We start from the raw sequence: 57070 nt of genomic DNA, 5'->3' as shown, positions 1-57070 counted from the left end.
AGCTAAGTGGTTTGTAATCATTGATAATTTTTGGACGAAGTTGGGACTGTGTAAGTATTCGTGTAAGTCACACGTCCGCCCTCTCTCTGCGGAGCCGAGTTCGGATTTCATGGGGGTTGCGCGATTCAAGCTCAATTATCTTAACTGAGTCTTACGAGGCTGAACCTTGTCCGAGCTGGGTAAGACCTGATGCTGTTGCAAAACCGTCCAAAGGCCAGCAAACCTACTTGTTGTCGCTCAATTCTCCCTTGATGGCCTTGGTGAGCAAAGAACCCAGGACCGGTATGGGACAGGCATAGACCACGCGCGTCCGTGGATTCCATGAGCTTTGTAACGCGACCAGCCAAAACCGGGTTCCTTCCTCTCCGATGTTGAAGCCGAGGATGGGACCGCCGCTCATCCCGACAACGCTCTCGATCGGATTGCTGTCGTCGATCTGCCCGACGAACCGGGGGTACCGGGTCGACTTGGCACCCTCCGGCGGATTATCGAGCCGGACTACCCTGAACATAGTGGGGGAGACCATGGCGTTGCCGTAGCCGTCAATCTCCTTGGACGCAAATTCTTCGGGAAAGCCGAGCATTGCGTAGAGGTGGAATTCGACGTTGGCTTGGTGAATCCAGTTGTTTTCCTCGATCGCCACGCAACCATTCTTCGCCAGAAGATTCACGTAGTAGGGGCTTAGCGGGATGACGCCAAAGTCCAAGCCCTCGTCTTCATCATCAAAATGGATGAGGCGAGCGCCCTTCAGATCAAACGGTATCGGCACGGTGCTTACAGCGTCTTTCCCGAAGGTGTCGGCCAGGACGGCATTCGTAATCGTAATTTCCGTACTGTCCCGCACATCCGCGAGGTTGCTCAGGACGTGGCCCGCCGTAAGGAAACAGACCATCCCTTCAACACTAATGAGCGTTCCAGAGTAAATGGCGAATTCGTTCCTTTCGCTGTCAGCGCGCCGGTAGGTAACGCAGAGCCCTACAAGGTGCCTGCAGAAGTAGGACAGGCCTTCGGAATCTGTCCATTGGCGCTTGTCGGAATTGAGCTGGTTGGTCACGGGTATGGCCCACCGCGAGAATCATTTGGGACTATTGACGTATACAACTGCGCGGCGCATATGCTGTCTATCGCTTTCGGAATTGGTTTTTCGGCGAAGACAGGGGCCGCTCCAACGGCCCCTGTTGCTTTATCGACTGATGCTGATCGAGAGGAAGACTCTCAACCGGCCCAGCAATAAGGCGAGTGTGCCACGAAGGTTCATGGTTCTCGCTTTCTTCTTTGGTTTTTCTGACGTTGCGACCATAAGCCTTGCGGCATCGTACTTTTAGCACGGTTAGCCCAAAGCAATTCCGGCGCCTTCGGTGGCGATGGCTTCAACGCAGATCCTTGGTTGGTCTGGCGCAACAGCTTGTCCGACATCGGGCAGCGAAGTGGCGATTACGCTTACTCTCATCTATTCGTCAGATTGGTAAGTTTGGCCGGATCAAACTCCCAATAGCTGGTCTCATCGCTTCGCGCGATGTCGTAATAAGACCGGTCTCCAATCAGGATTGGCCACATCCACCACGCAGGCGGGCCCATGCATGACGCGACTAGATAGGTTTCATCGGGACGATCATCTCGTGCTTGTGCCAATGGTAGATAGGTGTCGGTGACGTTAGTGACGTTCGTAAGTTGGATGTCGTTCTGCTCCAGCACCAAGATCGTTTTCGCGCCGTCATTAGCCTTCCAGGCTGCGAGCTTTGGAAACTTCTTGTCGATGGCGGCCTTCATACGGTCCGAGCGCCGCTTCTCGATGTCGTCAACCGTGTGCCTGATCTCAAAGTGCTTGCCCGGAATTATCGGCGGCTCGTGCCGCATGAGCACCAAGTCGAACGGCACACCTGCTGGCTTCACGGGACCGACACCATTTCCCTTGTAATCTGGGAAAGGTCGTTTCGGGATGGTTGGCGCGGTCTCTTTCACCCACCCGATGATGGCCTGTTGGATGGTCTGAAGCTCAGAAGGCTTCCGCCCATTCAGTACGTTGATCGGCAGTTGAAGCTGGAAGAGGGCGTCGGTCCCCAGCGATTCAGTAAGCGCGCTTGTGATCGGCGCAAACAGCCTTTCAGTCTGTGCCTCCATGCGTATATGTCCCTCGAACGGCTCGATGAGCGTGTGTTCGAGGGCGAATAACTGGTTGCCGAGCTTGAACGTGAGTTCGACGGGATGCCGGTGATTCTCCTTTTCGGGCCAGCGCAAACTGTCCCGCGTTTGTCCAACACGCTGTTCGAGGCGCCGGACCATCGCGTCGCACACTTCCCCTTCATACCGGCTGAGGAGGGGATTTGGCTTGCGCGGCTTCTCCCACTGCGCGCGAAGCAATTCTGCGAGCTTGTTCGACTCGCTGACGGTCAGGGTGCCCAATTGATCCACGATTTTCGATAGATCACGCATCGGTTCATGATCCTCCCTTTGCAAACTATAGGGACCATCCGACGGTAACGCACGCCTAAATAGTGAGGGACGGGTGCAAGCCGACACGTCGGCTTAAGTGATGCCAAGCCCCTTGCCGGTTCACGACGTGGCGCTCAAGCCCCTAGCCCGCAGGGTGCCAAAGGCAGGGCTTGAACGACAGGGCGTGAACTGGCCATCTTGCGTGAGGGATTACAGCCCATAGGGCGGAGACAGCTCTAAGTTCAATTGCGGAGATCTGCTCGGCTCCGGGCGAAGCCCTGAAGCCCGGCCGTCAGGCACGCACAACCGGCTTTACCGAGCATGCTCGGAGTGGTGTCGCGTCGGTGGTCGCAGTTCGGATCCGACGACGGGTGACGGGCACTGGACACGAAATTGTTGGAGGCTAAAACCTGTCACCGAGATAGAGGGGGGCCGAGTGCGAGAAGGCGATTTCAAGGAAACGACTAAGAAGCTGCTGGCTGATAGAGCTGGTCACGAGTGCAGTCTCCCACACTGCCGGGTTCGTACGGTCGGGCCTGGCGCCGCTCCTCACGAGGCGGCCAGAGTAGGGCAGGCATCGCACATCTACAGTGCAGCTTCCGGGGGGCCACGTGGTCGCGGAGGGTTGACTCCGGACCAACTCGCCGACGTCGATAACGGCATCTGGACGTGCGAGCTTCATGGAAAGGACATTGACAACAACAAGGGAAATGCATTTCCGGCGGGGCTTTTACGGACTTGGAAAAGGCTACACGAGGCTCGCATTCGACGTGCCAGCACCGGTGCACCGCTCGATCGATGGATTGAACAGGTGAAGTTAAAGAGGAGCCCGCTCTTTCTTCCAGATAGTGTGATGCATTTCGGGCGGGTCACGGTGGTGAGCGGAACGAATGGGGCTGGCAAAACCGCGATCTGTGAGTGGCTGGCCGGTCTCCGCAATACTCGCCTCCTAAATCGCTGGGACGGTACCAACGCTCGTCGGGCTCTGAATCTGGACCTCAGTTTCATGGCGAGCAAAGACCATACGCTTTCGATGGACATTCCAGTGGACGGAATGCCTCAGTTTGAGCTGGACGGCGCTGCTCAGCCGGAGTCGCCTTCGGTCATAGACTTCGTCTACTTGCCGCATCGGTATCTCGACCCGAGGATGGGGGATGATCTGCGCGGCTTGGCGGAGTTGCTGCAAGTGAATGTCGCGACAGTCGTGGCACTTGCCGCGAACGTGGGTGCTAACGGCAACAAGCGCTTCCGGCACATGGGATTCGAGCCCAAACCTCTTGAGCCTGAAGATCCACCGGAGAGCGTTCAGCATGAGGATGGCAGTCCTCATATGGAGTTGATCGCGGAGACGTATTCGCCGGCCGAGCGGTTTCCATTGAAGAACTTTGGCGGCGGAGTGCACACGGAAGTATTGCTTGCACTCGCTGCGGAGCTTGCGCGGTTCAAGAGTCAGCATCTTCCAACCATGCTGGTCCTGGAAGGAGCAGGATGGGGATTTGCAAAGGACCTCTTCGATCAAGTTGCCGATGCGATTGATCAATGCGCAAAGCACTGCCAGGTTCTCTTTATCGAGCCACACAACCGGCTTGATGAAGACCGCATGCGAGCTAGGGAATGGGTGCACTACGAGATCGAGGTGCCGCACGCCGGCCGAGGTTCGCCTAGGTTGCCGGCAACACTTCGGATGTGCTGAACGGCGTGGTATACGCAATGCACGGTCGGCAACAGCCGCTAGTGGTGGAGGGTCTGGGAAAGCCGAGGGGCAAAGCTACGCCGCAATTATCACGCCTTCAACCGAGAGATCGTGGAGCAGCTCACGTCGTAGTCGCTCGCGATTCGTTTCTGCGGTTCACCGGCAAGCCGTCGTGCAAGCGCACGCTCTCTCTGCTCTGGCGTTAGCTTCGGCTTGCGGCCGAATTGTACGCCATTGAGCCGGGCGCGCTCACGTCCGGCAGTGGTCCTCCGAATGATGTCTTCGCGCGTTTTTCGAGCGATATAGCCGACAAGCGCAGCAAGCACTTCGCCGAGTTCATGGGTGGTATCGGCCCAGGGTTCGGCGAGCGACCTATAGCTGGCACCTCGCGACGTAATTTCCGAGAGAACGCTCAGCATCCGGAAAGGTCCACCACGCGTTAGCCGGTCCAGTGCGGGAATAATGACCACGTCTCCTTTGCGAAGGCGGCGGAGCAATCGCGACAGCTCACGCCGGTTCACCTTCGTGCCGCTCTCCTTCTCGCAGAGAATGGTCTCGCATCCGGCTGCCTTGAGCTGGACGATCTGGATGTCCAACTCTTGTCCGGAAGTGCTCACCCTTGCATAGCCAAGGACTGTCATGCGGACGGTCCCGCAATTGCAAATGTTCTGATTTTTGCAAGGGGCTTCGCAACCGCTACGCTTCTAGTCAGCGCACTACACTTTTCTTGAGTCTGCTCAGTAGCTTCTGCAATTGACTCAAGGTCGGCGCTTATTTCCATTCGATCATTATTTTGCGCTTAGACCTTCCATGCGTAAATCAGGATTTTCGCTACCGTCGGACGCCGCTGATGATCGATTAGGCATCACTCTCATCAGCGCTCCACGGGGTCTTTCATGCGCTTCTTGTTCAACTTGGCATCCAGTCAAGCACTGGCGCGGTCAACGGTAGTGTCCCTCTTGTTCTGGTTTCCCGGCCTGGCACTTGCGCAGGCGCCGACAACAAGCCTGGAGCGCGAGCAACTCCTGGCGGCAATTTTCACCAATATGGAAAACCTTGCGGTCGCGCCGGGTCTTGTCACTTCGTCCTATAAGAACCTCCGCAACGAAACGGTGAAGGTCGAAGTTCGGGCAAAAGACAACTGCAACATCGAATATCGCAGAGTGGAAGCGGTTAGCAAAAACGGAAAGGTCGACGGTTACCTGCTGAAGCGACGGACGATGAACCTCGCAAGGGTTGGCGCGATTGAGCCTCGACGCAGTGAGGGGGGAGGGTTCGTGATGTCGTCAGTCTCTCCTGGCTTCGGCGGCCGCAAGATGATCTGCGGTTCTTACGACACTAAGCCGAAGCCCGAATTCGTGCTGCCCTTGGAATGCCAGATGGATTGGACGGGCGAGTCGGACTGGTACACGCTCGACGTATCCATCGAGGCGCCGAAGGACCAGATTTCAGCGATGATGAGTCGGGTCATCGATGCCGAGAAAGCCTACCTCACGAAATACTGCCCCTCCCGGCTCGCGTCGCTCATCAAGGAAGTTAGTGAGCCGTTGGGCGAGAAATCACCTATGGCCGGCAACTCTGCTTCAACCGCTGCGTCACAAGCAACCGCAGCTCTTGTCAATCAGGCGTCGCGCACGGCGCCTCCGGCAAGCATCATCGATGCGCTGGTGGTGGGGGACGATGCAGCGCTACGCAAGGCCATGCGCGCCAATCTTCCTTCCTACACCTGCAACGCAGAGGATGACCTGCTGAGGTGCACGGATGGTCAGTACGAGGTGAAGGCAACGGTCGCAAAGAAGGCGTTCTTTTTTCAGCTTGAGATTTCCAAGGACCCCGACAGGTTTCCGCAGTCGCGACCGGTGTTCCAGCTGATCGACCGGCTGGGCTCGGCGATCGGTCTTCTTCCCGAAGACATCAATGGCTGCTGGCGGGCTTCCGACAGCAGGACTTTCGCTCAGAAGCGGGGCGGGTTGAAAATCGCCTGCCAGACGCGATCGCAATTCACCAAGCAGATGGTCCTGGCCGTGGAGCCGGATACTTCTTTCTAGCCGGCTCCGGCTGGAGGCATGCCTCGGTGGTCCGGGGGCGAAACGCTGAATTGACCGACAAAGCTCTTCGAGGCGGAGGCGTTGCGCTTCCTAGTATCACTAGGCGCAGCGGGCATTCCGACTGTAGGCAGACTGGTTGGCGCCTTCAGCAAAGGCAGCATGTTTGACCCGCGGCACTTTTATCCTGGATCGTTAGTGCGTGATCTTGAGGTTTGCCGTCCGGCTCTGCCTAAGGTTGGCGTGGCTCGCGTTAATCCTGGCCAGAACCATCCTCGCCGCCTGTGTGCGGCTGCTTGAACTCACCTTGGCGACCGTCCTTGGCGACCGCTCTGTCACCTACGGCTCGTCCCGGTGGTCAAGCTACTGGGAGATCCTTCGTAGCGGTGCCCTCGGCCGTTGCGGGCTCATCATCGGCAAGATCGGCGGACGGTTCATCCGCTACAAGGCCGAAGGCTTCGTGCTGCTGTTCGCTCCGACACGTACGGGCAAAGGTTACTCGGTGGTGATCCCGAACCTGCTTGAGTATCCGGGTTCTATCATCGTCATCGATATCAAAGGCGAGAACCACGCGATCACCTCGCGGGCGCGGGCCCTTCGGGGCCCGGTCTGGACCCTCAATGTCATGGATCCGGCGAAGTCGCACGGGTTCAACCCGCTAGACATGATTCAGGTCGGTACCTGGCACGAGGCCGACGATGCCAAGCAGCTGGCCGATCTGCTGATCATCCCTACTTCCGATGGCGAGCACTGGGACGAAAAGGCCCGCGCACTGCTCGGCACCATCCTGCTGTATGTCTGCCACAAGTACGCCGACCAGCCGGAGCTGCGAACGCTGGCCCATGTCCGCGCTCTCGCTGCACAGGACTGGCCCGGTCTCGAGGCGCTGCTGCTCGACGCCGTGACGCTGCCTTCCATCAGCCTCCGCGAGGAGGCGACGAGCCTTCTCGCCATGGAGAAGAGCGACGAGCTCAAATCCATCAAGTCCACGGTCGACAAGGCGACCGGCATCTGGTCGATCGACAAGCCGGCCGGCATCGTGTCGTCCACCTCTGATTTCCGGTTTGAAGACCTCAACAGGGGCGTGGCGACGGTCTACGTCATGGTACCTGAGGAGAAGCTCACGATCTACCGCGGCTTCCTGCGCGCCATCATCGGCTGCGCACTGACTGCCATGACCAGGCAAAAGCAACAGGTCCCCAAGAAGAAGACGTTGCTGCTGCTCGATGAGGCCGCCGCCCTCGGCCGGCTGCAACCAATTGAGGATGGGGTAGGGTTCCTGGCGACCTACATGCGGATGATCATGGTGTGGCAGGACCTGGACCAGCTGCAGCGGACCTACAGCCGGGCGCGATCCATCATCGCGAACGCGGGATGCAAGGTCGCGTTCAACGTCAGCGACATCGAGACTGCGCGGATGCTGGCGGACAGCATTGGCTACACGACCACGCTCAGCCGCTCTGCCGGCAGGTCACACTCAGACGCGGACTCGCGCCGGGGCAACACGAGTGAGGGCGTGAGCGAAGCGGCGCGCTATCTCGTCGACCCCGCCGAGATCATGAGGCTTGCGGACCGCCACGCCATTATCCTTATGCCACGCCTGCTGCCTTACCCGATCCTGGCCCGCAAGGTACGGTACTGGCTTGAGAGCCGATGGCGCGACCTTTGGGACAGTTGGCGCGTCGAGGTGCCTTATGCGGACCCGCTGCCTGCCGAGGTCACGGACTAGCTCCCGCGCAAGCGCATCCGCGACATACCGCGACCGAAAATCCGAGTAACGCGAGACCCGTATCCCTAGGATGGATTGCCAGATGGCGATGCCGGCACCGATCCGGCGCAACTGGTCCGGAAGCGAGCGCGACGGAGAGCGCAGCATCTGGTCCAGCAGTCCGGCAACGGAGGTATCCTGCGGTCGGGGACGCTGCGCCGCTGAACCTTTCGGCTTTGGCTTGCCGTGGAGCAGCCGGACATAGGCCTTCTGCCAGGCTTCAAGGCGAAGCCGCGCTCTCGTCGAGTTCTTCAAGAGGACATCGAGGTTGATGCCCGAACGGACGAAATGGACCTTTGTTGCCGGCCGGATCAGTTCGATCCGCCTGCGCTGGACTTTTCCGAGATGAACTTCGGGTTCGCGATCAAGCCACGCCGCTCTCACGAAGTCTCGGGCGGAAACCGCCTCGGCCCGCTGTGCGTCGAGCGCCCGGTGGTCGACGCGTTCCGCAATACCGACCCGCTCCAGCGCATCGTTCTGTCGATCCGCCCACAGGGCCCGCCATTCCCGCAGAAGTCCGTCGCTATTCCATTCGCGAGTCTTGACAGGACGAAGTCCTGAGGCCGTTGCCTGGCGCAGAGTGAGCAGGATGTGCGCATGATGGTTGTGGGGATGATCGCCCTTTTCCAGGACTGGGGCATGAATGGCGACATCAGCCACCATGCCACGACTGACGAAGGCCTCCTGGACGAAGTTTAAAACCAGTTCTCGTCTCGCCCCGGCGTCCAGCTCATGCGGAAGGGCCAGATTGATTTCACGGGCGAGCTGGGCGTCCCTGCGACCTTCCATTCGCTCGACCTCGTTCCACAGTTTCTCGCGGTCCTTTAGGAGAGGCGTCGCATGGGCAGGAAGGAGGATTTCCGAATAGACCACGCCGCGTCGCCGGCTGTAATCGTGAACCATCTCGGTCTGCTCTTCCCGCAGCCGTTCTCCGGCGCGGTATGCGGCTGCAGCGATAGCCGACTGTCCTCTAGACCGGCTGATGATCTGAACAGAGAAGTGATAGCTCGCCACGGCGGCGCGATGCGCCGCTTCGAAGCTGATGTCAATTTTTTCAGTAGTCTGTCGGACAATGTTGCAGCGCTGTAGGATCACCTATGTTGGCGAAGCCAATGTATAAGTGCGCTGTTTCGCTGGATGAAATGAAAGCAGGTCATTCGGCCCGAGGCAGCGCGCCTGAGGTTGCCGGATCGATGACCGAGTTGTTGCGAAGGAATCTTTGAGCGGCCCTTCTTCCTTTGAGGACGAGGAAGTTCTTCTGCCGATCGCTCAACGAAAAATCCAAGGTGCCAATTGGTTGGGGATCAATCACGATGATATTTTTCTGATACTTTCTCAGGAGTTCGACGTCACCTGCGTCGATCACAATCGAAAGGATATCGCTAATCAAGCTGTGGCGTTTGGCTGAGTTGTCATGACGCTCTGACCCGAGATATAGTCCAATAAAGTTTCCCATCGGGAATTCCGACAAAAAATGCCGCAACGGGAAATTGTTCCGCAGTCCTCCATCGAGCACGCGCTGGCCATAATTCTCGCCGGGCGTAAACAGAATTGGGATCGTCATGCTGAGACGGACGGCATAGGAAGCCGGCATGTCATCATACTTCGGATTAGCCGAGTCGAGTATCAGTGCATCTTTACCCCTTTGACTCGCGAGGATCGTGACGCGCTTGGGCAAGTCGGCCAGTTTAGCCGCGTCGGTAAGGTTAAGCTTCTTGGCAAGAAGACTATCGAGCCATTTGATCAGAGCGTCGGCGCGATGCAGTCCACCATGGAATAAGACGTTTGTCGGCCATTTGTACCAAGGCGCATCCAGGAATTCGCCGAACTCAGTTTTGAATAAAATGTCCTTCAGCTCCTCGGCCGTATAGCCCGCGCTCAACAGGACTGCGAGGATCGCTCCCGCCGATGTTCCTAGATACCAATCGAAACTGTACCGATTTTCTATTTCTAAGAGCGCTCCTATGTAGGCAATGCCTTTCGCTCCTCCGCCTCTAATTATCAGGGCTCTTCCATTGAATGCAGGAGCCCTGTGCTGATCAGCAGTCGTTGTCTGAGCGGGAGGATTGTTTGATGCGCCCAGACGATAAAGAGCTGCGGACTGAGCTTTCGTTAGGCCCGTTACACTGTGGATGTTCATGTTCTCATAGGGACGCTTGGGCTGGAGGACGGCTGAGGGAGCGTTTCTTGACCAAACCCGAATGGTTCCGTCCTCGCTGCCTGTCGCGATGCGGGCGTCGGCGCCTATTGCAACGGACCACACGGCATCGGAATGACCGCGGTACGTTGTTTTGACCGTTCCAGATTCCAATTCCCAGCCGTAAACAAAGCCATCGTCCCCCGAACTAACCAAAGCTACGTCGGTCGGCGAGAATGCAACGGAACGGACCCGACCAGCGTGGCCCTTTAGGGTTTTGACTTGCTTAGTCTTTAGGTCCCATACCCTGACGGTTTCGTCGTCGCTCGCTGACGCTAACAATGCCCCTCCGGGAGAAAGCGCGATACTGCGTACGCAATTCGTGTGTCCTGCCAATTCATCCACTAGCTCTCCGGTACGCAAGCTCCAAACCTTGATGGTGTGATCGTCGCTGCCTGAAAAGAGCTGTGCGCCGTCTGGCGAGAAGACTACAGTATGGACCTCGTCGACATGGTGTGTCAGTCGATGCAGTTGGCGTCCATTTGAAGTATTCCAGACGCTGACTGAATTATCCTTACCCGCACCAGCTAATAGCATTCCGTCAGGACTAAATCGGACATTCCAGATCCAGTCGTCATGATCGCGGAGTACCAAATTACATTTCTCTGTCCGCCTGTCCCAGATTCGGACCGTGCCATCATTCCCACCGCTCGCTATCAATCGGCCGTCTGGACTGCAGGAGACGCTCTGAATTGTGCCCGCGTGACCGGATAAGATGGAAGGATCGGTTCGCCGGCCAGAAGACCAGATTCGGACTAGTCCATCTTCGCCGCCACTAATCAAGTCGCCACTTGTTCCAGCAAAGGCGACCGATCGAACGGCTCGTCCGTATCCCCTTATTGTCGCCAGACATCTCCGACGATCGACGTCCCATACTTTTACCGCCTGATCGTCGCCCCCACTTGCAACGATGTTCCTGATTGGTCGAGCGGCAATTGCTTTAGCTGACGCGGTGTGGCCAGATAGATAGCCTGTGTTTTCTCCGTTTCGGGACTGCCACAATCCTATTCTTCCATCCTCGGCGGTGGTTACGATCATTCGATCGTCGTGGCTGAAGTCAATTGCAAGCATTCGAGTGTTGGTGTCCCGAATGTGTGTGATCGGTCGTCCATTGCTCGCTTGCTGAATAGCTATGGACCCATCGTCGTCCCGTAGGCACGCTAAGACGTTTCCTTGATTGCTGTAAGCAAGGTCGCGAATTGGCTTACCAAGTTCAAACTGAACTACGAGCTTATGTTCTCGGTAGTTCCAAATTGTTATTGCGTTGTCAGCTATTGCCAAGTGATCATCTGTTGGGCTGAATTTAACCGCTCGCACCCGTCCGCCAGTACCAGCGATGCGCTCGATGATATCGCCAGTTGCAGGATTCCAGATTATTGTTTGCTTATCCTCCCCGCCGCTTGCAAGCAGTCGTCCGTCGCGGCTGAACGATATGGAATAGATTTGATCGACGTGTTCTTTTAGTATTCTAGTGCAGTGGCCGTTGGCTACATCCCACAAGCGGATGGTGTAGTCGCTTCCCGCAGTCGCCAGCGTCTTCGCGTTTGGCGAGAATGCGATCGACCGCACCCAACTGGTATGCCCCTCAAATGCGCGAAGCTGCGTTCCGTCGCCTATCCTCCAGAGGTAAACGCCACCGCTCATGTCTCCTGTGGCGACTGCATCGCGCGCAGGGCTCAACGCCAAACAAAGGACCGCTCCTAGATTTGTAGTGAAAACCGAATCGACAAACTGACTGCCGGACATATCGACGCCGTGCATCGTTGCGCCTTGGAGATATGCCTGGCGAATGATGCAGTTCGAAAAGTCGCGGCCGCTGTAGGGAAGCTCGGCGGCACCTATCAGATTAATTACATTGCCGGCTGTGTAGCCGGTCAGACCTAATTGCCTCTTCCTTGTTAGGAGGCGAGCGAGCTTTCTATCGAAATCGGCGATGTTCAAGCTGGTTTCGCGGGCGCGCCTAATCGCTTCGTCCAGGATTAGCCGCTTTTGGATATCGCGAACGTAGTCTTTTGCAGTGGCTCTAAGTAAAATGTGCTTGTCGAGTAGTTCCGGCTCGCCAAGTTCGATCTCACGTACTACAGCGGAGAGCACCTTTTGAGTTACGAATTCCATTATCACAGGCTGCAAAGTTAGGCTTTGCTTGGATCGCACCAGGGGTAGTCTTGTCTGGAATGATTGGATCGCGCTTTCGATTTGTTGCCTGACGTCGATGTCGAGAACGGTCTGCCTGATCTCTTCTAATGCAATCGGCTCCCTGTTGAGTGCCAGGCATACGATCAGAAAGAGTTCAGCGGGCGCTAGACGATCGAAATGCCAATCAATTATTTCCTCAATGTCGCGGAATATTTTGCTGCCCGAGGTCAAAAACTGACCAGCGTCTCCATTGTAAACGGTCTCTACAAATCGGGCCGTCAATTCAAGTGAAAGCGGATGCCCCTGATAAAAGCGAATTATTCGATTGATTGCACGCGCTCCGGTCACCTTTCCATGAGCGGCAATAATTTGTCGGCTCGCACGATCATCGAGCCCCTCAAGCCGGAGGATCCTGCCGGGCTTTTGCTCGCCACAGAGGGTCTCAAGCAGGTACGGAATTTCGCGGCCATTTACGAGGACGCAGCTATTGTGCGGGGTATTCGCAATCCGTTGAAAGAAGTCTTCATACTCTCGAAATTTTGCGTCAAACGCGACTGTGCTTTTTGATTCGCCGAGTATGGATTCAAGATTATCCAGGATAACGAGGCATCGTTTCTCGCGAAATCCAGCGAGAACAGCATCGAGATCTGGTTTCGGGAAATTTGGCGAAGACGGGCCTCGGTCGCTGAATAAGAAATGAGAGATGTCGTCCACAAGGCTTTGAAGGCTAGGTGCATTCAGCAGCGAACGCCAAATAACATAGTCAAAGTGTCCTTCCGTCTCGGGAGCGGGGCGGTCATCATCGGGGTGGCTAATCTCGTTGGCAAACATGGCCGAGAGGCGCGTCTTGCCGCACCCTCGAATTCCGCCCAGAACGATGAGTTGACATCGATCTATTAGCGCCCACTTCTTGAGAAGTGCGCTTTCGTTCGCTCTGCCAAAAGAATTTGAGACGCTGGGAGCGTCGCCCCAATCTGCTGTCAGCATGCAGCCATCCGGTGTGAGGCCGATCGGTAATGCGAGTTTGCGTCGGAAAGCCTAGCTCTCCGAGATGGGCGGTCTATATCCTCGTCCCTTGGGCGCTTCGTGCTGGTTGACCAATTGCACGTATTCAGCCGGATATAGGGACACCACTTCAAAGCGACCGCTGGTTTTGTCGGTCATAGCATCGATCGTTTGAACCAGAATTCTAACGTGTCCTACGTAATTCCACTGTCCGTCGATTTCCTCGACAAGAAATACGCGCGAGGGTGCCAGATTGAACACACGGCGCCCGTCTAGTGAAAATTCGTAAACCGAGCCGACCGCGAGCTGCGATGGGAAGTTGCTGCCGCGCTTCAGCTTTAGAGTGTCGTTCAATTCTATGGTAGATCCCATCGGTGTCTTCCAAATTGATAATACTAGAATAAGTTGTAGCCGGTAGCTCACTCGCTTGAAAGTGCGGTGTCAAGCCGTTACTGGTTTGTGCGGCCAATCAGGCTCGTCGGGAGTCTGAAAAATGCCCCATATCGTTTCCGATATGGGGCATCCCGCTCTGCACCTTGCGGGTCATCAGCTCTCAACGGGCTTCAACCACCAGATTGATGGTGGCTTCCCTTGCCGCGCCAGCGTGCCTCGCCGCTGCTCCGGGAAGGAATCGCACAGAGCTGGTCACTCCGGACCGGTCAACTGGTCGTCTCCTTACGTTCGCGGATGGTGAGGCGCCCCCCCAATGGGAGAGCAACGAGTTCGACATTGAACCCCTTGCCGTCCTCATGCGGCCAGACGCCGCCGATCTTGGTCCAGAATGCGTTATCGCTTTCGCCCGTCACGACGAAAGCTTCATGAGTGGGCTTCTTCGTCTTCGCTTTGTTTGACATGGAATGCTCCCATTGACGATGCCGCGACGGCATTTGCCGGGAGATAAAAACGGTATCTGCCGGATGTGCCGGCAAGCGGTGCGCAATAAAATACCGGCTTGCGCATCAATGTCAGAATGTGCGTGAAATTGATTTGTCAGGCTGCTTCGGCGCAGCAACACTTTGTCGGACAGCAAATGGAATCATACTTCGATTTCGACAGGCGTCTCGATGCCGACTTGGACGGCGACCGGCGTATAGATATCGACGTTCTCGTTGGGCGTCGAGATCGTCACGATAAGGCTGTAGTGCGCCGTCTTGTTAACTCGACGCTCTACGGGACGCGTGCGCCACCAGCCCATTGTCGGAAGAATAGCGATATGGTTGCGCTCGGCGAGCTCTGCGGCGGACCCATGCCAAGTGTTCGAATGGATCGAACCATTGGTCGGGCCGCGAACGCCGAGCTCCCACTGGCCGGTCTCGCCTACGTGATCCTCGTCGTAATCGTCCTCGCGTCCATGCGCGTTGACGCGTAGCTTGAATTCAACGACGTTTTCGGTAGCGCGCTTTACTCTGAAGCGCAGCCCATGGGATGGGTAGCCGTACTTGCGATCCCAGCCCCGTTCGCCCGGACTTGGCTCTACGAAGTAGGAGAGCGTGACGCGCATCTCTACCGGCGTATCCAGCGGCAGCGCGAGCAGGGCCTCGCGAGGCCAGGGCAACTCGTGGAATTTTATATCCTTGGTTTTGATCGCGCCGCCCGCGTCTTTGAAGAAAGGTTGAAGGCTATCCTCGGCCACGAGCGTAAGAGCGTTGCCAGCGCTGTAGAACAGCCGCGCGGGATCTGGGACGCCATACCCGAAAGTGCGTAGCATCCGCTCCATATCGGGCCGCCCCTGATCGTCGATGGCCCGCAGGCGCATTGCGTCCGTCCAACGAGAGCTATGGACCAGAAATCCGCGTACGGTTTCGGCTGAATAATTTGGGTAACGCGCGACGAGCTGCGTGGCGAGATTGGCGGCGAGCGCTGATGCCGCGCTGGTGTCGTGAAACTCGACAAACGGCGCCTCGCCACCGGTGAACTCGTTGCTGGTAGTGAGCAGTTGGAGTTCCGACAGGAACAGCGGATCGCCCGCGCCTGGTGGTCTCCCCATGTTGCCGGCTTCCATGACGATGTCTGGCTTGTAGGGCGACTTCAGGGAGCGTGGCCAAGTCAGGGACGTCTTGCTCGAAGGCGCAAGGTCGCCCCGTGCCGCAAGAGGGTTCCAGCCGAAGTTGACCTCGTCGTTGATGAAAACCCGATCCGTGTAGCCGCCGACTGTCACAGCGTTCCAGGATTGGCCGGGGTCTTCAATAGAGGCGGTCTCGTTGTAAGCTGGGTAATCCCTGCGCGCCTCGGGCGGCGTATTCCCGGCGGACAGAATGATCACGCGGCGGGTATCGTTGATGGCGCCGCAGGCAAGATTGTCGACCGCCGCCGACCATGATGTTGGACGCCCCCGTTCGCGGGACTCGGCCGAGATCGCCATGCAGAATATCTTACGCCGGGCAGCGTCTATTTCGAGCCGGGACATGGCTTCGATGGTGACGGTGCCATAAAGCTCCGGGCGGTGTGGATCAGGCGCGTGATAGAGCTTCAAAGACTGCACGCCATGCGTCAGCTGGACGGGGCCGGCGCCACTCAGAACGGTGGTGAGATCGCCAAAAATGGCCAACCCTGCCATTTGGGTGCCGTGTCCGTGCCTGTGGCTATCGTGACCGCCCCAGTCGGGTTTGAAGCCGTCAACATCCGTTTCAGCGATGATGGAGGCCAGCAGCGGATGCGCCCGATTTACACCGGTATCTAAAAGACCGACGACTGGTGAGCCTGGCGGCAACACGCCGATTCGCCTGAGAAGCTCATCCGACAGTGCATGTTGATCAGCGGCAGACTGCGTAGAGAAAAAGTCGGCTGTTACTTTGGCCTTGCGCACCTCGGCTATAATGCCGAGGACGTCGGAGGAGAGTGCGAGCTGCTCGCGCGTGCCTCGAACGAGCACGACCGTACGATCTACGAATGGCAACTCATTGGAGACGACCTCGTAACCAAAATTTGAAGCCTCGCGTCTCAACGTAACAGCGGGCGAATGTTCGCCTTTTGCGGCGCCGCGCAGCCAAACCTCCCAGATGATGGCCGTGTTGGCCGCCGGGTAGAGCTCGGACAGGTCTGTCCACAATTCGGACAACGTCGCGAGTTTGAGATTCGCGATACTTTCGACTAACTGCCGATTATAGCGCTTCGCGCCTTCGGGTGCGTCACGGTACTTCTCGAATTTGCGGAGAAGGTACGGAATCTTGTCGTCAGGAACGTGGATCGTCGCCAGGGTCCGACCGGTGTCGGCATCATGCTTGACCGCAAGCAGTTGAATTTTACTGGCGCGCAGGTCGAGGCTTTCGAAAGCGAGCGGAAAGTCCGGCTCACTCTCGAAAGTTAGCGTCAGCCCTGGGGATGCATAGAACCCGTTCCCAACCTGGCGCGGGAAAGGGCCGCGCGCCTGCTGAGCTGCGTGAAACGCATTGATGACGGTCGCTGCATGCTGTGGCCGGTCTCGGTCTGGCAGCTTGAACTCTCGCGACCGTCCCCGTTCGGCGGTATACCGCTCGGTCGCTGCCGCATCCACAAAGAGAAAATGGGGATAGCGTGCCAAGCGTTTCGCTCTTACTTGCGGTTGACGTTCCCGTGCTGCAGTGCCGCCTTGCGCTCATCGATCGCTGACAAAAGGTCTTTTTGCGTCAATGGATGGCCCTCGATCAGCGCGTGCTTCAGCGCGTCCTGTGTGGCGCGCGTGACATCAGCGTAACTCAAGCCTTTAGCGGAGGATGCGAGCTTAACCCAGTCAATCTTACCGCTTGTCTTCGCGCCCGCAATCTTGGCTTCAAATGCAGTACGGATTTCCTTGGTAGTAGGCAGAGAGTATTGGATGATGTCGTCGAAGCGACGGAAAAGAGCCCTGTCGAGAATAGAAGGATGATTGGTTGCGGCGATGATGACACTGTCAGAAGTGTCTTGTTCGACCATTTGGAGGAAGCTGTTCACGACGCGTCGTATCTCGCCGACATCGTTACCTAGGCCGCGTTCCGAACCGATGCTGTCAAACTCATCGAAAAGATAAACCGCGCGGGTTTGCGCGATCGCATCAAAGATTAATCGTAGCTTGGCGGCGGTTTCGCCCATGTATCGCGTGATGAGGCGATCAAGGCGCACCACGAAAAGCGGAAGGGAAAGTTCACCGGCGATGGCCGAGGCCGTCATGGTCTTGCCAGTACCCGGAGGTCCAACCAAGAGCAGCTTCTTCCGGGGAGGCAGGCCGTGGGCGCGGATGTCGCGGATGTTCTTGTGCTCGCGTACCACGCGTTCCAGGACGGCTTTGGTCTTAACCGTTAGCACGAGATCCCCGAGATGGACTTTCGGGTAGGTGACCGTCAGCAAATCCGCGATCTCGCCCCGCGGTTTGGCAAGCGGTATCGGCGAGGGGCCGGGGCTCGGCACGCGGGCGCGTGATCGGTCGATAAGTTCGCGGAGCTCCTCAGCCAGCTTGCCATGTCCGACGCGCGCTTCGCCGGCAGCGATCTGCATCGCCACAGATTGAAACTGAGCGTCGTCGCCCGAGGCGTAGGCTTTAAGGAGAGCCTTGAGTTGGTCTGCGCTGGGCATGGGGCGTGCTTTGTTGGTCACTGACGAGTCTAACCGCGTCTTTTAGATTCTGGCAACCAAAAGTGGCAGGAAAGGTTTATTGGCGGTTGATGGCTGGTGCGGGCGACCGGACTCGAACCGGTATGGGGAATCCCCAACGGATTTTCTTACCAGCTACGACTTTCGTCGCTCGCCCGGAGGCGTTTGTGGTCTGGACTATCCCTTCACCGTGGCGTCGCCGCTTTAGGTGCTGCCCGTCTAGTCTCTACACCTTCCCAATATGGGGGCTTGGCTCGGGATTACCAGCGAAGGCTTCCCCGAATTTGAGCAGTTCTGCATCTCAGGTTTCCCCAAGAGCACTCATTCCTTGGCCTAAGTCCGTTGCGTCTACCAGTTTCGCCACGCCCGCATGCCGGGTCCTTCATAACTCGTGCTGCGCCTGACGCCAAGATGTCAGGTAACATTAGGGCTTCGATGCGACTTGCGCCGAGGGTAGCGGCCTGGTTGGGGATGCTCTCCGTCGGCACGTGCCGGAAGAGAACGCGGTGCGGGCGGCGCCGAGACCAAATCCTGCGGCTCGAATGATCTTGGGGCGCGCTTGACATTGATGGCCGCGGCGTCCAGCTGGTTCTTGATGTGAGATGCGTAGTATCTCTCGATCATTTCAACACTCGTACGGCAGTTCTTGGCGATCTGGTAGATGTCTGCGCCTTCCATCAGTCGAAGGCAAATGTAGGTATGACGGAGGCTGTATGCTGTTCGCCGCTGGCCTTCGCGGTCGATCTTCAGGTCCTCCTCTTCGAGGATGGCGTTCAAAAGCACGTGGCGGTCGTTCGGGAAGATGCGGTCGTTCGGCTTGCCGCTATTGCGCCTGCGGAGTCTCATGAAGGGCGCCACGGCGCTCGGCATGCTCTTGCAATAGCCCACGCCACGCTTTCCGCGCACCTCGATCTCAAGAATGCGTTCGCGGGTCGCATGATCGGTGACGACGGTAACATCACGATATTCAAGCCTGTTGGCTTCGTCGGGGCGCAGCCCGGTATTGGCCATGAAGATGATGAAGTCGTAGAGTTCCTCGCCGTGATAACGGTAACGCTCCTTTTTGGGGTGTTGTGCACGGCGAGCAGCGGCAAGGTAGAGCTGTCGGTACTCAGCGGGTGAGAACCAGGCCCTGTGAGAAATTTTGGCGTTTTGCCGGTAGGGCTGGGACATGTCCGGAAGGCTGACCAGCCAACCATGGCGCAAAGCAGTCTTCAGCGTCTGACGGAGCGCGACCATCTCCTGATGCATCGTTTGGCGGGCAGGAGGCTTGCCTTCCTTGCTTGTCGCCTTCGCCTTTGCGATGCGGTCGAGCCGATATTCCTGGATTGCTCCCGCCGTTACCTGCGAAACAGGCTTATCCCCCAGGAAAGGAATGAGGTACTTACGCAGACGGCGCTCGTGGCACTTGACGTAGATCGGGCTCCGCTGGCCCTCCGTGAGGACTGCAAATTCATGGAGGAATTGTTCTGCAGCGTCTCTGAAGGTTTTCTCTGCGTTGACCGGGACAAGCTTATCTAGTTCTCCACGAACATGCTTGCCGCGAAGCTCAAGATACCATTCCTCGGCGAAATGCTTCGCTGCCGAGAACCCTTCGCACTTCGTCGTTGACCGAAAGTTCTTGCCAGAGACGTAGGCTGCAACCTGCCAGTACTTGCTATCTGTCTCGCGCTTGTAGATGTAGCATTTGCCGCCCATCAGCTCGTGGCGCTCGATGGTTCCGTCCCTCGGCGCATGGAGAGATGAAGCGCTCATTGCTAGGGGCACTTCGTCTTTGCATAGAGCGCGCCAACTGATCTAGCCGATGAGATCAAGTGCAGGAACGTCCAGCGCGGCGTCATCGCGCAGAATAATCCGGAAAGCACTAACTTGTCGTGAGGTCTGCCTAACCTTGTGGCACCGAATAGCGATGAAAATCATAGCCGAACATGCCAGAACAGCCGCAGCATGGGTCATGGGCATATCGATAACAGAAACGGCTGTCAGTAGGCGTTATATGAAGAGTTTGCAGGGATTGATTTTGCGGTGACACGCTGACGAAGGACTTGCAGAATGTCGGGACGTCCAGGAATCCTTTGAGGACTGATTCGACACGGGAGGGATGCATGGTGGACGTCATTTGGATGCCGGCAACGGAGCCGAGCGAACGCCACATCGTTGTTCGTGTTCACCGAATGGGTCAACCGCCGATGGACAAGGGATATTTCTTCGTAAGCGACGAAACCGATTGGAAGGGTAGTGGTCCTTTCGACCTGCGCTTGGACGAAGTGATCGAGCGTGCCAAGAGTGCCGCACGGGAGAAGGGGCTGTCGTGCGTGGTTGTGACCCGAGCAACGTAAGCCTTGCTCATGGCGGCCGAGTGAACCGTTGGCGATCATCAAGCAAGAGATATTCTCCAAGACGTTCACGACGGCCCCCAAGGTCGTATCTCCTGCCATTACTGCGCTCTGCCGCGAAGTCAGCCCCCAGCATCAACCCCTCCTGGTACCGGTGCGCCCTGAGCCCAGTGCGACTATTGGCGAGTGCTTTAACAATGTGAATCAAAAGATCGGCCGCGACGGCGGCACGATCGCCTATGGTTGGCTGATCTGGGAATGGCCGCGGGTTATCGTTGAGGCCGAGCATCACGCAGTTTGGGATACAGGTGGTGCACTCATCGACATTACACCGCACGTCCACAATGAGTCAGATGTTCTTTTCCTTCCCGATCCTCGACGGGCCTATGATTACAAGAGCCAGAAGCGCCTCCTCAACGTGAAGCGAAGCTTAGGAGAGTTCAAGAGCGTCGATGCCTGGATTGCCGCAAACGACACATTGCAGCAGATGATGGAACAATGTTCTGTCGGCAACGAAATTCGCATGAACCGTGATCTGTTCAAGCGTCTGTCGAACGACAAACTAATGGCTGGGGCGGCGGTGCTGGTCGACCTCGCTGCCAACACGAAGGTCAACGCCCCCTGCTTTTGTTCTAGCGGCAAGAAGTTCAAGAAATGCTGCGCACGCCTGATAGATTTAACGGCGAGGTAAGGCCTTCAGACCAGCGCTTATGGTTGATCAGGTATCCCCATGCGCCTTTTTTGTTATTTGCCAGCCTGCCAAACTTGGCGGGGCCTTGGCGAGCAGATCTCCAATTTCGACTGCTTCATAGTCGCGAATCTCGAAGGTTTGAAAATGACCTCTGGGCCACTTGGGCCTTACCTGTTCAGTCCGTGCCCGCCTTCTCCGGCTCGCCCATGGTGCCTTCGGCCTCTTAGCTTTGCTCGCCTGCTATGTCGCTTTTGCCGGATAACATGCTTGTACTGTCGCGCGGTAGGTTCTGTGTTACGCTGTTGCCGATGCGACTATCTTGCATTCTCCACGTCGAAGCCGGCCCATGGGTTTTGACGAGGTGTTTCTTAGGTATCTAGGAAAAGGGAGCGTCCCGCTGCGCGCGGCGCGCTGACGCGCGCCGTGCTCGCGTGTCGCCCCTGTTTCGATACCGTTCATTTCCTCTCCAAAACGACATCGGGCGCGATTTGAGCCTGGAAGTGCAAGTAACGGCCGTGTCCAGCATCCAACAGGAACCTGCCTGTCCTCAGTTTGAGCGGGTTGACCGGCAACTCCTCATCCTCGTCGAGTACGGCATCGAGCGCGGCCTCAACCGCGAACCTGGTCTTGACCCGGAAGCAGACGCGCATGTCCATGTTGTTCCGCAAAGTCGGATCAATCGCGTCTGCGGTTGGCTTTTGAAGCGCGCAGATCAATACGATGCCTGCCGAACGTGACCGCCGTACCAGGCTCCTGATGTTGCTGGCCATCCGCTGAGCAGCCTCCTTGGCCTCGCCGCGCTTTGCGTCGTGGATCAGCTCCTGGATCTCTGCATATTCGTCGATGATTATGAATGTGCGGGGGCCATCCCAGTCCCGTAGGCCCTTTAAACGCATCTCTGCGAGACGGACATCCAAGTACGCCATCAGCTCGTCAAACATCTTTATTGCGTCGCTCAGCTCCCACGCCACGCGCGCCTTGGGTTCATCAACGTACTGGTAGAATTCGGTGCCACCCTTCAGGTCGATTAGCACTACACGGTCGACATCAGGCGACCGCAGTAGCTGGTAAGCCAGTTGTTGGAGGAAAACCGACTTCCCCGAACCGGTCATGCCGGCGACAAGCATGTGCCGGAGTTCACTTGGCCGCCATATCCCGTCGCGGCCGTCGTCAACGCAGGTCCCGAGGATAATTCGGCCGTCATCGCGCATGACGAGGTTGATTTGCCCCTTGAGCCGAGCCATTCGAGCATCGCTCTCTTCACGTTCGGCCTTCCACTTAGCTTCCTGGGCCGCGCGTTCCGCGATCTGCTGTCGATACGTGTCGATCTTCGCCAGTTCTCCGGCGATTTGGACTTTGATGTCATTGAGCACCTTCTGGCGCTCTTCCAGGCCCGTGCGCTGCTCCGTGAAGCCGGGCTTGAGGCACCAGAACTTCAACTGCGCTTCGCGACCCTGTTTGATCTCGACCACCACGCGGTCGCGATCATCGCGCAGCTCCCTCAACCAGACTTCATGCTGGCGCTTTTCTGTGGCAAGCCGTTCTCTTTCGACTTGTTCCTCTTCCTTTTGCTTCTTCTCTGCGGCTTCTCGCACTTCAATTGCAGCCCGCTTGTCCGCGCGCTGCTTCGCCTCCAGCTCGCGGTAATACCGCGCCATACCGCCGCCCCGGTTGAATGCCTCGGTGGCGTCTAGCTGAAACTTCCGCGCCGCGATCATCTGCACTGCGTCGCAGACCCGCTGTGCTGTCGTCCGATTGAACGATTCTCCGCCGCTTAGGCGCACCAAGCTAGTCGTGGCATGCCCGATCGCTTGGAAGAATGACCAGGTGATCTGTTCACCGCCGGTGGGATGAACCCAGGTGATCGGACCGTAATAGTTTCCGAACTCCGTCTTAGGAAAGTCTGCTGCACTCCAGAAAACCTGCGGTGCGCCGTGCTGCTGGCGAAATTCTGCATCGGTCAGTGCTGGTGGCGCAGATCGCGGCGGCACTGCCGCGGCGAGCAGCGAATAGGTCTGTGGGGAAGGCAGAAGTTTCTGCGGTGGGCGTGTCCGTGGCTCTAAGTATGTGTACGTGCCGGCCCAGGTCGCCACGGCCGCTGCAACCGCACCGATCGGGCCAGCAACTGCCAACCCGCCGATCGCGGCGACCAAGGCAGGAGCTACAGCAACAAAACCAATAATCTCTTTACCGTCGCGCTCTTTCATGGCGTTGGCCCGCTGCTTTGCACGAAGGAGTGCCGGGGCCACCTTGTTGCGGCCCCGGCGCATAGATTGCGAGCGACTAGCTCGCAGTCGCTGGCCTAGGCGGCGTCCGGCCCTCGGCCGGCTTTGCCAGTAGGGACTCTCCAGTGGCGCGGTAGTACATCGTGCCTTCGAAGTTCGAGATATCGACTGGAATCTCGATCCGCTTGCCGTCGGCGTAGTTGGTCGGATCAGCCCCATCCGGCAAGCGCACCAGCATCACTTCGATGCCGTTTTTTGCGTTGCGCTTCACGAGTTGCACCGCGTGGCCTACAATGCGGCCACGTTCGTCTCGGCTTTCCTTCACGCCGCGACTGGTGCCGCGAAGAATAATTTCAGCGTCTGTAAATTCACTCATCGCTTTCTCCGTTCTGGATTTGAAGTTGATGTTTGATTGCTCGGCGTGTTGTTGTTCACGGCCCCATAGCGAACCCTCCCTGCTTTCCGGGTTGGTCCGGGTCGTTGAAGGTCCGACCGACCAGGAAGAAATCCGCGTCTCGCCCGCGCGTGTGCCACTGGTAGATTTCGGTGCAGATGAACTCGCCGAGGTCGATGGCCTTCACTTCGCCCTTGGGATCGTCTGTGAAATCGAGGGTTTCATCGCCCTGCAGATTGCGGGACGTGGCGACGAGTCGGCGGCCCTTCACGGCATCGCAGAAGGCAATCACCGGGACGTTGAGCATCGGCTCAAGCTTGTCACTGCCCGGCTTGCGGTAGAGTTCCGGGACCTGGCGGCCGACCGCGTAGGCTCTTCCGCTCTCCCAATAGACAAGGCTGCCCGGTTTGACCTGGTACTTGATCACCTCGCAAAGCGCGTCGCGGCCGCGCTCATCGAGTGGCGAAACCAAGCCATTCAAAGCGCGGATGTCGACGACGGGGTCATAAGTCGCGCGTAGGGCTTTGCGCCACAGCGCTGCCCATTGCTCCTGGGAGATGTAGATTTTGCTGCTGCGCCGGAAGTACTCGGCTTTCGATACGAAGAGGCAGGCATGAATGTGCACGTGCCATAGACTCGTGATGGCGTTGCGCGTGAACTCGACTGAGCGAACATAGGCCTTCACCGCTTGCTTCACCTTGGTGAAGCTCATAAGCCGTCCGAATGCGCGGATGATCTCGCCGAGGCGATAATTCAGCTCGTGCGCCGGACAGCTCTGCACTGTCAACGTGAGCAAGAGCCCCTGCATGTCAGCCGTTGTGCTGAGTAATTTTTCGACGGCTACGACGGTGGCGCCGTATTGACGACGGGCCCGCGCCAGCTGTGCGGTTGGGCACAGTGGATGCTTGCACTCGTTTAATCCCCGGACGCGCACGCCCTTGGTGTAGCGATCGACAAATAACTGGCTGCAGCAGTTGCGGAGGAGGTTGGCGACATCGTCGCGACCGGCGGCCTCTAGGCTGTCGGCCAAGGCAAGTTTTTCGCAATGCATGCGCTTGTAGTTGCGCTGACCGACTTTTTTCAGTCTCTTCCCACGATCGGGGAGGGTGGTCTCTTCGCAGAAATAGGGGCAGTCATCGCCCGACAGCCGCTGGTGAAGCGGTGTGGTAGGCGTCCAGTCGGTGGTTTCAGCCTGCCCGACATCAAAATGTGAGATGTCGAACATGACCGCTACTCAGCGACCCAGGCGATTCCCATCAATCGTGCTGATTTAGTGAGCGGGGTTTCCTCGCAACGGACGTCTTCTGTTCGGCTGGACGCTTCCACTGTGCCGGCTTCTGGCTTGGGAATACTTGGTGGGACGTTTGAAATCGGTTCTCGAGTTCTACTGTTAGTGCACATGGCTCTCCCGCCTTCCGGCAATGCCCTTTCGGCAGCCAGGTTTGAGTGACGATGACTGGGAGGCAGCCTTCAAAAATCGAGACAACGCTGCTTACGCGGGCACTAGGGTGCCTACGTCAGGAATGGTCTAAGCACTACGCAACATCCTGAGGCTCACCAGGAACGCGCAAGCGTCAGGTGGCAGCGTCGTCTCGCATAGTTGAAGGGAGGCGTGCTCCCTTGGTGCTTCGGACTGAGTGAGACATGTTGGACCACTCTCACATCGATGCCTCCGAAACAGCATCGACAATCACACGCTAGAGTATGCAAACGCATCGTCAACAAGAAGATGCGGAGCACATCATAGTGGTTGTGGAAAAACTAGAAATGAGAAACGCCCGCTGAAGCTACGCTTACAGCGGGCGCTGTCTCTATCGAGGGTTGTGCACGCATGACAAAGATCGGGTCGCAACAACATCTCGACTTCGGTCGGATGCATTGCTGCGACCCGACCACGGTGCACGTTCGGGGGTCCAATCCCTCCCGTACAATCTTGCCTTCTGTCAGTCCGGGCGCCACCAAAGGAAGGCCCAATTTCACAAGGCAAGATACTCAGTTCAAGAAAGTCAACGAGCTAGGCCGAAAGCCTTACCGCGTTTCTCTTTCTTCATCTTCGGTTTTCGAGATAACCTTTCGGCGGAAAAACTTTCCAACCAAAAGCTCAGATCTCGCGAAAAGGCCTCTACGATCAGGGTAAACCTGATACGGCTATTCATAGATGGCAAGCAGATTCTCAACTTGACCACAGTCCGCCGAGATCTTGGCGGCTCTAATCCGTCGAAGGATGCCGCCGGCACAAACCTATCTTAATCCGTGTCGACGTGGGTGCAGTTTTGGATCGGCTGGTCCACTATCGAACTTAGATTCCGGCCCGTACTAGGATTATTTTCACGAGCGAATGTCGGCCATGGGGGGAGGCTGCGCCTCGGTGTTTTTGATCCCGCGAAACACACCCGAGGAGGGAAGTCAGAGCATGAACGCCGCAACGATATCGCAATGAAATGGCCGAAACGGCGTGAACAAAACGGGACAGAACCCGCGTCGCTTATTGAAATGTCAATGGGTTAGGGTTTGCTCACTGCGTTCGGGACGCAGGGGTCGCAGGTTCGAATCCTGCCACTCCGACCATTCTTCCAAAAGTTGACGTTTTCCAGAGGCTTGGCGGACCGGCCGCCAGCGCCTCGGGGTTCCTTTTTGCAACGATTTTGAGGGCGGGTCCACGGCCGATTTGGCCCTCGCAGGGCGGCTTGAGCGCGTGGCATGGCTTGTCGCTCGCCGGTATTGACGGTCCGGCCTCGCGAGCTAGGTCAGAGGCCTAGCGGCTTCGCTCGACTGTCTCGCGGACATGGGCTGATCGGAAATGCGCCGGAGTACACGGTGATGCAGCCAGCGATTCAGCGCCTTGTTCAGCTCGGTCCATTCCCGAGTTCAAGTTTGGCCAAGGCGCCAGTGCTGCGGGAGCTGGAAGCTTTGCTTGCCGGTGTGCAAACGCCCGTTACCAAGGATGAGGCAAGGGCTTTGGTCCGGCTCTTTGGCCCTGATGACTGCTTTGGGCTCGCTTGGTCACTGCTTTATCTGGTCGAGACGTCACCCGACTGGCCGATCGACGATGCACTCGATGGTCTCAGCGGTGAATGGATCGAGAGACTGAGAGAGCGCGGTAGCTGTCGTCGCGCGTAGGATCTCCAACGCAAACGGCGCGGTCGAGATCGACCGCGCCATTGTGGTTTTCGGTGGTGGCCTCAGTACTCGTGGGGCGCGTAAGCCGGAGCGCGCCAGCCGGGCTGGTCGTATCCGTAACCGGGCCCCCAATAGCCGTAGGTGTTGGCTTGATGCCAACTACCGATGGGTCGGCATTGACCGACGCCGGCCATCAACTGACCGCCGCTCATCGCCGGACCGGCGGCGCCGACAGCGTCGCCGCTCGCCGGGGTGCAGCCGCCGGGACCGCGTCCGGCCGCGAGGCTGGGGCTTGCAGTTGCGAGCGGCAAAATCAGCAGTGCGGCCGCGCTCACTAGTTTCATGCGTGTCATGGTTGTCTCCATGTCGGGTTTCGACAGCGAGCCAATCCCTGCTGCGTTCGCGCGTTCCCCGCAGGAAGATCGCGATTTCGCGAGCAACAACGGCCGCGTCTGGTTTTCGCGGCAAACATGCGCTGCAGTCACGCGAGTGTGTCGCAGCGAGCGCGCGCGATCACCTGCGCGTCACCAGCACGCCCAGCAAAAACGCCACCATCAGCGACGGCAGCGGGGCCTCTCGCACCATGCCGCGCACGATGTCTGACCAGCGCGGGTCGGGGACGAGCCTTGGCGATCTGATCTCGACCGCGGGCGCGATGCCCCATTCCGACGCCAGCTCGGCGATCTCGCTCGCGGCCAGACGCACGCCGTCACGCACGCGGAAGATCGCGGCCTCGGCGCGTTCGCGCGGTGCAAGCAGCATCACCGTCGCGATCGCCGTGCGCAACGTCATCTCGCCAAAACCTTGCAGTCTCACCGACTCCTCGGGGGCGGACATCATGCGAATTTCCTCACAGCGCCAAATTCTTCACAACGCCAAATTCTTACAACGCGAAGTGGTGCGCGATGGTGAAGGCCATCGTCGCGCACAGGACCAGCGTGGAAACCGCGCCGGCCACACCGCGCGCGAGATCGGCTCGCGTCAGGTGCCTGGTCATGATTGTGCTCCATGCTCTCTCCATGGAAATGGCGGGGCTGCGCGTTGGTTCCTTGGATGCCGGCCGAATCCTCCGCGGCGATCGGATCGATGCGGCCTCTCAAGCCCCGCTCTCGTCCCCGCGCACCGACCGCAGCGCCGAGAGCAGGCCCACCAGCTCCGCCTGGCCGCGGACGCCGGTCTTGGCGAACACCCGCCTCAGATGGGTCTTGACCGTATTCGGCGAGATCTCGAGCCGGATGCCGATGGTCGACACGGAGTGGCCGAGCGAGGCCTGCAGCGCGACCTGCGCCTCCGCCTTGGTCAGCTTGTAGGCGTCCATGATCCATTGCGGCGGCAGCGCCGGTGGCCGGGCGGGATCGAGCATGAAGATGATCGCCGCGCTGTCGTGGTCGCCGAGGCCCGCAAGGCCATCGCGCGCGCGGCCCTGCGCCGGCGCCACGAGGATGGTGATGAGCCGCCCGTCGCCTGGATGGGGAATGGCCATCGTGCCGCCGGGCGCGCCCGATAGCGCCGAGCGGGTCATGCGATCGAACTGCCGTGCCGAGGCCGGCCATGCGCTCGACAGCGTCCGACCGCGCAACGCCAGCGCGCCGTCATTGGTCATGGCACGGAAGGCCTTGTTGGCGAACTGAACGTGGAGCCTGCGATCGAGCAGGGCCACGCCCGCCGCAAGATGGTCCAGAACTGCCGGTACGGCGTGAAAATCGGTATCCGGAAAAAGATCTACAATTTCACTGGTGCGCATCTCGCATGCGCTCCTTTCGACGCCGCGACGTGCGGCGGGGCAATGTCGCGATTAAACAACGAAACGCCGGCGCCGGCCATCGCACCGCGTGTGCAGTCCTGGCCAAAGATGGAGTAAATCCGGCCAAAAAGTGCAACCTGAAGTTCAGGTGCCGTCGCGCGCCGCTTCGTTCTTCTGAAATTGTGCGCGATACCATTGCGGGGTCACGCCGAGCTGACGGACGAAGGCGCGCCGCAGGCTGTGCACGGTGCCGAATCCGCACCGTTTTGCGACAGTCTGGGCGGGAAGATCAGTGTCCTCGATCTGACGCCGCGCTTCGTCGAGCCGAATCCGCTCGACATATTCGCGCGGCGTCTCGTGAAGCTCGTCGACGAACAACCGGCGAAAATTCCGCTCGCTCATCCCGACATGGGCTGCGAGCGCTTCTGCGCTGAGGTCCTCGGCCAGGTGCGCGAGTGCCCATTCCTGCGCCTTTCGGAGGGCGGGAACCGCGCTGAATTGCGCCTGGAGATGTGTCGAGAACTGCGATTGTCCCCCCGGGCGCTTCAGGAACACCACAAGGCTGCGGGCCACGCGCAGGGCAAAGGTGCGCCCGTGATCTTCCTCGATCAGGGCAAGCGCGAGATCGATCCCGGCCGTGATGCCGGCCGACGTGTAGGTCTGGCCATCGCGCACGAAGATGCGGTCGATCTCGAGTGTCGTCGCCGGAAAATTCTGCGCGAAAGACGGTGCAAGGGCCCAGTGCGTGGTCGCGCGCTTGCCGTCGAGAAGGCCGGATGCCGCGAGCGGAAACGCACCGGTGCAGATCGAGCCGTGTCGTCGCGCTTTGGGGGCTGCTTCGCGCAGCCAGCCGACCAGGGCGGGGTCGCTTAGCGCCGCGACGTGGCCATATCCGCCTGCGACCAGAAGCGTGTCGATCGTGCCGTCGAGATCGGCGAGCGCGGAGTTGGGGACGATGGAGAACCCCAATGACGTCGAGATCGGATCGGTGGTCACGGCGGTGACCGACAGACGGTACAGGCCGCGCCCGGCCAGCGCATTCGCCATGCCGAAGGCTTCCATCGGGCCGCAGACGTCCATGGCCATGATGTTCGGATAGACGAGAACGACGATGTGGCGTTCCGGGCTGGCCGAAGCGGGCGTGCTCATGGGGTGGTCAATTTCTGCGATGTGCGGTCACGATCTTGAGGCCGGTGTCCCGCTATCGCGAGGACAAGCGCGCGCTCGCTCCCGAGACGTGCAGGCCCGTAATGAACGTCCAAGATGTGGCTGGATTGTGCACAAAGCCGGGCGGGCGGCGGATCACGAATCCGTTGCGCCGCCTGCTATCTTATTTTCGCAGCAGTTCCCGCAGGGCCGCCGTTGCCTCGGCGCAGCGGATGTCGTCGATCTCCCGCGACAGGCTGAGCGCGCTCGATTTCAGCTCTTCGACCCTCCAGCTCTCGGGATGCTGGTTTTCGAGCTGGTTCAGCCGCTTGTTCAAATCGTCCAATCTGGACTGAAGCTGCCCGATGCTGGCGGCTCCATTCACGTTCCAAACGCGTTGTGCACGCATCGTCGTTCCCCTGAATTGTCTCACGGCGTTGTGAGCAGGGTTCGTGGCCGCATTGGGCGTTTCTTTTGTCCGGTGTTAGATCGTGGGGAACCGTTGCAGATTGGCAACGAAAGTTCCTGGAATACCTGAGCGCGCTGGCTCATCCTCAGGCAACGGCTCCAACAGGCGTGGAATCTGCATGGGCGCGACCGTCGTTTGTGCGGGCACGATAATGGACCCGATTAATCCAGCAAACGAACGAGGGACGATTCGTGGCGAGATGTGTGACTGTGGCGGCCGGCCAATTGGGCCCGATCGCGAGGAGCGACACGAGGCGTGAGGTGGTGGCGCGCCTGATGGCGTTGATGCGCCAGGCCAAGGCCAATGGCTGCGATCTGATCGTCTATCCTGAGCTCGCGCTCACCACCTTCTTTCCGCGCTGGTACTTCGAGGACCAGGCCGCGATCGACAATTTTTTCGAGCGCGAGATGCCGGGAGCGGAGACGCAAGCCCTGTTCGATCTCGCGCGCGCGAGCGGCATCGGATTTTGCCTCGGCTATGCCGAGTTGACGGTCGAGGCTGGACTCGTTCACCGCTACAACACGTCGATCCTCGTCGACAAAAACGGCGCGATCGTCGCGAAATACCGCAAGGTCCATCTGCCCGGCCACGCCGAGCACGAGCCCTGGCGCAAGTTTCAGCATCTGGAGAAGCGCTATTTCGAGCCGGGAAGCGGCTTTGGCGTGGTCGACGCGTTCGGCGGCGTGATGGGGATGGCGATCTGCAACGACCGCCGCTGGAGCGAGACCTATCGGGTCATGGGCCTGCAGGGCGTCGAGATGGTGATGATCGGCTACAACACGCCGGTGCACAATCCGCCCGCGCCCGAGCATGACGATCTCTCGCTGTTCCACAATCATCTGGTGATGCAGTCGGGCGCCTACCAGAACGGCACCTTCGTGGTCGGCGTCGCCAAGGCCGGCGTGGAAGAGGGCGTCGACCATATCGGCGGCAGCTGCATCATCGCGCCGTCGGGCGAGATCGTCGCGCGATGCACGACCAAGGGCGACGAGCTCGCGATCGCCCGCTGCGATCTCGATCTCTGCAATTCCTACAAGCGCACGATCTTCAATTTCGATGTTCATCGCCAGCCGCAGGCATATGGGATGATCGTCGAGCGGAAGGGCGTGGCGACCATGGCGGATGGGACGGCTGTACACACCCTCAGTCGTCGTCCCGGCGAAGGCCGAGACCCATAACCCCAGGGAGGGGTTTGGCGAAGAGTGGTTGGGCGAGACCGATATCTCCTCAAATCGATAGACCTCGCGGTATAGGTCCTGGCTTTCGCCAGGACGACACCGGGGTTGTGGCCGCTGGTCTCGGCCTCCAATCACAACCCTGTGTCTTTATTCGGGAACAATCATTCCCTAATATGATGCGATGCAAAAGATCGCCCGCAAAGCCGAGCCTGCCCCCAATCCACCCGGCCGTCCCCGCGAGTTCGACATGGACACCGCGCTGGACGGCGCGATCCGGGTGTTTTGCGAGCGTGGTTATCATGCCACCTCGATCGGAGAGCTGACCGCGGCGATGCGGCTTGCCACTGGCAGCGTCTACAAGGCGTTTCGCGACAAGCATGCCGTGTTCGTCGCTGCCTTCGAGCGCTATGTGTCGGTGCGCCGGGAGCAGACCCGGGCCGCCGCGGCGCGGGGTGCGAACGGCCGCGAGCGGGTGCGCAACGTGCTGTCGTCCTATGTCGAGCACTCCCAGGGTAGCGAGGGCCGCCGCGGCTGCATCGTGGTCGGCAGTGCGGTCGAGCTGTCGGCGGTCGATCCGGCGATGCGCGCGCGCGTCTCGGCGCAACTCAAGACCAACGAGAATTTCATCGCGGGCCTCATTCGCGAAGGGCAGGCCGACGGCTCCATCCCGGACCATGTCGAGGCCGACGACACCGCGCGGCTGATGATCTGCATGACGCAGGGCCTGCGCGTCGTCGGCAAGGTGCGTCTGCCGCTCGACGACGAGCGTCTGCTCGGCGTCGCGATGAAGCTGCTTGCCTGAAGTTTTGTCAAATTAGGAAATGATCGTTTCCTATATCTGGAGACGACGACGTGTCGGAGAGTTTGGAATGACGATGAATGCCACGATCGACGCCGCACCCGAACCGGATGCGGTGTCGCAGCGACTGACCTTCGTGCTTGCCGCGGCCTGTGGCATGGTCGCCGCCAACATCTATTATGCCCAGCCGCTGATCGCCCCCATCAGCGCCGCGCTCGGCCTGTCGCACGCGGCCGCCGGCCTGATCGTCACCATGACGCAGATCGGCTACGGCACGGGCCTGCTGTTCATCGTGCCGCTCGGCGATCTCGTCGAGAACCGCACGCTGATCTGCACCGTCATCACGCTCGGCGCGGCGGCGCTGCTCGCGGCCGCGTTTGCGACCCATGCGCTGCCGTTCCTGATCGCCGCGCTGTTCATCGGGCTCGGCTCGGTCGCGGTGCAGATCATCATTCCCTATGCCGCGCACCTTGCGCCGGAGGCCATTCGCGGCCGCGTCGTCGGCAACGTCTCGACCGGCTTGATGTTCGGCATCATGCTGGCGCGGCCGGTGTCGAGCTTCATCGCAGCGGCGCTGTCGTGGCATGCGGTGTTCTTCTGCTCGGCGGCGTTGATGATCGTGCTCGCGATCGTGCTGCGTCTCACGCTGCCGAAACGCAAGCCCGTGGTGCGCATGCATTACGGCGAGCTGCTGCTGTCGATGCCGCATCTGGTGCGCGCCACGCCGCTGTTGCGGCGGCGCGCGCTCTACCAGGCCGGCCTGTTCGGTGCCTTCACGCTGTTCTGGACCGTGGTGCCGCTCCAGCTCGCGAGCCAGTTCGGCTTCACCCAGCGCGGTATCGCGCTGTTCGCGCTCGCCGGCGTGTCCGGCGTGTTCGCGGCACCGATCGCAGGGCGGCTCGCCGATCGCGGCCATAGCCGCATCGCCACGATCGCCGCGATGCTATCCGTCGCCCTGGGTTTCCTGGTGACGCATGTCGGCGCAGCCGGATCGATGCTGAACCTCGCCTGTCTGGTCGCGGCCGCGATCGCGATCGATCTCGGCGTGCAGGGCAATGTCGTGATCGGCTTCCGCGCCATCTTCGTGCTCGGGCACGAGCACCGCAGCCGCCTCAACGGGCTCTATATGGCGACGTTCTTCGCCGCCGGTGCGGCGGGATCCGGGCTCGGCGCCTGGGCGTTCGCGCAAGGCGGCTGGACGCTGGCCTCGGCCATTGGCCTTGCGCTGCCTGTTGCCAGCCTGATCTACGCGGCGGCCGAATAACGGTACGATTGTGCGGGCCGCCGTTTACCAAGCCCCGGTTACGGCGGCCCGTCCGATGCAATTTCCACCTCGCGATTTCCCTGCAGCTGTAGTACTTTGGTCGCAAGCGGCCGGGTTAACAGCCGCAGGGAGGCCCTATGAGGCGTGCGGGACTGTATGGCGTACCGCGAGTACGGCCATGGTCGTGGCAGGCATTTCTGCTCGGATTTATCGTCGTCGCAGCGTCGGCTGCGCTCCAAGGTGTCTGCGTCGCGCTCGGCGCAAAGCTCTATTTCGCGGCGTTCCTCCCCAGCCTGTTCGTGCTCGGCCTCGTCGCGGGTGCACCGGCGGCAGTGTTCGCCGCATTGCTCACCGTGCCGCTGGTGTGGTGGGCGTTCATTCCGCCCTTCTTCGAGTTCACGCCGCTGTCCAGCGCGAACGCGGATTCCATTAATCTGTTCTGCCTGCTCGCCGTGCTCCTGATCGGCCTTGCCGATCTCTGCCGCGCGAGCATGACGATCAACGGCCGCGGTGGATTGAAGTCGCCGGGTGAGAGCGCGGCAACGAATTCGCAATAATCAGGTGCTGCACCGAGCGCGTGCGTTGCGCTCGCGCAACAGTCCGGCAACCATCCACACAGCTGGATCGCGCCGCTAACTTTTCGAAAAAGATTTGGCCGCAATTTCCCTCGTGGGAATACGAGGGAGTTTTCGACATGAACGGACACGCCATTTTCGAGAACGTGCGCCGCTACCGTGGCATCGCATCGCTCTATCGCCAGACCGCGGCGTTTCGGCCGGGCCAGCGCTGGTCGCTGTTGGAGCAGGCCAGCGAGTGGGAAGCCCGCGCGCTGTCGGAGCTGGAAGCCTATTTCGCCGCGCGCGCCGACTACGCCACGCCGCTCGCGGCCTAAGCGTTAACCATCCGGCGCGAACGTCAGCGAAGGGATCGCTGACGTTGCCTGAAACTAGCTCAGAACCTGTAGCTCGCCTGAACCCTCACCGTGCGCCCCTGGCCGGGCGAGATGTTGTTGTTGCCGTCGGCCGAGGCCCAATATCCCTTGTTGAAGATGTTCTCGACCGTCAGCTGCGCGCGCCAATTGGCATCGATCGTGGCGTAGACGCCGGCATCGAAGCGGACGAAGCTCGGCAGCCTCACGGTGTCGTCTGACGACGCAAAGGAATCACCGAAATAGATGATGCCGAGCGCCGCCGCCCACACGGGCGTGAACTGATACTTGTTCCACCATGCAAACTGATTGTACGGCACGAGCTGCACGCGATTGCCGGCCACGACGGTCGCCGATGTCGCGCTGGTGATCTTGGCATCCGTATAGGCATAGCCCAGCGAAGACTGCCATTGGTCGGTGACGTAGCCGACGAGGCTCGCCTCGAAGCCGCGCGTCAGCGTGGCGCCGGACGGGAAGAAAAAGCCGGGATTGTTGCCGTCGGCGATCGGCTGGTTGGTGCGGTTGAGATTGTAGATCGCCGTCGAGAACAGCAGCTTCGGATTGATGTTCCACTTCATCCCAACCTCGGTGTTCTCGAATTTCTGCGGCTGCAGGATCAGCGTGCCATCGGTCAGAGAGGAGAACTGATCGCCGGAAGCGGGCAGGTAGGAGATGCTGTAGGCGGTGTAGACCGACATGCTCTCGATCGGCTTGACGATCAGGGCCGCCTGCGGCGACACCAGATTGTCGGTGCGGGCGCGGTTGATGTTGGTGTTCATGTCAAGCGCCGACATCTCGAACCGGTCGAACCGCGTGCCCACGATGAGCTGGAGTGCGCGCGAAAATTCGATGGTGTCGCGCAAGTAACCGGACTCGATATTCAAGCCGTATTTGCTGTTGGAGTCCGGCGTGGTGACGCCATCGGTATTGGTGCCGGTGAAGTGGTGGACGAAATTGACCGGTCCGAAATAGGTCGGCGCGAACGGGTTCTGGACGATGGTGTTGGTGCCGTTCGGGAAGACGCCGGTGTTGCGGATGTCAACGCCGGTCTGGCGGCCGAACTCGGTGCCGAAACCCACGGTGTGCGCGACCGGCCCGGTCCAGCCCTTGTAGATGAAGTCGGTCTGGTTAAAGACATTGTCGCGGTTGGTGGTGTGCTGATAGGCGCCGAGATTGACCGCGGTGTCGGCCGGATTGACGGCGCCGGCCAGCGCCCCGCCGGTCGGATAGATGTTCTGGTAGAATTTCTGGTAATCGGCCGCGATCGTGCCGTTACGCACCGTCAATCCGTTCTGGAAATCGTGCTCGATGATCGCCATGCCGGTCTGCACCGTTGCCTGCGCGGTGTTGAGGCTCGGACCGCCGAAGAAGGTCTGGAAATTTCCGTTCGGGGCAAACGGCGTGGTCGGATTGAACCGGGTGACGCCGCCGGGGAGGCTCTGCGAGGGATTGCCGCGATCGGCGGTGCGGCCGTCGTGGTAATATTCGTAGGACAGCTTGACCTTGGTGAAGTCGTCCGGCTTCAGCGTGACGGTCGGATTGATGCCGTAGCGTTCGAGATGGTTGAAGTCGCGGAACGCATCGCTGCCCTCGTAAAATACGTTCAGTCGCGCCGCGACGTTCTCGTTGATGGCTTGCCCTGCGTCGAGCGTGACGCGGCGGTCGCCCCATGATCCCGTCTGCGCGGTCGCCTGGTAGACACGGTTGCCGTCGGCCTCCTTGAGCGTCCGGTTGAGAAGCCCGCCGCCGGCGCCGCGGCCGAAGGTGATCGCGCTCGGGCCCTTCAGCACCTCGATGCTCTGGGCGTTGTACATGTCGCGGAAATACTGAACGTCGTCGCGAAAGCCGTTGACGAAGAAATTCGCGCTGGAATCGACGCCGCGGATGACGAGCTCGTCGCGATTGCCTTCGCCCTGGTGCACGGCGACGCTGGGCACATAGCGCGTCACGTCAGTCAGGCCCTGGTAGTTCTGGTCGCGGATCTGCTCGTGGGTGATGACGGACAGCGATTGCGGGATGTTGACGATCGGCGTGTTGGACTTGGTGGCAACGGAGGTGCTGTTGGTGAAATAGCCGACGGTGCCGGTGCGGGCGTCCTGTGATTGTGCGAACGGCTTTGGTGCGGGCGCCGTCTCCGGCCGGTGCGCCGTCTGCGTGCGACGTGAGCGCGTGCCGCTCGAGCGTCGCGACGCCGCGGATGAACTGGAGCGGCGCTGCGCCTCCGGAGCCGTGACGTTGACGGGAGGAAGCGTTGCGCCCGGTGCCGGCGCGGTTTGCGCGAAGGCTTGTGGACTGGCGAAGAACGCACCTGACGTCATCAATACGGCAAGCACGCTGCGGGCAACCCCGCGGCCGGCAACAGACAATAGAATTCCGTCGGCTGCGATGCGGTTCATCGCGCCCTCCCTTGCACTTCAAAGCTCGCCCGGATTCCCCAAGGATGCGGCCGGATGCGGGGCAAGACTCATCCGTGCACGCGAAGTCACTGCGTGCATGAACACGTTGGGCGTTCAGCAATTCCGGGACACCAGATTTGAATCGTTCGAAACATTTCGAGTTCCAACGATCCCCTGTGCGCGCAGAACCCGTGACGACTACGGAGTTACGCTGCCGGCCGTGTGTGCTAGCAACTGGCCCGGATCTCTACGACCGCCGGGGGCGAGCGATGACCACCTTCAACCGCATCTTCACGACAGAGCGCCTGCTCCAGATCATCGTCGTTCTGGCGGCGACGGTCGCGATGAAGCTGATGGCCTGAGCGGCCGCGCTACCGCTCGCCGAAATCGGGCACTTCGGGCAGATAGTTCGCGCCTTCTGAGCCGAGGAAATCGAACATCGCCTGCGCCGGCGGCAGCAGCACCTTGTCGCTGCGGCGGATCACGTACCATTGCCGGACGATCGGAAGACCCGCGACATCGAGCACGATCAATCGCCCCTCGGCGAGCTCATGCGCCACCGTGTGCGCCGAGATGAAGGCGATGCCGAGACCCGCGATCACCGCCTGCTTGATGGTCTCGTTGCTGCTCATCTCCATGCCGATGATCGGCTCCAGATCGGACTTCTGGAACATCCCCTCCATCAGCGTGCGTGTGCCCGAGCCGGGCTCGCGGGTGAGGAAGGTCTCGTGCACGAGATCGGTCAGGCTGAGGCCTGAATCCTTCTCCAGCCAGTGCCCCTTGCGCGCGACGATGATGTGCGGATTGCGCCCGAGCTGACGCACATCGACGCTGACGTCGGCCGGTGGCCGACCCATCACCGCGAAATCGAGGTCGTAGCCGTGCATGGCCTCGCGAATCTCCTCGCGATTGCCGACGGTCAGCTTGATCTCGATCTTCGGTGAGCGCTTGGAGAAGGCCGCGATCGCGTGCGGCACGAAATATTTCGCGGTCGAGACCGCACCGAGATGCACCGTGCCGCCGGTCTTGCCCGCGAGCAGATCGAGCGCGCCCTGGCAGTCCGTGATCGCGGCCTCGACGCGCTCGGCGAGCGCCAGCACCTCGCGACCTGCCTCCGTCAGCAGCATGCCGTCGCCGGTCCGCTGCACCAGCGGCAGGCCAGCGAGGTCCTGAAGCTGCCGCAGCTGCTGGGTCACGGCCGGCTGGGTCAGCCCGAGCTGGGTCGAGGCGGCGGTGACGCTGCCCTTGGCCGAAAGCGCCGCGAGCGAGCGCAACTGCCGGATGGTCAGATGCCGGAGCTGGGTCGCCGCATGGCCAGGGCCATTATAAGAAAATTCTTTGGCGCTCATTATGAATAGAAATTTTCCTTATTAAGCCGGCCCTGTCAATCTCCTCGTGCTGGGAACGACCGCGACCTGCCTCCATCGGGGAGGGAACTGGATGTGGCGCCCACAAGGGGATGGACGCAGATGACCGGGCAACTCAGGCTGGACGACCACCTTCAACGCCACTCCGAGACGGCGCCGCATGCGCTCGCCGTGGCGGCCGCAGTCGACGCCATCGCGGCGGCCGCGATCGAGATCGCCGATCTCATCGCCACCGGTGATCTTGCGGACGCCTCGGGCCTGACCACCGGCCGCAACAGCGACGGCGATGTCCAGCGTAACCTCGACGTGCAGGCGGATGCGATCCTGCGTCGCTGCCTCGGCAAGCTGCCGATCGCGGCCCTGGCGTCTGAAGAGATGCGCGAGCCTCAGATTGGCGACCGCGAGGCCAGGATCTGCGTCGCGATCGATCCGCTCGACGGATCCTCCAACATCGACCTCAACATGACGGTCGGGACGATCTTCTCGATCTTGCCCGCGCCGGACGACCTCGGTCTCGCCTTCCATCAGCGCGGCTCTGCGCAATTCGCCGCGGGCTTCGTCACCTACGGCCCGCAGACCTCGCTGGTGCTGACGCTCGGCGACGGCGTCGACATCTTCACGCTCGACCGTAAGGCCGGCTGCTTCCGTCTCGCGCGCAGCGCCGTGCAGATCTCCGAGGCCTGCGAGGAGTTCGCGATCAACATCTCCAATCGCCGCCATTGGGAGCCGCCGGTGCGCGCCTTCATCGATGAATGCCTCGCCGGCGTTGACGGGCCCGCCAACCACAATTTCAACATGCGCTGGATCGGCTCGCTGGTCGCGGAAACCTATCGCATCCTCACGCGCGGCGGCGTGTTCCTCTATCCCTCCGACGCGCGGCCCGGCTATGGCGATGGCCGCCTGCGCCTCGTCTACGAGGCGCACCCGATGGCGATGATCATCGAGCAGGCCGGCGGTTCGGCCTCAACCGGGCGCGAGCGCATCCTCGATCTCTCAGCGCAAAACCTGCACCAGCGCGTGCCGCTGGTCATGGGCTCCAGCAACGAAGTGCGGCGTGTCGCCGAACTGCACTGCGATCCGCTGCTGGTTGCCAGTGTCTCCGCGCCACTGTTCGCGCGGCGCGGCTTCTTCCGGCTCTGAGCGAGGTGACCTATGTCCAGGAAGCATCCGATCATCTCCATCACCGGTTCGTCCGGCGCGGGTACGACATCGGTCAAGAAGACGTTCGAACAGATCTTCTTCCGCGAGAAGGTCAACGCCGTCTACATCGAAGGCGACGCATTCCATCGTTATGACCGCGCCGAGATGCGCGTGCGCATGGCGCAGGAGGCCGAGCGCGGCAACAAGCACTTTAGCCATTTCAGCCCGGACACCAACCTGTTCGAGGAGCTTGAGCGTGCCTTCCGCGACTATGGCGAGACCGGCACCGCGACGACGCGGCACTACGTCCACGACGCCGAGGAGTCCGCGCTGCACGGTGCGGCGCCCGGCACCTTCACCGAGTGGAAACAGCTCCCGGAGAATTCCGACCTGCTGTTCTACGAAGGCCTGCACGGCGCCGTGGTCACCGACCGGGTCAACGTCGCGCGCTACGCGGACCTGAAGATCGGCGTCGTCCCCGTCATCAATCTCGAATGGATCCAGAAGCTGCACCGCGACCGCAGCGCGCGTGGATATTCGACCGAAGCCGTCACCGACACCATTTTGCGGCGGATGCCGGATTACATCCACTACATCTGCCCGCAATTCACCGAGACCGACATCAACTTCCAGCGCGTGCCGACGGTGGACACCTCAAATCCGTTCATCGCGCGCTGGATCCCGACGCCGGACGAATCGATGGTCGTGATCCGTTTCAAGAATCCGCGCGGGATCGACTTCCCCTATCTGCTGTCGATGCTGCCGCAGAGCTGGATGTCCCGTGCGAACTCCATCGTGTGTCCGGGCGCAAAGCTCGATCTGGCGATGCAGCTCATCCTGACGCCGCTGATCATGCAGTTGATCGAGCGCAAGCGCAGCTTGAAGTGAAAAGGAGGATCTGATGAACATCTCGGTTCACGCCGACGCCGACCTCACGGCGGTCGCGCACAGCGATCTCGCCAACGCCGTCCGCTTCCTCGCGGTCGACGCCATCGAGACGTCGCAGTCCGGTCACCCCGGCCTGCCCATGGGCATGGCCGACGTCGCGACCGTGCTGTTCTCGCGCTTCCTCAAATTCGACTCGGCACATCCGAACTGGCCGGACCGCGATCGCTTCGTGCTCTCGGCCGGCCATGGCTCGATGCTGCTCTATGCGCTGCTGCATCTGACCGGCGGCGATGTCAGCCTCGACGACATCAAGGCGTTCCGGCAATGGGGCTCGAAGACGCCGGGCCATCCTGAATACGGCCACACGCCCGGCGTCGAGACCACGACCGGACCGCTGGGGCAGGGCATCGCGACGGCCGTGGGCATGGCGCTCGCCGAGCGCATGGCCAATGCGCGGCATGGTGACGGCCTCGTCGATCACTTCACCTACGTGATATCAGGCGATGGCTGCCTGATGGAAGGCATCAGCCAGGAGGCGATCTCGCTTGCAGGTCACCTCCAGCTCGGCCGCCTGATCGTGCTGTTCGACGACAACGGCATCTCGATCGATGGCCCGACGTCGCTCGCAACTTCGGACGATCAACTGGCGCGCTTCGCCGCCTCCGGCTGGTCCGTCCGCCGCGTCGACGGGCACGATCCCGAGGCCGTTGCGCAGGCGATCGCCGAGGAGCGCGAGAGCGCAAAGCCGTCCCTGATCGCCTGCCGCACGATCATCGGTTACGGCGCGCCGGATCGTCAGGGGACCGAGAAGGCGCATGGCGCGCCGCTCGGCACCGAGCAGGCCGCGGCTGCACGGCGGGCACTCGGCTGGGACTATCAGCCCTTCGTCGTGCCGATCCCGGTCATGAAGGCGTGGCGGATGATTGGCCAACGCGGGCAGGTGGATCGCCTGGCCTGGCTCGATCGCTACGAAGACGCGACGCCCGAGCAGCGTGAGCTCTTCATCGAGGGCAAGTCGGTTGCCTTGCCGAACGCCTATGCCCAGGCCTCGGCGAAATTGCGCGAACGCTTTGCCACCGAGCGTCCGAAGCTTGCGACGCGGCAGGCCTCGCAGCAGGTGCTCGATGGCATCGCGGGGACGATCCCCGGATTCGTCGGCGGCTCTGCGGACCTGACACATTCGAACCTGACGCATGCCAAGGCGCAGGTTCCGGTCAAGCGTGCCGCATTCGCTGGCGACTACATCCATTACGGCATTCGCGAGCACGGCATGGCGGCCGCGATGAATGGCCTCGCGCTGCATGGCGGCTTCATTCCCTATGGCGGCACGTTCCTCGCGTTCTCCGACTACAGCCGGCCGGCGATCCGTCTTGCGGCCCTGATGCGACTGCGCGTGATCCATGTCATGACCCATGACTCCATCGGTCTCGGCGAGGATGGTCCGACGCATCAACCGGTCGAGCATCTCGCCGCGCTGCGCGTCATTCCGAACCTGCTCGTGTTCCGGCCCGCCGACGCGGTCGAGACGCTGGAAGCCTGGGATTGCGCGCTTGAGGCCGAGAATCGTCCCTCCGTGCTGTGCCTGTCGCGCCAGGCATTGCCGACCTTCCGCAGCGATGTCCGCGGCAGGAACCGGGTCGCGCGCGGCGCCTATGTGATCGTCTCGCCTGATGGCGGACGCGACGTGACGCTGATGGCGACCGGCTCGGAAGTCTCGATCGCGCTGGAGGCCTCTCGCCTGCTTGCAACAGAGCACGTCCGCGCCGCCGTCGTGTCGGCGCCCTGCTTTGCCCTGTTTGAGGAGCAACCCGACGACTATCGCGCCGCAGTTCTCGGCAAGGCGCCGCGCGTGGGCATCGAGGCGGCCGTCGTCGGCGATTGGCATCGCTGGATCGGCGCGGAGGGCGAGTTCGTCGGCATGCGCGGCTTCGGTGCCTCGGCCCCGGCTCCGGTGCTCTACCGCGAGTTCGGCATCACGCCGCAAGGCGTCGCGGAAGCCGCCCGGCGGGCGATCGCCCGCGCTCGCAAGCAATAACAGGAGGACTCTTCGTGGCCCGTATCACTCTTCGCCAATTGCTCGATCATGCCGCCAGCCACGGCTACGCGGTGCCGGCATTCAACATCAACAACATGGAGCAGGGCATCGCGATCATGCAGGCGGCGGCCGAGGTCGATGCGCCCGTCATCATCCAGGCCTCGCGCGGTGCCCGCAGTTATGCCGGCGATCTCATGCTGTCGCACATGATCGACGCGCTGGAGCGAACCTATCCGGACATTCCGCTCTGCATGCACCAGGACCACGGCAATGACGAGGCGACCTGTGCGTCGGCCATCGCCCATGGCTTTACGTCCGTGATGATGGACGGCTCGCTCAAGGCCGATGCCAAGACGGCCGCCGACTACGATTACAACGTCGCGATCACTCGCCGCGTCGTCGATCTCGCGCACTGGGTCGGCGCCTCCGTCGAAGGCGAACTCGGTGTGCTCGGCTCGCTCGAGCATGGTGGTGGTGAGCAGGAGGATGGCCATGGCGTCGAGGGCAAGGTCAGCCACGACCAGTTGCTGACCGATCCCGACCAGGCCGTCGACTTCGTTCGCACCACGAAGGTCGATGCGCTCGCCATTGCAATGGGCACCTCGCATGGCGCCTACAAGTTCAGCCGCAAGCCGGACGGCGACATTCTAGCGATGCGGGTGGTCGAGGAGATCCACCGCCGGCTGCCGAACACGCACCTCGTGATGCACGGTTCCTCGTCGGTGCCGCAGCCGCTGCAGGACATGTTCAACCAGTTCGGCGGCGAGATGCCGCAGACCTGGGGCGTGCCGGTCGAAGAAATCGTGCGCGGGATCAAGAGCGGCGTACGCAAGGTCAATATCGACACGGATTGCCGGCTCGCCATGACCGCCGTGTTCCGCAAGGTCGCAGCGCAGAGTCGCAACGAGTTCGATCCGCGCAAATTCCTGAAGCCCGCGATGGATGCGATGCGCGAGCTCTGCCGCGATCGTTTCGAGCAGTTCGGCACCGCCGGCCACGCCAGCAAAATCAAGGTCGTTCCCTTGAGCGAGATGGCGCGGCGCTATCGCGCCGGCGAGCTCGATCCGCGCATCGACGCGCGCGAGCCAGTTGCGGCCTAGTCATTCAGAGAGAGAAGAGCAGGAGAGAGCCATGAATGCACATGCAGGAACCGTCCGCGGCAAGGAACGCTATCGATCGGGCACGATGGAATACGCGCGCATGGGCTATTGGGAGCCCGATTACACGCCGAAGGACACCGACATCATCGCGCTGTTTCGCGTCACGCCGCAGGAAGGCGTCGACCCGATCGAGGCGTCGGCAGCTGTCGCCGGCGAGTCCTCAACGGCGACCTGGACGGTGGTGTGGACCGACCGTCTGACCGCGGCCGAGAAATATCGCGCCAAGTGCTATCGCGTCGATCCGGTGCCGGGCACGCCGGGTTCGTATTTCGCCTACATCGCCTATGACCTCGACCTGTTCGAGCCGGGCTCGATTGCCAATATGTCGGCCTCGATCATCGGCAACGTGTTCGGCTTCAAACCGCTCAAGGCGCTGCGCCTGGAGGACATGCGGTTCCCGGTCGCCTACGTGAAGACATTCCAGGGGCCGGCGACCGGCATCGTGGTCGAGCGCGAGCGGCTCGACAAGTTCGGCAGGCCGCTGCTGGGCGCAACCGTCAAGCCGAAGCTCGGACTTTCAGGCCGCAACTACGGCCGCGTGGTCTACGAGGCGCTGAAGGGTGGGCTCGACTTCACAAAGGACGACGAGAACATCAACTCGCAGCCCTTCATGCATTGGCGCGACCGCTTCCTTTATTGCATGGAGGCTGTGAACCGGGCGCAGGCGGCCTCCGGCGAGGTCAAGGGCACGTATCTGAACGTCACCGCCGCGACCATGGAGGACATGTACGAGCGCGCCGAATTCGCCAAGGAGCTCGGCTCGGTCATCGTCATGATCGATCTCGTGATCGGCTACACCGCGATCCAGTCGATGGCGAAGTGGGCGCGCCGCAACGACATGATCCTGCATCTGCACCGTGCCGGCCACTCGACCTACACCCGGCAGAAGAGCCACGGCGTGTCGTTCCGCGTCATCGCCAAATGGATGCGGCTCGCGGGCGTGGATCACATCCATGCCGGCACGGTGGTCGGCAAGCTCGAAGGTGATCCCAACACCACGCGCGGCTATTACGACGTCTGCCGCGAGGATTTCAATCCGACCAGGCTCGAGCACGGCATTTTCTTCGACCAGTCCTGGGCGAGCCTGAACAAGATGATGCCGGTGGCCTCCGGCGGCATTCATGCCGGCCAGATGCACCAGCTGCTCGATCTGCTCGGCGAGGACGTCGTGCTGCAATTCGGCGGCGGCACCATCGGCCATCCCATGGGCATTGCCGCAGGCGCGATCGCCAACCGCGTGGCGCTGGAGGCGATGATCCTCGCCCGCAACGAGGGGCGCGACTACGTCCACGAGGGTCCGGAGATTCTCGCCAAGGCCGCGCAGACCTGCACGCCGTTGAAGTCGGCGCTCGAAGTCTGGAAGGACGTGACCTTCAACTATCAATCCACCGACACGCCGGACTTCGTGCCCACGGCGCTGGAAACCGTCTGAGGAGAAAGAATATGAAACTGACCCAGGGCTGCTTCTCGTTCCTGCCCGATCTGACTGACGACCAGATCTATAAGCAGGTGCAGTACTGTCTTGCCAACGGCTGGGCGGTGAACATCGAGTTCACCGACGACCCGCATCCCCGCAGCACTTATTGGGAGATGTGGGGCCTGCCGATGTTCGATCTCCAGGACGCCGCCGGCGTGATGATGGAGTTGGCCGAATGCCGCAGGGTGTACGGCGACCGCTACATCCGTGTCAGCGGCTTCGACTCGAGCCACGGCTGGGAATCGGTGCGGATCTCCTTCCTCGTCAACCGTCCGCCGCAGGAAGCCGAGTTCGAGCTGGTGCGGCAGGAGGTCGGCGGCCGCGCGATCCGCTACACCACCGTGCGCAAGCCTGTCGCCCACGCCTCGCAATAGCCTCTCCCTTCCGCACGGAGCACTCCCTGCTCCGTTTCCTTGGCGGCCACTGCTTCGCCGCTCCCCCCGCGGCGAAGCTCTTTTCTTCGAGGTGCCCATGCTCGACGTTCCCCATGCAGCAGCCGCCGAAGGCGGTGAGACCCAATTCGATCTTCGCAAGGAGGCCGAAGCGGCCGGGATCACCGACACGCTGCAACAGCTCGAGCAGGAGCTGATCGGTCTGAAGCCGGTCAAGAGCCGGGTGCGCCAGATCGCGTCGCTCCTGCTGATCGAGCGTATCCGCCAGCGCGCCGGCCTCGCTTCGGCGCCACCGACGCTGCACATGTCGTTCACCGGCAATCCCGGCACCGGCAAGACCACTGTGGCGTTGCGCATGGCAAAGATCCTCCATGGCCTTGGTTTCGTGCGGCGCGGACAGGTGATCTCGGTGACACGCGACGATCTCGTCGGGCAATATATCGGCCACACCGCGCCGAAGACGAAGGAGATCCTGAAGAAGGCGATGGGCGGCGTGCTCTTCATCGACGAGGCCTATTACCTGCACCGGCCCGACAACGAACGCGACTACGGCCAGGAGGCGATCGAGATCCTGCTCCAGGTGATGGAGAACCAGCGCGAGGACCTCGTGGTGATCCTCGCCGGGTATGGCGAGCGCATGACGAGCTTCTTTGCCTCCAATCCCGGCTTCCGCTCGCGCATCGCCCATCACATCGAATTTCCGGATTATGCGGAAGCCGAGCTGCTGGTCATCGCCGAGCTGATGTTGAAGGAACGCGGCTATCGCTTTTCGGCTGCGGCGCGCGAGGCGTTCGAGAAATACATTGCGCTGCGCCGGACCCAGCCGTTCTTCTCCAACGCGCGCTCGATCCGCAACGCGGTCGATCGCATTCGCCTGCGGCAAGCCGATCGCCTGGTGTCGGATCTCAATCGCATGCTCGACGTCGCCGACCTCGAGACGATCGATCCCATGGACGTCCTGGCGAGCCGTGTCTTCAGCGGCGGGGCCGATGCGCGGAGTGCAAAACCATGACCAAGGAGATCGTGATCGCCCCCTCGATCCTGGCGGCGGATTTCGCCCGCCTCGGCGACGAGATCGCGGCAATCGATGCGGCCGGCGCGGACTGGATCCATTGCGACGTCATGGACGGCCACTTCGTGCCGAACATCAGCTTTGGCGCAGATGTCATCAAGGCGATCCGGCCGGTGACGAAGAAGGTGTTTGACGTGCATCTGATGATCGCGCCTGTCGATCTCTATCTGGAGGCGTTCGCGAAGGCGGGCGCCGACGTCATCACCGTCCATGCCGAGGCGGGGGCGCATCTCGACCGTTCGCTCCAGGCCATCCGCGCACTCGGGAAGAAGGCCGGCGTCAGCCTGTGTCCGGCGACGCCCGAGAGCGCGATCGAATATGTGCTCGATCGTCTGGATCTCGTGCTGGTGATGACGGTCAACCCGGGTTTCGGCGGCCAGTCGTTTCTCGAATCCCAGCTCGAGAAGATCGCGCGGATTCGAAGCATGATCGGCGAGCGGCCGATCCGGCTCGAGGTCGACGGCGGCGTCACGCGTGACAATGCGGCTGCTGTCGCCGCTGCGGGGGCTGACACGCTGGTGGCCGGTTCCGCTGTGTTCCGCGGCAAGAGCAGTGCCGATTATGCCGCCAACATCGCGGCCATTCGCGTTGCCGCGGAATCCGGCCGGGTTCCGAAACGGCAGGATAATTCCGCGCTGCCGATGCGGGTCGGAGAGAGTGCGTTGATCCGGTAGACTACGGATGATGAGACCGGTGATGCCGCCGTCGCTGCTCCGGTTGCGCCGAGGCGTGCCACATTTCTCCGGGGTTCCACGGAGAATGTTGAACAAGCCAATCAATCGTTTCAGGCCGGAGTAACCAACGCGCCCGAGGCGAAGATTCGATTAACACCCACGCAATGCGAAGCATCGCAATGTCCGGTTCAGGAATGCGAGAGAGCGTGGGGATGCTGATCCAGGATACCTGCAGGCATGAGGCCTGCACGCGGCGAGAGGCGATGGCATGAGCATGCATCGCTTGTTCGCCGAGCAGCTTCGCTGCGCCACGGACGCAACCGGACAGGTCGACGTCGTCAGGCTGGGCGAGCTCGTCAGCGCGGCCTATGAGGTGAGCGATCGCGAGCGGCAGCGGATGATCGATGCACGCGCGCAGACGCATGATGAGGTCGCGCAGGATCTGCTGCGGACCCAGGAGTTCCTCGATACCATCGTCGAGAACATCCCGATCGCCGTGTTCGCGAAGTGCGCAAAGGATTCGCGCTACATCCTGCTCAATCGCGCCGGCGAGGACTATTACGGCGTGCCTCGCGAGCAGATGCTCGGCAGGACGCCCGAGGAGATTTTCCCGGCTGAAGTCGCCCGCATGGTCAACGAGCAGGACCGCCGCGTCGTCGCCAGCGGCATGCCGATGTTCCTCGAGGAGCACCTGCTCGAGATCGGCGTCAAGGGCCACGACCGCGTCGTCAATTCGCGCAAGATGCTGATCAGCGATGATGCCGGCGATCCGCAATATCTGGTCGGCGTGATCGAGGACGTCACCGAGCGCGTCAATACGCAGGAGCGCATCAGCCACCTCGCGCATCACGACGCGCTGACCGACTTGCCGAACCGCAGCGCATTCAATGCGGCGCTGGGCGAGCGGCTGCAGCGCGCGCAGCAGGCGTCGGCCGGTTTCGCGGTGCTCAGCCTCGATCTCGACCGCTTCAAGGACGTCAACGAATTGTTCGGCCATCCGGTCGGCGACATGATGATGCGCGGGGCGGCCGAGCGGCTCGCCGCGGAAGCCGATGGTGCCTTCGTCGCCCGCATCGGCGGCGACGAGTTCATGATCCTGATGCCGGACGATGTCTGCCGTGAAGAGGTGCTTGCGATCGGCGAGCGGCTGGTCGAGGCGATCGGCAACGAGCTCGAGGTTGACGACTATCTCTCCCATGTCGGCCTCAGCGTCGGCATCGCGCTCTATCCCAATGACGGCGTGGATGCGGCAACGCTGCTCGCCAATGCCGATTCCGCGCTGTATCGCGCCAAGCGCGAGGGCCGGGGCAGGGTGTGCTTCTTCGAATCCGAGATGGACCGGGAACTGCGCGATCGCAGGCTGCTGCTGCACGATCTGCGGCAGGCCGTCGAGCAGAACGAGCTCCTGCTCTACTTCCAGCCGCAGGCGCGGATGGACGGCGAGATCATCGGCTTCGAGGCGCTGTTGCGCTGGAATCATCCGACCCGCGGCATCGTGCAGCCGGACCAGTTCATCCCGCTGGCCGAAGAGAACGGGCTGATCATCCAGATCGGCGAATGGGTCTTGCGCGAGGCGTGCCGCGAGGCCGCGTCCTGGCCGCGGCCGCTGCAGGTCGCGGTCAATCTGTCGCCGGTTCAGTTCCAGACCGGCGACCTCGAACGGTCGATCCACCAGATCCTGTTGGAGACGGGACTTGCGCCGACACGGCTCGAGGTCGAGATCACGGAGGGCGTGCTGATCGGCGATTTCGCCCGCGCGCTCAATCTGCTGCGGCGGTTGAAGGCGCTCGGCATCCGTATCGCGATGGATGATTTCGGCACCGGGTACTCGTCGCTGTCCTATCTCCAGTCGTTCCCGTTCGACAAGATCAAGATCGACCGCAGCTTCATCTCCGATCTCGAGGCGACGCCGAAGTCGGCCGAGATCGTTCGTGCGGTCCTGAGCCTGGCGCGCGCCCTGCACATTCCGGTCGTCGCGGAAGGGGTGGAGACGGAGGCGCAGCGTGCCTTCCTCGCGTGCGAGGCCTGCGAGGAAATGCAGGGTTATCTGATCGGCCGGCCCGAACCGATCGAACGTTATTTCGATTTGATCGGCATCAACGTCGAACGCCGCCGTTACGCCTAAACCCATCGTGAGTTTCAGGCTCGAGTTCGCCCGATAGGAACCAATGTGCGTCGTCCGGTTTCCCTAGAGTTAACCAAGGTTAAGCCGGCTGTGTACGCAGAAAATGTTTTGCACAACCGCCATCGGCGTGACGCAAATCAGGATAATAAGCCCGTGTGAATGCGAGGGAGGGTCTCATGGAGAACGTACGTCGCTACCGCGCGCTGGCGTCCCTCTGTCGCCAGCAGGCCGCCTATCGGCCGCTCCAGAACTGGCAGCTGCTCGGCCAGGCCGAACATTTCGAATATCTTGCCGAGATCGCGCTGAAGGCGCATTTCGACGCGTGCAATGCGCAACGCGAAGACGACGCCATCGCAGCCGCAGCATGGGAGCGACCCGCCGCGGCGTGAGCGTGAATCCGTTCCGCCTTCGCTAGTGCGACATCAGCGTCGGGACCGTCATGGCTTCCAGCATGGCGCGGGTGACGCCGCCGAGAAAGCGCTCATGCAATCGGGAATGGCCGTAGCCGCCCATCACCAGCACATCGAGGCTCTCGTCCGCCGCCAATGACAGGATGGTGGGCTGGATATTGGCGCGCGTGGCCGAAAGGCTGTCCGTGCGCGTCGACAGGCCGCGGCGGCCCAGATGTTTCGCCAGATTGCTCGCGGAAGCCTCCTCGGGAGCGGTGTCGGACTCGTTGATCGCAATGATCACGATCTCCTCGGCGCGTGCCAGCAATGGCGCTGCGTCGCGCATCGCGCGGCTCGCAAGCCGGCTGCCATCCCAGCAGATGCCGACCCGCTTCGCCCTGAATGTCCCGCGGAAGGTGTGGGGAAGGAACAACACCGGACCACCCGCCTGGAACAGGATTTCGCCCGGCACGTCGTTGTCGAACGACGCCAGCGCCGGATCGGGCTGGAGCACGATGCTGAGATCATGCAGCCGTGCCATTTCGCCGAGCGAGGCGGCTGCATCGACCGGGATCGCACCGAGCGGGTGGCAGGTATAGGAAATCCCGGCGATGGCGGCTCCGCTTTTGAATACCGCGAGTGCCGCCTCGGCCCGTTCCATCGCGCGCTCGCGTTCCATCTCGAACACGGCTGCCACGGCAGCACCACCCTCCATGGCATAAGCAGCCGTGCCCGCGACATAGCCAACGGCGACCGCGTCGATGTGGGCGTTGAGCTTGGCCGCAAGCGAGATCGAGCCGTCGATCAGGGCGCGCATCGGGCGCTCGGTCGGAATGTGGACGAGAATATCCTTGTACATGGTGCGCCTCCGATGGCCATCATCCAATGGGCGCAGTTTTTCACTGCGCGGGGGGCTCACGTTGAGCTGCATCAAGTGCGCGGCGAGGAAATTTAGCCTGCGGCCGCCCGCCGCGCTTTCTTTGCCAAGATTTAATCGCGTGGACGGGACGCCGTAAGGTGACGATGTCCATGTTGGGTGCAAGGCGACTTACCCAACATGGACATTTCGACATGATCGATCGCGTCAATTCCGACACCAAAAGCACCCGTACAATTCTCAGGCCGCGCCGGCTCGCGCTGCTCGGCACTGTGGCCGCGCTTGGCGTGGCCGTGCTGGCTGCGTCTCCGGCTTCGACGCCGTTCGGCGTGAACTCCCTGATTTCGCCGGCGCAGGCCGCTGAGAGCGCCGCGACGCCGCCGGGCTTCGGCGACCTCGTCAGCAAGGTCAAGCCCGCCGTTATCTCGGTGCGGGTGAAGATCGACCAGGACAACGACAAGAGCGCGATGCTGCAGCAGAACCGGATGGATCAGGACGAGGATTCTCCGTTCGACCAGTTCCAGCGGCAGTTCGGCTTCCGCGGCCAGGGTGGCATGAATGGCATGCCGCGCCAGCGCCACCAGGTGATCACGGGCGAGGGCTCCGGCTTCTTCATCTCGGCCGACGGCTATGCCGTGACCAACAACCATGTCGTCGACCACGCCGAGTCCGTGCAGGTGACGATGGATGATGGCACGATCTACACCGCGAAGGTGGTCGGCACCGATCCGAAGACCGACCTCGCGCTGATCAAGGTCGACGGCAAGAAGGACTTCCCGTTCGTGAAATTCTCCGACCAGAAGCCGCGGATCGGCGACTGGGTGGTCGCGGTCGGCAATCCCTTCGGCCTCGGCGGCACGGTGACGGCCGGTATCGTCTCGGCCAGCGGCCGCGACATCGGCAATGGTCCCTATGACGACTACATCCAGATCGATGCGCCGATCAACAAGGGCAATTCCGGCGGTCCGGCCTTCGACATGAACGGCAACGTGATCGGCGTGAACACCGCGATCTTCTCGCCCTCGGGCGGCTCGGTCGGCATCGGCTTCGATATTCCGTCCTCGACCGCCAAGCTCGTGGTCGCGCAGCTCAAGGACAAGGGTGCCGTCACCCGTGGCTGGCTCGGTGTGCAGGTGCAGCCGGTGACCGCGGAGATCGCCGACAGCCTCGGCCTGAAGGCGGCGCGCGGCGCCATCGTCGACAACCCGCAGGATGGCAGCCCGGCAGCGAAGGCCGGCATCGAGGCGGGCGACGTCATCACCGCCGTCAACGGGACCGAGATCAAGGACTCCCGCGATCTCGCCCGCACCATCGCCACGCTGGCACCGGGCACGTCCGTAAAGCTCGACGTCGTTCACAAGGGCGACACCAAGACGGTGACGCTCGCGCTCGGCGAACTGTCGAACGAGCGGCAGGCCAAAGGAGGCGATAAGTCTGGTGACGGCAAGGCGCAGCAGGCTCCCGGCACGCCGCGCCTCGGCCTCAGCCTGGCACCGGCCGGCGAGGTCCAGGGCGCAGGTCAGAAGGGCGTCGTGGTCACCGAGGTCGATCCGCAGGGACCGGCAGCGCAGCGCGGCATCCAGACCGGCGACGTCATCCTCAATGTCGGCGGCAAGGCGGTCTCCAATGTCGGCGACGTCCGTTCCGAGCTGGCGCAGGCCAAATCGTCCGGCAAGAACAGCGTGCTGCTGCAGGTGAAGAGCGCTGAGGCGACCCGCTTCGTCGCGGTGCCGCTCGCCTGATTTCCGGATCCTGACAACAAATTCAAAAGGCGGCCTGCGGGCCGCCTTTTTCGTGCATACCTCTCGAGATACCCACAGGCTGTCGATAACATTCTCGTTAACGGCAGCATTGGTGACGGGTTCGTCCGAAAAAGCCGCGTTCGCTCGTCAGAATTTGGAATCGCGTGTTGTGCCTTGGCGGCAGTGACGGCGCCGAGGCAAATTGCTGGAGTGGAACTTCGGACGTCCGGCTGCTTTGTGGAACCGGCCGGTGGTCCGCATTTGATCGGTGCCGACATGGATCGATTGAAGCTCTCGCTGAAGCTTGCGCTGCTGCTGGCGCCACTCGTGCTGTCGACCGGAAATGCCCTGGGGCGCGACGACGGCCGCTTCACCGACTCACCGCTAAAACCCTGGTTCGACAGCCTGCGCAGCCATCTCGGTCCATGCTGTTCGGACGCGGACGGCGTTGCCGTCGCCGATCCCGACTGGGACTCGCACAATGGGCATTACCGGGTTCGTCTTGACGGGGAGTGGGTCGAGGTCCCCGACGAAGCCGTGATTACCGAGCCGAACCGCGCCGGTCGCACCATGGTCTGGCCGGTCAAGACAGCGTTCGGCGTTTCGATTCGCTGCTTCATGCCCGGCAGCATGATCTGACGCCGGGCGGCGTCAGCGCTTGGCGGATTTCCGCTTCGAGCTCTTCTTGGCCGTCTTCTTCTTTGACGTTTTCTTTGACGTTTTCTTCGATGCCTTCTTCGGCACCTTCTTGCCCTTTGCGCGTGCTTCCGAGAGGCCGATTGCGATCGCCTGCTTGCGGCTCTTCACGCGACCGCCGCGACCGCCGGGTCCGCTCTTCGCGGTCCCCTTCTTGTAGCGCCGCATCTCTCGTTCGACATCACTGCCGGCACTGCGTGAGTAGCGGCGTTTCTTTGCCTTGCGTGCCATCAACTCTCTCCCTTGACCTCCCCTTGGCCTCGGAAGAGAACAGGAGGGCTGACGCAACGTTCCAAAGGCGCCGGCCGCGCGCCTCAGAAGGAGTTCGCGAGCTCGATCTCCGCTTCAAGCACCTGGATGCGGCGTGCGGCTTCGGCCGAGGACAGGCCGCGATCGTATTGCGCGGGCTGGTAGGCCTCTTCGCTCAGCCGCTTCAGCCGCAGCCCTTGCGCCCGGGTCATCTGCTCCATGAGAAAAGCCTTGGCGTCGTATTTACCCTGAACCTGCATCTCTGCTCTCCACTCTGAATTCGTGACTTGACTATATGTTCTTATTTTGTTCTAACAAGCCATGGACAACAGAATTAATGAAATTCGACGCAAAATCAGTGCCTTGAGGCTGGAGATGGCCGATGTCGAGGCGTCCGTGCGCGATCTCGTCAATCGCGATCGCGACTGCACCGAACGGGCCCTGACGCAGATGGAGCTGCGCCGGAAAATCAATCTGCTGATCGGCGAATGGAAGGCCGCTGGCGGTGGCGGGGTGTTGCCCGACATCCGCGACCGGGTGCGTCTTCGCGCGCAGAAGAGCGAGAGCAGGGCGGCGCGCCGTTGAGACATGCCACGGCGGTGGCGGATGGAGGCTGGCGGTGGAAGAAGACCCGGACGCCTACCGGATTCTGAAGCTCCGCGCCGAGATCCTCGAATTGGGCTCCGCGATCCGGCAATTGCAGCGCGAGGGCCTCGACGATGCCGCGGCCCAGCTCCTGATTACGCGCAAGCGGGCGCGGCTCGACCACCTCGTGAAGACAGCTCCCACACGCGGCCACCTTAACATCACTGACATTCGACGCAGCTAAAGCGATCGCGCAACGCGAAATGCCGGAGCTCGTCCGTGCCGGAAGCCGAAATGGCCGCTCTGCTGAGGGCTGTGCTTGATGAGGTCTGTGCCGATCTTGCGCCGTCCGAAATGGCGACGCGCCAACGAATTGCCGCTCGACTGGGTGATCTTGCTCGATCGGGGCAATGTTCGGTCGACGATTTGAAGCGCGCCGGCCGGGACGTGCTGACCCGCGCGCCGACGATGTGGCGCTAAGCTTGCTGGCCATGCGCCTCGACCGCTGATTGAGACCGGCGTCGCCAAAGCAACGAAAAGCCCCGCGTCGCCGCGGGGCTTCTCATTGTATTGAGCCCGCGCTTACTTGCTCATTCCGTTCTGGGGCTTGGTCATGCTGCCACCCTGATCGCTGCCGGGGCCAGCACCGCCTTGGCCTGACGCGTCGGCAGGTACGGTCTTCTTCATGTTGGCGCCTGTCGTCTGCGACGACGAGGTCGATGATTCATGCTTCGCCTTGTGCGACTTGGCCTGCGCGGCGAAGGGCGCGGCAGCGAGGCCGGTTGCCAACATCACGGTGAGAGTGAGCTTGGTCGTGTTCATGCGCGGGAACTCCCTGAGTTGAATTGACGCAGGCAGAGCCAACCGCTCATTGCCGCGGGAGTTCCGAACCAAAGAGCGCATTGCGCCTCACGCGCGCTTCAAGATTCCTTGTCCTCGTTGAGGATGAACACGACGCCCGTCAGCGCCGCACCGATGGCAAACGTCGTCACCATCGTGCCGACAAAGACGAAGGCTGCCGCATGGCCGCCGTGATTCAGCAATCCTGCGACCGCAGGATTGGCCAGGATCAATGCAAGTGTGAAGACCAGGCCGAGTGCCGCGCCCATCATCGCGTGTGTCATCAGCTTGATGATGCCGGTGGGAGAGATCAGGCTTGGCGATCTATTTGGCGACCTGTTTGGCGACTTTTTTGTGCGCATGGAACTGCCGATCGATCTGGCACGCCAACGCGCATCGTCGTCGCGGGTTCCATTTTGCATGAAGGAATTGTCATCCCCCGCTTCATCCGACGTTCATGCCGATCTTGCCAGGATGAACGGCATCAACACGGGAACATTCGCTATGGGTAAGGTGGTCTTTCTCTATCGCTCGCTGGCCTACCGTAACGCAGCGGCCGACATGTTGCGCAAGGCGCGCAAGCTGCCGCGCGGTGCAGAGCGCAGCGCAGCCCGCCGCTACGCGACGGCGTTGCGCGATCTCGCGCAAACGGAGGCCTGGCTCGAGGGGCGTGTCGCCGATGAACCTCAGCCGATGTTACGGCTGAAGGTCGCTGCGTCGCGCTAACCCGACGCGCGCTGAAGTTCGGGGGAGGTGCTGGCCTCGAACTTGTCCTGCGTTGCCGATGTTGCCGCGCTCTTGCGTATCAACGGCACATTGAGGCGGCACAACAGGCCCTCCGAACGCCAGTCGAACTGCGCCTGTCCGCCGAGCTGGGATTCGACACTGGCCAGCAGGCTTCTCGTGCCGAAGCCTCGCGACTTCGGCGTCCTGACCAGCGGCCCTCCGGTCTCCTCCCAGGTCAGGATCAGGAGATCGTTCTCGACCTGCCAGCCGATCGCGAGCCGCCCCGACCGGGTCGACAGCGCGCCATATTTGGCCGAATTGGTGAAGAGCTCGTGCAGCGCAAGCGCCAGCGTCTGCGCTGTCGCCGGCAGCAACTGCACCTCGGGACCCGCGAGCTCGATCTGTCCGCCGAGCGAGTAGGGCGCAAGCTCCTCCTCGATCAGCTTGGAGAGCTCGGCGCCCTGCCAGCTCGACAGCGACAGGATGGTGTGCACGCGCGCGAGCGCATTGATGCGCCCCTCGACGGCATGGACGTAAGCCTTGACCTCGTCGGCACGGGTGAGGCGCACGATCGACTGTGCCAGCGCCAGCGCATTCTTGGCGCGGTGATCGACTTCGCGCGCCAGCAGGTTCTGCCGTTCCTCGGCGCGCTTGCGTTCGGTGATATCGACCGTGACGCCGCTCACCCGCACCACGCGGCCGCCCGGATCCACCGTCGCGGCCGCCGTGCCGACGCACCAGCGGACCTCGCCATCGGGTCGGCTGACGCGAAATTCTCCTTCATAGGCGTGCGCACCGGTATTGAACGCGGCAATCGCCTGGCCGAACTGGTCGACGTCATCCGGGTGCAGCAGCGCCTGGATGTTGGCCGAGGTGACGTTGAAGGTCTCCGGCGTCACGCCGAATATGCGGTACTGGCCCTCGTCCCACATCCAGTCGCCATTGACCCAATCCCAGTCCCAGGATCCCATCTTGCCGGCGGCAATCGCCATGCTGCGCCGCTCTTCGCTCTCGCGCAGCTTCGCGGTGGAATTCTCGAGCTCGGCCGTGCGGGCGCGGACGCGATCCTCGAGATCCTGGTTCAGCCGTTCGAGCTCGCGCGTCTTGCGATAGAGCTCGGCAAACACCTTGACCTTGGCGCGCAGCACTTCCGGTATGACGGGTACCGGAACATAGTCGACCGCGCCCATCTCGTAGCCGCGGAGCCGGTCGATGTCGCTGACCTGGATTGCCGAGATGAAGATCATCGCGGTCTTCTGGAAGCGCGGATGCTCGCGGATCATCGCGGCGAGCTCGAAGCCGTCGAGCTCGGGCATGCAGACGTCGACCAGGATCACCGCGATCTCGGTCTTGAGCAGAACCTCCAGCGCCTCGCGGCCGGACGAGGCGATCACGAGGTTCTCGCCGAGTTCCTTCAAGATCACCTCATAGGCGAGCAGCTTGGCCGGCTGGTCGTCGACGAGGAGGATATTGACCTTTTCGTGGTCCATTCTCGGATCCAGCTCAGCGGTGCAGCCACATGCGGATCGCAAGCAGCAATTGATCGGTGTTGACGGGTTTGGCGAGGTAGTCGGACGCGCCGGCTTCCAGGCATTTTTCGCGGTCGCCCTTCATCGCCTTCGCCGTCAGCGCGATGATCGGCAGGCGGAGGAAGGCCGGGTTCTCCCGGATCACGCCGATGGTCTGGTAGCCATCCATCTGCGGCATCATGATGTCCATCAGCACGATGGCGATTTCCGGATTGGATTCGACCAGCGTCACCGCCTCGCGGCCCGTGGTCGCCGTCAGCACCTTCATGCCGCGCCGTTCCAGCACGCTCGACAGTGCGAAGATGTTGCGGGCGTCGTCGTCGACGAGCAGCGCAGTCTTGCCGATCAGATCCTCGTCGGAACTGTTCAGCTTCTCCAGCATGCGCTGTTTCTCGACGGGCAGTTCCGTGATCACGCGATGCAGGAACAGCGCGGTCTCGTCGAGCAGGCGTTCGGGCGATTCCACGCCCTTGACCACGATGCTGCGCGCCATGGTGTGAAGTTCCGCATCCTCTTCGGCCGAGAGTTCGCGGCCGGTGAACACCACCACGGGAACATTCGATAGCGTGTCATCGCGGCGGATCTGCTCCAGCAC

The 57070-nt window shown here is 61.2% G+C and carries 55 protein-coding genes (1 of these 55 running past the window's edge); 29 read left to right on the top strand and 26 right to left on the bottom strand.

The window, feature by feature from the left end; genetic code table 11:
• Window positions 1–223: 223 nt before the first annotated feature.
• Together QA645_RS33690 and QA645_RS33685 are read right to left on the bottom strand one after the other, a co-directional pair.
• Window positions 224–1054 (bottom strand): hypothetical protein, encoded by an 831-nt coding sequence (locus QA645_RS33690; protein ID WP_283045525.1) that lies wholly within the window; start codon window positions 1052–1054, stop codon window positions 224–226.
• Window positions 1055–1446: 392 nt separating this feature from the next.
• Window positions 1447–2433 carry a hypothetical protein gene (locus QA645_RS33685; RefSeq protein ID WP_283045523.1) on the bottom strand — a complete coding sequence of 329 codons (987 nt, stop codon included), beginning with the start codon at window positions 2431–2433 and terminating at the stop codon, window positions 1447–1449.
• A 625-nt stretch (window positions 2434–3058) separates the two neighbouring features.
• Here QA645_RS33685 and QA645_RS33680 point away from each other — a divergent pair.
• On the top strand, window positions 3059–4126 hold the full coding sequence (locus tag QA645_RS33680) for a hypothetical protein (RefSeq protein WP_283045521.1): 1068 nt from the start codon (window positions 3059–3061) through the stop codon (window positions 4124–4126).
• An 89-nt stretch (window positions 4127–4215) separates the two neighbouring features.
• Here QA645_RS33680 and QA645_RS33675 read toward each other — a convergent pair whose 3' ends face one another.
• Window positions 4216–4767 carry a recombinase family protein gene (locus QA645_RS33675; protein WP_283045520.1) on the bottom strand — a complete coding sequence of 184 codons (552 nt, stop codon included), beginning with the start codon at window positions 4765–4767 and terminating at the stop codon, window positions 4216–4218.
• 255 nt (window positions 4768–5022) lie between these two features.
• Here QA645_RS33675 and QA645_RS33670 point away from each other — a divergent pair, with 255 nt between their 5' ends.
• The 4 genes from QA645_RS33670 to QA645_RS33655 all read left to right on the top strand — a co-directional run bounded on the left by QA645_RS33670 (window position 5023) and on the right by QA645_RS33655 (window position 9028).
• Window positions 5023–6174, top strand: coding sequence for a hypothetical protein (locus tag QA645_RS33670; RefSeq protein WP_283045519.1), 1152 nt, complete (start codon window positions 5023–5025; stop codon window positions 6172–6174).
• A 199-nt stretch (window positions 6175–6373) separates the two neighbouring features.
• Window positions 6374–7900: a type IV secretory system conjugative DNA transfer family protein gene (locus tag QA645_RS33665; RefSeq protein ID WP_283045518.1), complete on the top strand. Its 1527-nt coding sequence runs from the start codon at window positions 6374–6376 to the stop codon at window positions 7898–7900.
• A gap of 225 nt (window positions 7901–8125) precedes the next feature.
• Window positions 8126–8500 (top strand): hypothetical protein, encoded by a 375-nt coding sequence (locus tag QA645_RS33660; RefSeq protein ID WP_283045517.1) that lies wholly within the window; start codon window positions 8126–8128, stop codon window positions 8498–8500.
• A gap of 279 nt (window positions 8501–8779) precedes the next feature.
• Window positions 8780–9028 (top strand): hypothetical protein, encoded by a 249-nt coding sequence (locus QA645_RS33655; RefSeq protein WP_283045516.1) that lies wholly within the window; start codon window positions 8780–8782, stop codon window positions 9026–9028.
• A gap of 64 nt (window positions 9029–9092) precedes the next feature.
• Here QA645_RS33655 and QA645_RS33650 read toward each other — a convergent pair whose 3' ends face one another.
• The 6 genes from QA645_RS33650 to QA645_RS33625 all read right to left on the bottom strand — a co-directional run bounded on the left by QA645_RS33650 (window position 9093) and on the right by QA645_RS33625 (window position 19577).
• The gene (locus tag QA645_RS33650) at window positions 9093–13259 is read right to left on the bottom strand and encodes a patatin-like phospholipase family protein (protein ID WP_283045515.1); all 4167 of its coding nucleotides are present in this window, start codon (window positions 13257–13259) and stop codon (window positions 9093–9095) included.
• 51 nt (window positions 13260–13310) lie between these two features.
• Window positions 13311–13631, bottom strand: coding sequence for a hypothetical protein (locus QA645_RS33645; protein WP_283045514.1), 321 nt, complete (start codon window positions 13629–13631; stop codon window positions 13311–13313).
• Between the two features lie 305 nt (window positions 13632–13936).
• Window positions 13937–14131, bottom strand: coding sequence for a hypothetical protein (locus QA645_RS33640; protein ID WP_283045513.1), 195 nt, complete (start codon window positions 14129–14131; stop codon window positions 13937–13939).
• A 182-nt stretch (window positions 14132–14313) separates the two neighbouring features.
• Entirely contained in the window at window positions 14314–16797 is a 2484-nt protein-coding gene (locus QA645_RS33635; protein WP_283045512.1) for a S8 family peptidase, read from the bottom strand.
• An 11-nt stretch (window positions 16798–16808) separates the two neighbouring features.
• On the bottom strand, window positions 16809–17804 hold the full coding sequence (locus QA645_RS33630; protein WP_283053459.1) for an ATP-binding protein: 996 nt from the start codon (window positions 17802–17804) through the stop codon (window positions 16809–16811).
• A gap of 432 nt (window positions 17805–18236) precedes the next feature.
• Complete coding sequence (locus tag QA645_RS33625; RefSeq protein ID WP_283045510.1) at window positions 18237–19577, bottom strand: site-specific integrase; 1341 nt, start codon at window positions 19575–19577, stop codon at window positions 18237–18239.
• Between the two features lie 350 nt (window positions 19578–19927).
• Here QA645_RS33625 and QA645_RS33620 point away from each other — a divergent pair, with 350 nt between their 5' ends.
• A complete protein-coding gene (locus QA645_RS33620) occupies window positions 19928–20161 on the top strand; it encodes a hypothetical protein (protein WP_283045509.1) in 234 nt (77 codons plus the stop codon).
• Between the two features lie 28 nt (window positions 20162–20189).
• Window positions 20190–20849, top strand: coding sequence for an SEC-C metal-binding domain-containing protein (locus QA645_RS33615; protein WP_283045507.1), 660 nt, complete (start codon window positions 20190–20192; stop codon window positions 20847–20849).
• Between the two features lie 455 nt (window positions 20850–21304).
• Here the strand turns inward: QA645_RS33615 and QA645_RS33610 are convergent, their stop codons facing one another.
• The 3 genes from QA645_RS33610 to QA645_RS33600 all read right to left on the bottom strand — a co-directional run bounded on the left by QA645_RS33610 (window position 21305) and on the right by QA645_RS33600 (window position 24693).
• Window positions 21305–23056: an FtsK/SpoIIIE domain-containing protein gene (locus QA645_RS33610; RefSeq protein WP_283045505.1), complete on the bottom strand. Its 1752-nt coding sequence runs from the start codon at window positions 23054–23056 to the stop codon at window positions 21305–21307.
• Between the two features lie 76 nt (window positions 23057–23132).
• A complete protein-coding gene (locus QA645_RS33605; protein ID WP_283045503.1) occupies window positions 23133–23450 on the bottom strand; it encodes a hypothetical protein in 318 nt (105 codons plus the stop codon).
• Between the two features lie 55 nt (window positions 23451–23505).
• Entirely contained in the window at window positions 23506–24693 is a 1188-nt protein-coding gene (locus QA645_RS33600) for a protein rep (RefSeq protein ID WP_283045502.1), read from the bottom strand.
• Window positions 24694–26288: 1595 nt separating this feature from the next.
• Here QA645_RS33600 and QA645_RS33595 point away from each other — a divergent pair.
• Window positions 26289–26588, top strand: a complete 300-nt coding sequence (locus tag QA645_RS33595; RefSeq protein WP_283045500.1) for a hypothetical protein — start codon at window positions 26289–26291, stop codon at window positions 26586–26588.
• 62 nt (window positions 26589–26650) lie between these two features.
• Here QA645_RS33595 and QA645_RS33590 read toward each other — a convergent pair whose 3' ends face one another.
• The 5 genes from QA645_RS33590 to QA645_RS33570 all read right to left on the bottom strand — a co-directional run bounded on the left by QA645_RS33590 (window position 26651) and on the right by QA645_RS33570 (window position 29887).
• Window positions 26651–26941, bottom strand: coding sequence for a hypothetical protein (locus tag QA645_RS33590; protein ID WP_283045499.1), 291 nt, complete (start codon window positions 26939–26941; stop codon window positions 26651–26653).
• Between the two features lie 160 nt (window positions 26942–27101).
• Window positions 27102–27428: a hypothetical protein gene (locus QA645_RS33585; protein WP_283045498.1), complete on the bottom strand. Its 327-nt coding sequence runs from the start codon at window positions 27426–27428 to the stop codon at window positions 27102–27104.
• Between the two features lie 256 nt (window positions 27429–27684).
• Window positions 27685–28332 (bottom strand): LuxR C-terminal-related transcriptional regulator, encoded by a 648-nt coding sequence (locus tag QA645_RS33580; RefSeq protein WP_283045497.1) that lies wholly within the window; start codon window positions 28330–28332, stop codon window positions 27685–27687.
• Between the two features lie 144 nt (window positions 28333–28476).
• Complete coding sequence (locus QA645_RS33575) at window positions 28477–29481, bottom strand: GlxA family transcriptional regulator (protein ID WP_283045496.1); 1005 nt, start codon at window positions 29479–29481, stop codon at window positions 28477–28479.
• A gap of 181 nt (window positions 29482–29662) precedes the next feature.
• The gene (locus QA645_RS33570; protein ID WP_254129514.1) at window positions 29663–29887 is read right to left on the bottom strand and encodes a hypothetical protein; all 225 of its coding nucleotides are present in this window, start codon (window positions 29885–29887) and stop codon (window positions 29663–29665) included.
• Between the two features lie 251 nt (window positions 29888–30138).
• Between QA645_RS33570 and QA645_RS33565 the strand changes: the two genes are divergently transcribed.
• The 5 genes from QA645_RS33565 to QA645_RS33545 all read left to right on the top strand — a co-directional run bounded on the left by QA645_RS33565 (window position 30139) and on the right by QA645_RS33545 (window position 34080).
• Complete coding sequence (locus QA645_RS33565; RefSeq protein WP_283045495.1) at window positions 30139–31125, top strand: N-carbamoyl-D-amino-acid hydrolase; 987 nt, start codon at window positions 30139–30141, stop codon at window positions 31123–31125.
• Window positions 31126–31306: 181 nt separating this feature from the next.
• On the top strand, window positions 31307–31927 hold the full coding sequence (locus QA645_RS33560) for a TetR/AcrR family transcriptional regulator (protein ID WP_283045494.1): 621 nt from the start codon (window positions 31307–31309) through the stop codon (window positions 31925–31927).
• Between the two features lie 67 nt (window positions 31928–31994).
• The gene (locus QA645_RS33555) at window positions 31995–33188 is read left to right on the top strand and encodes an MFS transporter (protein WP_283045493.1); all 1194 of its coding nucleotides are present in this window, start codon (window positions 31995–31997) and stop codon (window positions 33186–33188) included.
• Between the two features lie 137 nt (window positions 33189–33325).
• Window positions 33326–33745, top strand: a complete 420-nt coding sequence (locus tag QA645_RS33550; RefSeq protein ID WP_254129518.1) for a DUF4118 domain-containing protein — start codon at window positions 33326–33328, stop codon at window positions 33743–33745.
• 137 nt (window positions 33746–33882) lie between these two features.
• Window positions 33883–34080 (top strand): hypothetical protein, encoded by a 198-nt coding sequence (locus QA645_RS33545; RefSeq protein WP_283045492.1) that lies wholly within the window; start codon window positions 33883–33885, stop codon window positions 34078–34080.
• A 59-nt stretch (window positions 34081–34139) separates the two neighbouring features.
• On the opposite strand, the gene QA645_RS33540 is transcribed toward QA645_RS33545, so the two are convergent.
• Together QA645_RS33540 and QA645_RS33535 are read right to left on the bottom strand one after the other, a co-directional pair.
• The gene (locus tag QA645_RS33540; protein ID WP_283045491.1) at window positions 34140–36512 is read right to left on the bottom strand and encodes a TonB-dependent siderophore receptor; all 2373 of its coding nucleotides are present in this window, start codon (window positions 36510–36512) and stop codon (window positions 34140–34142) included.
• A 371-nt stretch (window positions 36513–36883) separates the two neighbouring features.
• Window positions 36884–37861: a LysR family transcriptional regulator gene (locus QA645_RS33535; protein WP_254192363.1), complete on the bottom strand. Its 978-nt coding sequence runs from the start codon at window positions 37859–37861 to the stop codon at window positions 36884–36886.
• Between the two features lie 120 nt (window positions 37862–37981).
• On the opposite strand from QA645_RS33535, the gene QA645_RS33530 reads away from it, so the two are divergent.
• The 10 genes from QA645_RS33530 (at window position 37982) to QA645_RS33485 (ending at window position 49231) form a co-directional block, all read left to right on the top strand.
• A complete protein-coding gene (locus QA645_RS33530) occupies window positions 37982–39019 on the top strand; it encodes a class 1 fructose-bisphosphatase (RefSeq protein WP_283045490.1) in 1038 nt (345 codons plus the stop codon).
• Between the two features lie 12 nt (window positions 39020–39031).
• Complete coding sequence (locus tag QA645_RS33525; RefSeq protein ID WP_254129523.1) at window positions 39032–39907, top strand: phosphoribulokinase; 876 nt, start codon at window positions 39032–39034, stop codon at window positions 39905–39907.
• Window positions 39908–39920: 13 nt separating this feature from the next.
• A complete protein-coding gene (gene tkt, locus QA645_RS33520; protein WP_283045489.1) occupies window positions 39921–41942 on the top strand; it encodes a transketolase in 2022 nt (673 codons plus the stop codon).
• Window positions 41943–41956: 14 nt separating this feature from the next.
• Window positions 41957–43042 carry a class II fructose-bisphosphate aldolase gene (gene fba, locus QA645_RS33515; protein ID WP_283045488.1) on the top strand — a complete coding sequence of 362 codons (1086 nt, stop codon included), beginning with the start codon at window positions 41957–41959 and terminating at the stop codon, window positions 43040–43042.
• Window positions 43043–43073: 31 nt separating this feature from the next.
• On the top strand, window positions 43074–44534 hold the full coding sequence (locus QA645_RS33510) for a form I ribulose bisphosphate carboxylase large subunit (protein WP_283045487.1): 1461 nt from the start codon (window positions 43074–43076) through the stop codon (window positions 44532–44534).
• A gap of 11 nt (window positions 44535–44545) precedes the next feature.
• Window positions 44546–44953 (top strand): ribulose bisphosphate carboxylase small subunit, encoded by a 408-nt coding sequence (locus QA645_RS33505; protein WP_283045486.1) that lies wholly within the window; start codon window positions 44546–44548, stop codon window positions 44951–44953.
• Between the two features lie 97 nt (window positions 44954–45050).
• Window positions 45051–45983, top strand: coding sequence for a CbbX protein (cbbX, locus tag QA645_RS33500; RefSeq protein ID WP_283045485.1), 933 nt, complete (start codon window positions 45051–45053; stop codon window positions 45981–45983).
• Entirely contained in the window at window positions 45980–46717 is a 738-nt protein-coding gene (gene rpe / locus QA645_RS33495; RefSeq protein ID WP_283045484.1) for a ribulose-phosphate 3-epimerase, read from the top strand. Before cbbX ends, rpe begins: the two co-directional genes overlap by 4 nt.
• A gap of 268 nt (window positions 46718–46985) precedes the next feature.
• Window positions 46986–48842, top strand: coding sequence for an EAL domain-containing protein (locus tag QA645_RS33490; protein WP_283045483.1), 1857 nt, complete (start codon window positions 46986–46988; stop codon window positions 48840–48842).
• A 176-nt stretch (window positions 48843–49018) separates the two neighbouring features.
• Entirely contained in the window at window positions 49019–49231 is a 213-nt protein-coding gene (locus QA645_RS33485) for a hypothetical protein (RefSeq protein WP_254129531.1), read from the top strand.
• Window positions 49232–49253: 22 nt separating this feature from the next.
• Here QA645_RS33485 and QA645_RS33480 read toward each other — a convergent pair whose 3' ends face one another.
• Window positions 49254–50090 (bottom strand): universal stress protein, encoded by an 837-nt coding sequence (locus QA645_RS33480; protein ID WP_283045482.1) that lies wholly within the window; start codon window positions 50088–50090, stop codon window positions 49254–49256.
• 212 nt (window positions 50091–50302) lie between these two features.
• Between QA645_RS33480 and QA645_RS33475 the strand changes: the two genes are divergently transcribed.
• Together QA645_RS33475 and QA645_RS33470 are read left to right on the top strand one after the other, a co-directional pair.
• The gene (locus QA645_RS33475) at window positions 50303–51850 is read left to right on the top strand and encodes a Do family serine endopeptidase (RefSeq protein WP_283045481.1); all 1548 of its coding nucleotides are present in this window, start codon (window positions 50303–50305) and stop codon (window positions 51848–51850) included.
• 276 nt (window positions 51851–52126) lie between these two features.
• The gene (locus QA645_RS33470; RefSeq protein ID WP_254135299.1) at window positions 52127–52489 is read left to right on the top strand and encodes a hypothetical protein; all 363 of its coding nucleotides are present in this window, start codon (window positions 52127–52129) and stop codon (window positions 52487–52489) included.
• 12 nt (window positions 52490–52501) lie between these two features.
• On the opposite strand, the gene QA645_RS33465 is transcribed toward QA645_RS33470, so the two are convergent.
• Both QA645_RS33465 and QA645_RS33460 read right to left on the bottom strand, forming a co-directional pair.
• On the bottom strand, window positions 52502–52777 hold the full coding sequence (locus QA645_RS33465; protein ID WP_254129534.1) for a DUF6496 domain-containing protein: 276 nt from the start codon (window positions 52775–52777) through the stop codon (window positions 52502–52504).
• An 83-nt stretch (window positions 52778–52860) separates the two neighbouring features.
• Window positions 52861–53055 (bottom strand): DUF3072 domain-containing protein, encoded by a 195-nt coding sequence (locus QA645_RS33460; RefSeq protein ID WP_200472691.1) that lies wholly within the window; start codon window positions 53053–53055, stop codon window positions 52861–52863.
• A 115-nt stretch (window positions 53056–53170) separates the two neighbouring features.
• On the opposite strand from QA645_RS33460, the gene QA645_RS33455 reads away from it, so the two are divergent.
• The 3 genes from QA645_RS33455 to QA645_RS33445 are packed head-to-tail and all read left to right on the top strand — an operon-like array spanning window position 53171 to window position 53860.
• Window positions 53171–53380, top strand: a complete 210-nt coding sequence (locus QA645_RS33455) for a hypothetical protein (RefSeq protein WP_254129535.1) — start codon at window positions 53171–53173, stop codon at window positions 53378–53380.
• Window positions 53381–53414: 34 nt separating this feature from the next.
• On the top strand, window positions 53415–53624 hold the full coding sequence (locus tag QA645_RS33450; protein ID WP_283045480.1) for a hypothetical protein: 210 nt from the start codon (window positions 53415–53417) through the stop codon (window positions 53622–53624).
• 35 nt (window positions 53625–53659) lie between these two features.
• On the top strand, window positions 53660–53860 hold the full coding sequence (locus QA645_RS33445) for a hypothetical protein (protein ID WP_283045479.1): 201 nt from the start codon (window positions 53660–53662) through the stop codon (window positions 53858–53860).
• A gap of 102 nt (window positions 53861–53962) precedes the next feature.
• On the opposite strand, the gene QA645_RS33440 is transcribed toward QA645_RS33445, so the two are convergent.
• Window positions 53963–54202, bottom strand: a complete 240-nt coding sequence (locus tag QA645_RS33440; RefSeq protein WP_283045478.1) for a hypothetical protein — start codon at window positions 54200–54202, stop codon at window positions 53963–53965.
• Between the two features lie 98 nt (window positions 54203–54300).
• Window positions 54301–54504 (bottom strand): hypothetical protein, encoded by a 204-nt coding sequence (locus tag QA645_RS33435; protein WP_283045477.1) that lies wholly within the window; start codon window positions 54502–54504, stop codon window positions 54301–54303.
• 7 nt (window positions 54505–54511) lie between these two features.
• Here QA645_RS33435 and QA645_RS33430 point away from each other — a divergent pair, with 7 nt between their 5' ends.
• Complete coding sequence (locus QA645_RS33430; RefSeq protein ID WP_254135300.1) at window positions 54512–54946, top strand: hypothetical protein; 435 nt, start codon at window positions 54512–54514, stop codon at window positions 54944–54946.
• Here QA645_RS33430 and QA645_RS33425 read toward each other — a convergent pair.
• Window positions 54943–56436: an HWE histidine kinase domain-containing protein gene (locus QA645_RS33425; RefSeq protein WP_283045476.1), complete on the bottom strand. Its 1494-nt coding sequence runs from the start codon at window positions 56434–56436 to the stop codon at window positions 54943–54945. The two genes, QA645_RS33430 and QA645_RS33425, sit on opposite strands and share 4 nt — an antisense overlap.
• Window positions 56437–56449: 13 nt before the next feature.
• Window positions 56450–57070 carry the 3' end of a HAMP domain-containing protein gene (locus QA645_RS33420; protein WP_283045475.1) on the bottom strand. The gene runs 5676 nt beyond the window's last position, so 621 of the gene's 6297 nt are visible here — the last part of the coding sequence; its start codon lies beyond the right edge, outside the window; its stop codon occupies window positions 56450–56452.

The organism is Bradyrhizobium sp. CIAT3101 (assembly GCF_029714945.1).
GTDB lineage: Bacteria > Pseudomonadota > Alphaproteobacteria > Rhizobiales > Xanthobacteraceae > Bradyrhizobium.
This window is presented reverse-complemented; position numbering and strand designations above follow the sequence as displayed.

Bases quoted from the DNA above. Each gene is read 5' to 3' on its own strand.
- QA645_RS33685 (WP_283045523.1), bottom strand. From the start codon at position 2,433: ATGCGTGATCTATCGAAAATCGTGGATCAATTGGGCACCCTGACCGTC.
- QA645_RS33675 (WP_283045520.1), bottom strand. From the start codon at position 4,767: ATGACAGTCCTTGGCTATGCAAGGGTGAGCACTTCCGGACAAGAGTTG.
- QA645_RS33670 (WP_283045519.1), top strand. From the start codon at position 5,023: ATGCGCTTCTTGTTCAACTTGGCATCCAGTCAAGCACTGGCGCGGTCA.
- QA645_RS33655 (WP_283045516.1), top strand. From the start codon at position 8,780: ATGGGCAGGAAGGAGGATTTCCGAATAGACCACGCCGCGTCGCCGGCT.
- QA645_RS33650 (WP_283045515.1), bottom strand. From the start codon at position 13,259: ATGCTGACAGCAGATTGGGGCGACGCTCCCAGCGTCTCAAATTCTTTT.
- QA645_RS33640 (WP_283045513.1), bottom strand. From the start codon at position 14,131: ATGTCAAACAAAGCGAAGACGAAGAAGCCCACTCATGAAGCTTTCGTC.
- QA645_RS33630 (WP_283053459.1), bottom strand. From the start codon at position 17,804: ATGCCCAGCGCAGACCAACTCAAGGCTCTCCTTAAAGCCTACGCCTCG.
- QA645_RS33625 (WP_283045510.1), bottom strand. From the start codon at position 19,577: ATGAGCGCTTCATCTCTCCATGCGCCGAGGGACGGAACCATCGAGCGC.
- QA645_RS33620 (WP_283045509.1), top strand. From the start codon at position 19,928: ATGGTGGACGTCATTTGGATGCCGGCAACGGAGCCGAGCGAACGCCAC.
- QA645_RS33610 (WP_283045505.1), bottom strand. From the start codon at position 23,056: ATGAAAGAGCGCGACGGTAAAGAGATTATTGGTTTTGTTGCTGTAGCT.
- QA645_RS33605 (WP_283045503.1), bottom strand. From the start codon at position 23,450: ATGAGTGAATTTACAGACGCTGAAATTATTCTTCGCGGCACCAGTCGC.
- QA645_RS33600 (WP_283045502.1), bottom strand. From the start codon at position 24,693: ATGTTCGACATCTCACATTTTGATGTCGGGCAGGCTGAAACCACCGAC.
- QA645_RS33595 (WP_283045500.1), top strand. From the start codon at position 26,289: ATGCAGCCAGCGATTCAGCGCCTTGTTCAGCTCGGTCCATTCCCGAGT.
- QA645_RS33590 (WP_283045499.1), bottom strand. From the start codon at position 26,941: ATGACACGCATGAAACTAGTGAGCGCGGCCGCACTGCTGATTTTGCCG.
- QA645_RS33585 (WP_283045498.1), bottom strand. From the start codon at position 27,428: ATGATGTCCGCCCCCGAGGAGTCGGTGAGACTGCAAGGTTTTGGCGAG.
- QA645_RS33580 (WP_283045497.1), bottom strand. From the start codon at position 28,332: ATGCGCACCAGTGAAATTGTAGATCTTTTTCCGGATACCGATTTTCAC.
- QA645_RS33575 (WP_283045496.1), bottom strand. From the start codon at position 29,481: ATGAGCACGCCCGCTTCGGCCAGCCCGGAACGCCACATCGTCGTTCTC.
- QA645_RS33570 (WP_254129514.1), bottom strand. From the start codon at position 29,887: ATGCGTGCACAACGCGTTTGGAACGTGAATGGAGCCGCCAGCATCGGG.
- QA645_RS33560 (WP_283045494.1), top strand. From the start codon at position 31,307: ATGCAAAAGATCGCCCGCAAAGCCGAGCCTGCCCCCAATCCACCCGGC.
- QA645_RS33555 (WP_283045493.1), top strand. From the start codon at position 31,995: ATGACGATGAATGCCACGATCGACGCCGCACCCGAACCGGATGCGGTG.
- QA645_RS33550 (WP_254129518.1), top strand. From the start codon at position 33,326: ATGAGGCGTGCGGGACTGTATGGCGTACCGCGAGTACGGCCATGGTCG.
- QA645_RS33545 (WP_283045492.1), top strand. From the start codon at position 33,883: ATGAACGGACACGCCATTTTCGAGAACGTGCGCCGCTACCGTGGCATC.
- QA645_RS33540 (WP_283045491.1), bottom strand. From the start codon at position 36,512: ATGAACCGCATCGCAGCCGACGGAATTCTATTGTCTGTTGCCGGCCGC.
- QA645_RS33535 (WP_254192363.1), bottom strand. From the start codon at position 37,861: ATGAGCGCCAAAGAATTTTCTTATAATGGCCCTGGCCATGCGGCGACC.
- QA645_RS33530 (WP_283045490.1), top strand. From the start codon at position 37,982: ATGACCGGGCAACTCAGGCTGGACGACCACCTTCAACGCCACTCCGAG.
- QA645_RS33525 (WP_254129523.1), top strand. From the start codon at position 39,032: ATGTCCAGGAAGCATCCGATCATCTCCATCACCGGTTCGTCCGGCGCG.
- tkt (WP_283045489.1), top strand. From the start codon at position 39,921: ATGAACATCTCGGTTCACGCCGACGCCGACCTCACGGCGGTCGCGCAC.
- QA645_RS33510 (WP_283045487.1), top strand. From the start codon at position 43,074: ATGAATGCACATGCAGGAACCGTCCGCGGCAAGGAACGCTATCGATCG.
- QA645_RS33505 (WP_283045486.1), top strand. From the start codon at position 44,546: ATGAAACTGACCCAGGGCTGCTTCTCGTTCCTGCCCGATCTGACTGAC.
- cbbX (WP_283045485.1), top strand. From the start codon at position 45,051: ATGCTCGACGTTCCCCATGCAGCAGCCGCCGAAGGCGGTGAGACCCAA.
- rpe (WP_283045484.1), top strand. From the start codon at position 45,980: ATGACCAAGGAGATCGTGATCGCCCCCTCGATCCTGGCGGCGGATTTC.
- QA645_RS33490 (WP_283045483.1), top strand. From the start codon at position 46,986: ATGAGCATGCATCGCTTGTTCGCCGAGCAGCTTCGCTGCGCCACGGAC.
- QA645_RS33485 (WP_254129531.1), top strand. From the start codon at position 49,019: ATGGAGAACGTACGTCGCTACCGCGCGCTGGCGTCCCTCTGTCGCCAG.
- QA645_RS33480 (WP_283045482.1), bottom strand. From the start codon at position 50,090: ATGTACAAGGATATTCTCGTCCACATTCCGACCGAGCGCCCGATGCGC.
- QA645_RS33475 (WP_283045481.1), top strand. From the start codon at position 50,303: ATGATCGATCGCGTCAATTCCGACACCAAAAGCACCCGTACAATTCTC.
- QA645_RS33470 (WP_254135299.1), top strand. From the start codon at position 52,127: ATGGATCGATTGAAGCTCTCGCTGAAGCTTGCGCTGCTGCTGGCGCCA.
- QA645_RS33465 (WP_254129534.1), bottom strand. From the start codon at position 52,777: ATGGCACGCAAGGCAAAGAAACGCCGCTACTCACGCAGTGCCGGCAGT.
- QA645_RS33460 (WP_200472691.1), bottom strand. From the start codon at position 53,055: ATGCAGGTTCAGGGTAAATACGACGCCAAGGCTTTTCTCATGGAGCAG.
- QA645_RS33455 (WP_254129535.1), top strand. From the start codon at position 53,171: ATGGCCGATGTCGAGGCGTCCGTGCGCGATCTCGTCAATCGCGATCGC.
- QA645_RS33440 (WP_283045478.1), bottom strand. From the start codon at position 54,202: ATGAACACGACCAAGCTCACTCTCACCGTGATGTTGGCAACCGGCCTC.
- QA645_RS33435 (WP_283045477.1), bottom strand. From the start codon at position 54,504: ATGACACACGCGATGATGGGCGCGGCACTCGGCCTGGTCTTCACACTT.
- QA645_RS33430 (WP_254135300.1), top strand. From the start codon at position 54,512: ATGATGCCGGTGGGAGAGATCAGGCTTGGCGATCTATTTGGCGACCTG.
- QA645_RS33425 (WP_283045476.1), bottom strand. From the start codon at position 56,436: ATGGACCACGAAAAGGTCAATATCCTCCTCGTCGACGACCAGCCGGCC.